Raw genomic sequence first — 57671 nt, forward strand, 5'->3', positions numbered from 1 at the left:
AAATCCTTCCTGTTCCATGAACACGATACGCCCATTTCCCGGATTTTGTAAACGAACCGGCTACCAACCCGGAGATTCCGCCTCCCCGGCCATTGCTGTTTCCATTCAGCTTTACCCAGCCCGCAGTATTTTTGTGATAGCGCAGCTCATCCGGTGAAACAAGGATTACTCCTCCTATTGCATCTGTCCCGTACTGCAAACCGGATGCTCCCTGGATTACGGTTAAGTTTCCCGCAAGATTCGGATCGATTTCAGGAGCATGTTCACTTCCCCACTGCTGCCCTTCCTGGCGAATTCCGTTATTGACAACCACCAGGCGGTTACTGTGCATTCCGTTGATAACCGGCTTCACAATCGAAGATCCGGTACTCAGGCTCGTTACTCCCGGAAAACGGATCAGTTGCTCCCCCAGGGTATTTCCTTTAATTTGGGAAATATCATTGGTTTTCAAGGTCATTTTTTCCTGGGATTCTCTCGGAAAACGGTAAGCTTCGATCAATAATTCATCCAGTTCCATCTGGTGGGTTTCCACCTTAAATGTGATGAAATCATTGTAAGGAATGAATATAACCGAATCTGCCGGTTCACAGCCAAAATGAGGAACACAGCGCAGGGTCAGTTTTCCAGGACATAAGTTGTCAAAGCGGAAAAAACCCAGTGAATCCGTCTGAACGGTTTGCGTAGCGATAGAAACCCGCGCATCCGGAATAACCTGGTCGGTATGCATATCACGCACCTGACCGGCTATCGAATAGGTATACGCACAATTTTGTGAATATGCCAAAAAGGAGCAGTAAATAAATACTCCCAATAAATATATTTTCATGCAAATTGAATGATGTTAAGGAACCACAAGCTTCAGCATCACAGCTGATTCTTTCTTAGCTTAACTCATTCACAGGCGGGCCGCGAAGTGATAAATGGGTGTCTTTTACCGGTAATTCACAACGTGTATAATCACTGAATAAGAAATCAAAGGAAAGCGTCAAACGGATTTCAACACTACCTGTTTCGTGGAAAAGAAGCGGAAGCTGCAAATCACACAATCCACATTTTTCAATGCCTTGCTTAAAGGTCAGCTTGTGTGAATGATCGCTTGTTTGTTTAATCGTGTGGTCATGAGCAAAAGCATGCCAGTTGTTTATCGGCACCAGGAATCCCAGGAAACCGATCAGCAAAATGGAAGAAAGAATCCGTACCGCTGATTTACTCATGGAGCAAAAATAAACTAAATGCAATTTAATTGCAATAAGAGATCTAAAAAAAATTCTCCAAAAACAGAAGGCACGCGATTAATCGCGTGCCTTCAAAATTCTCATTATAATCTGCTACCGCAGATCCAGAATCAAAAGCGATACCTTTTCTTATTTCTTCAACCCATTTTGCTTCAGGCATTTCATCACCTTCCTGTCGTGTTTTGCACGTTCTTCCGGTGTGGTATTCGGAGTTGTGAGTAATTCTTTGCACTTATTATCCACGTATTCCCATCTGGCCATCAATTTTTCTTCCTGTTGCGGGGTCATTTTTCCCTTCTCAAACGCATCATTGATTGAATCATTGGCAACAACACAGGTACAGAAATCCCACTGTTCACCGTATTTCTTTACGATTTTTTCGTGATTCTCCTTGTTTTCTACCGCAACTGATTTTTTCTCTGTAATCGTATCCTTCAGGGCCGTTTCCAAATTGTCGGTTTTAACAATAGTATCTTGTTTATTTTCAGGTTCGCAATCTTTACAAGGTTCATTGGAACCACAGGAAACCAGGAATAAACCAAGGAATAAAAATTGAAAATATACTCTTTTTTTCATAAGGTTGAGTTACAGGCAAATATAGAAAGAATGTCTTGATGCGCAAGCTGTAACTATTCACTCAAATTGACATCTCAAACGCCCAAATCTAATATTCAGGAAATGGAATCAACACGATGGTGTATTTGTAGGAATTATTTTTAGGTTTAAGAACAATCCTTCTGCGAGACATGCTTACGATTTCAAATACCAGGTTTTTCCTGGTTCCGACAAACCCGAATTCCTTCTTCGCTTCATCAAGCCAGTAAGATCTTTTAATTCCGGGTTTTGTTCCCAGGGTTTTCAACGTATGGAAATATGCATTCCTGGATTCATGAAAAACAATGATTTCCTTGTATTCGATCTGAAGCGGTGTATAATCCTTATCGCCATCCAATTGCTTATCCACCAGCCAGACTTTCGAGGAATTATCATGTACCAGAATGTAATGATCAATGGGTTCGATGTGTGTATCGCCACAAGCGCTCAGGATCAGAAGCAGAAATACAAGCTTTAGTTTCATCAGTTGAATTTAAAATGACAATCGAGAAGTTGTTCTTACCCTTAAAGTTGTTTTTATCGATCTGTCTCAACAGACGCCCTCTTTCAATTGTACATTTTCAATTTTAAATTAAAAGATCATATCGTTCCGGTCCAGGATTTTCTTGATCTCCACTCCCATCGAGTCGATAAATTCAGCCTTTACTCTTCTTGGAACGTCTTCATCGATCACTTCACAGTTCACATAATTGTATTTACCGTCTTTCCACCTGAACAAGCAATTGTAGTAGGTAATATTCCCGTTGATATTATCCGGGAAACGGATCACCAGATCGTTGTATCCTGAAGCCGATTTGCGTTCTTCAATCAGGTTTCCGTTAAATCCGTTCAGTTTCACCAACACATCATCTTCACGCTCGAAAATCAATAATCTTCTCAACGGGAAACCGTTTACTCCGGCCTTGATGAGCAATTTGAAACCGTCTTTCAGCGGAGTTTCGTTATTCAATTTAAAGAACCGGAAGTATTTCGGGCTGCAGGTCGGGTGTTCCGGATCATCATCAGAGGTGGCTTTCGGGTCACACAAATGCAACTCTTTCAGCAAATCTGCTTCTACTTTCGAAGAAAACGCATTGGCGTTAAAATCCGTGCTGATTGTATTATCGGTATTTTCCTTAGGGGTTGTGTGTCTTTTTTCGATTGTAATTTCGTCGTCTGCTGCATCATCACATGAAAATGCAAGAAAGAGAACAGGAAGGAGGTATACCAATTTGAATCTCATGGGGAGTTTTAACTTATTAATGAAAGATTTTAGCAGAAGTTACAAATGCTTCCGAAAACTTGACGGGATCTATTCCGGTATCAATTCCCTGCTCTTTGAACCAGTCAAGCATGCTTTCCGTAGGCATGTTTCCGGTCAGTTCATCTTTTGCCATCGGGCAACCACCGTAACCTCTCACTGCTCCTTCAAAATACCGGCAACCGGCTTCATAAGCTGCTTGTGTTAACTGAACCGCATTTTCCTTCAACGTATGCAAATGCGCTGAGATTTGAATGTTTGAATACTCTGTTGAAACCGTTGAAAATACCTGTTTTACCAGTTCAGGAGTCGCCACCCCGATGGTGTCTGCCAAAGAAAGACGGGAAACTTCAAACAATTGCGTCAATCGTTCCGCCCATGTGACGATCAAATCCGGAGACCATGCATCTCCATATGGATTTCCAAAACCCATTGAAAGGTAGAGCATCAGTTCTTTGTCTTCTTTGTGACAGATATTAGCGATTGCTTCTACCCTTCTCAAAGATTCTTCGATCGTAGCATTCGTATTTCTCAGCTGGAATGTTTCCGAAATACTGAAAGGATAGGCTAAAAAATGGATCCGCTCAAATCTGGCGGCATCTTCGGCTCCTCTTTCATTCGGAATAACGGCCAGTAATTTGGTTTCGCTCTCGTCCAGTCCTTCCAATACCTTTGGCGTGTCCTGCATTTGAGGGATTGCCCTGGGAGAAACGAAACTTCCGAAATCCAGGGTGTCAAAACCACATTTCAACAAATGGTTCAAATAATTAATCTTATCTGCAGTATCAATCCAATCTTTGATTCCCTGCATAGCATCTCTCGGACACTCAGTAATGAAGACGCGATTATCCATGTGCAATTTTCTTTCTTTCTTTTAGAACCGCTTTATTTATTCGCTTTACCAAAGCAGGTCCTTTGTAAATAAATCCGGAATAAATCTGAACCAAACTGGCACCGGCAGTTAGTTTCTCAATAGCGTCTTCTGCAGAATAAATTCCCCCGACACCAATGATCGGGAATGCTCCATTGGACTTTTGAAACAAGTAACTGATTACTTCAGTTGCACGTTTTGTTAAAGGCCTTCCGGAAACTCCTCCTGCACCAGTAGATTCGATTATGCTGCTTGAAGTTACTAAATTTCCTCGTTCAATGGTTGTGTTTGTAGCAATAACTCCCGCAATTTTTGTTTCGCTAACAATGTTAACAATGTCATCTAATTGGGAATCAGTCAGGTCCGGAGCGATCTTTAAAAAGATTGGTTTTGAAGATTTAATATTGGCGCGCTCGTCCATTAAAGTCTGAAGTAACCGGGTCAAAGGCTCTTTATCCTGCAACTCCCGCAGGTTTGGTGTATTGGGCGAAGAAACGTTGACTACAAAATAATCCACGTACTGTTCCAGGGCGTGATAACACTTCAAATAGTCGGAAGTGGCCTCTTCATTCGGCGTTACTTTGTTCTTCCCGATGTTTCCACCGATAATGCATTCCGGGTTTAATTTCTTCAAGCGTTCAACGATCACTTCGGCACCGTCATTGTTGAATCCCATGCGGTTAATAATCGCCTCATCTTCCAATAAGCGGAACAAGCGGGGCTTCGGATTTCCTTCCTGACCAACAGGAGTTACCGTTCCGATTTCCACAAATCCAAAACCACAGGCTGCCAATTCATTTATTCTCAGCGCATTCTTGTCAAATCCTGCCGCCAATCCAACCGGATTCGGGAAGGTAATTCCGGCAACCGTTGTTTCGAGCAATGGATTTTTAATGCAATAAATAGATTTCCAGATGGGTTTTACGAAAGGTACTTTGAGCCAGAAGCCAAGTAGTCTGAAGGTAAAATAATGAACTTTTTCGGGGTCAAACTTAAAGAGAAACCATCTAAGTATAGGGTACATTTTTTCAATTTGTACCAAAGGTAAAAACACAAAACGAGCTTATCAATAGACAAACCCGTTTTGTTAAAAGAATTTTAAAAATCGATTTAGAACTTCGCTCTGTAATGACGTTTTCCAAATTTCATCGGTCCGCTTCTGGATGAAGACTTGTACGTAATATTTCGTGTGACCATGATATTTACATAAAGGAATGCATCTTTTTGCTTGTCACCTCTCTGACTGCCCGGTTCAAATGCCGAAGGGTTGTTGGAAGGATTTGACAAGTAAGCTGCCTGTGGTCCGTAACTTGCTCCGATAATAGCCGGATCGTAGTATACACCATGAACATCATCAATATAATCCGAGAATGTTTTTACATAACATGCTTCCAAACCAATTCTCCACATACGGTTGATTCCCATTCTGAATCCGATTCCCAATGGAACCGTTGCTGTAATTCGTTTGTATTCTTCCGGTCCGCCAGGAAGTCCCTGACCTTCTGTATGTTTATCGTGTAAAGTTACCCAGCTTCCCTGGTACAAAGATTTCGGGTTGTAGTACATCGCTCCGATACCGGCGATAAAATACAATTGCTCATTGTGATCCGTAAAACCTTTTAATCCCGGAATGTTGTAACGGCGACCGATTTTTTCATTTGCCAGGACAATGATCTCAAATCGCTGGCTCAGCATCACGAAGAACGAACGGAAAGACAGATTTCTCATGTTTCGAACCGGTTCAGCGGTCAATGCATCATTACCGCGCAGCATCCCCAGGTTAACCATGGTTGACGTTGCGTAATAAGGATGAAAGCGATATCTGAATGATAAGGAACCTCCGACGTGCGTTGAATTAAAATCGATATCTTTCAAACTGTAATCCGTACCAATTTGATTCGCGCCTCCCAGGTCTCCTAAGAAACTGGTTGCGCCAAGACCGATAGAAATTTCTTTCTTGTTCATGGCCCAATTTCGTTGTGTATTGAAATTGGAATTCTGCGCAAGAGAAATTGTTGAAACTATAGATAAAATAGTTAGAGTTATGTATCTCATTCTAAAAATTTATGTTGTAGTAGAATCCACGATGCTAAATTAAGGTTTTTAAATAACAGCCACCTAAAAATTCTGTTGCTTTTTTTTAAAATGAGAGTGTTGATGAATAAGCAATGGGTTTTGTTGAATGAATTTTCACAAATCCAAAAAAAAATACAAGTCAAAAAATACGAAAACGAGTAAAAATCGATCACTTCACAGCCATATATCTGTCTAATTAATAATTCGTTAACATGCCCGCTTTCGAACTAGACTTTTAGGATGTAAACCGTTTGATCAGTTGTTTAAAACTTGGTTATTCTGGATTTATAAGTAATATTCCGTGTCAGCACCACGTTCACATAAAAGAATGCGTCTTTTTGCTTTCCTCCGCGTTGACTTCCAGGATTATAAGCCTCCGGGGTTTGGGACGGATTGGACAAATAAGCGGCGTTCGGCCCGTACACTGCCCCGATCATTGCCGGATCGTAGTATGAACCACTTACATCATCAATGTAATCGGAAAAAGTCTTTACGTATGTAGCTTCCATACCTATTCTCCACAAGCGGCTGATTCCCACTCTGAACCCGATTCCCATTGGAATGGAAGCCGTAATGCGTTTGTATTCCGCCGGGCCGCCTGAAAGTCCCTGCCCTTCCGTATGTTTATCGTGTAAAGAGGTCCAGCCTCCCTGGTAAGGCGCTTTCGGATTGAAATACATGGCCCCTATTCCTCCTATCAGATACAATTGGCCGTTGCGATCCGCAAATCTTCCGGATCTTTTTCTGTATCCAAGTCTTTCACTCGATAATATAATGAACTCAATCCGCTGGCTGAGCATCACGAAAAACGAACGAAAACTCAGGTTCCGCATATTTCTTGCCGCTTCTTCCGTATATGCATCACTTCCTCTCAGCATTCCTGCATTCACCATGGTAGACGTTGCAAAGAAAGGATGGAAACGGTACCTGTAAGAGAAAGAACCTCCGAAGTGCGTGGAGTTCAAATCGATGTGTTTCAAACTGTAATCGCTGACAATCTGATCCGCACCTCCCAGGTCTCCGAGGAAACCCGTTGCTCCCAACCCCAGGGAAAGTTCGTGTTTATTCATTGCCCAGTTACGCTGGGAATTTAATAATTGCGCATTGGAAATGGCAGAAACCATTCCAAAAACGGAAAGAATCACATACCGGATTCTGACATTCAGTGAATTCATGGCTTTCATGACAATAAGTTAATACTTTTAAAAAAAGTATCCAAAAAAAGCACTGCTTTTTTTGGAGTATCATCTGAAAGTCAAAAAGAAACAATAAAAAACCCCGGCGATGAATGCCGGGGCCGTTTCTTTTAAGCTGCGTATCTGCCTAAGAAGTGTTCTCTTAACTTCTCCAATGCACGGAAAGTTTTCACTTTCGCATTGTTTTCCGTGATACCGATTGATTCGCCGATTTCTTTGAAACTTAATTGTTCAAAAAAGCGCATTTCAATCAACTTCAATTGTTCTTCTTTTAATTTTTGCATTGCCGATAAAAGCAATGATTGATTGTGCTCAAATTCTTGATTATCAAAAAATAATGTGTCGAAAATTGGAATCTGAACATGTTCCATAGAAACGGTTCTGTTAGATTGCATTTCTCGATAGGATTGGTACAATTCGCTTTTGGCTATTCTGTAAAGCCAGGAACCGAAAGGTACTCCTCGGTCTTCATACTTCGATAAATTTTTAATCGCCTTGATAAAGACCTGCGAAGCGACATCGTGGGCTTGCTCCGGGTCTTCCATGCGTTGTTTCAAATAGCGAAGTATCGCATCATAATACTTGCGGTACAAAGGTTCGAATCTTGCCGGATCCTCCTTTGCCTGCATCACCCATACTTGCTCCTCCTGGAGAAGTTCCGGTGACTGGTGGAAATAGACATTAATTGCCATGGTATATTTGGATTTTGGGTTTGCATAATTTCTACATTGGGTATAACTAATATAACGGGATATTTTTCATTTTATTATGGAATCCGAAAAATACGACCGTATTTTTAACAGTTTTTCGACGAATAATACAATTAGTTCTATCAATTAAGTAGAATTATACTTTATTTCACTGCTGATGTGTCAATTAATGTCTTTAAAAAAGATTCCAACTGATTGATTTCCAAATCAGTCAAATGAAAAGGTTTGACAAGGGCGGATTTGTTCGGATGAGCAACTCCTCCTCTGGAATAATGCACAATGACTTCTCTAAGCGTAGGAATACTGCCATCATGCATGTAAGGAGCTGTCAAAGACACATTCCGAAGGCCCGGAACTTTAAACGCTCCCTTTTCTTCTTCCAAACCGTTGATGCGGTATCTTCCCTGGTCCGTTCCGTAATCGGTATAAAGTCCGTTACAAAGCACTTTATAATTGGTGAAATCCGGGCCGGAATGGCATTGGATGCAATACAGTTTTTCAGAGAACAATTTCCATCCTGCGGTTTCATTCGCATTCAAGGCGTGCTTCTCCCCTTTTCTGTACCGGTCAAATCGGCTGTTCCGGCTGATCAGTGTTCGTTCGTAAGTACTCAGTGCCCGCGTTATGACATACGCATCCAGTTTCCGCTTGAAAATCTGCTTTGCCAATTGGTTGTATTGCGGGTCTTTTGAAAGTTTTCGGATCACTTCTTTCATCGAACTGCCCATTTCCAGGTGATCCTGGATCGGAACAAGTGCTTGCTGCTCCAGTGTTTTTACTTCGCCGTCGTACATGTAACTTTTGGAATAAGCCACATTGAACAAACTCGATGCATTCCGCATGGCAAGCGACCCGTTTGTGCCACGACTTTTAGACAAACCATCCGTAAACGCTTTTTCAGGCCGGTGGCATGTTGAGCACGACATTTCGTTATTCTTAGACAACCGTTTATCGAAGAACAGTCTTTTTCCGAAGGCAATTTTCTCAGCCGTAACGGGATTTTCTTCCGGAAAAGGTATTCGGGATACAATCGGTTTTTCCGCCGGACCGGAACATTTCCAACCGAGAGATACTACCAGAAGCCCTGAAAAAAAGAAGTTCTTATTGAATTTCATAACACCTTAGCTTCTAAGTTACTATGAAAAAGAGAAAACCCGGCTATTTTTTTCTGACGATGTAAAGTATTTCGTCTTTCATCAATCGAAAACGCTCAATCTCTTCAGCCGAAATGGGATTATTTGCAAAAGCGATCTCCACTTCAAAACCTGCTTTCTCCAACCATTGCGGATAATCCATTCCAAATAAACGCACATGGTCTTTCTGCCAGAAATGCTTTTCACGTTCTTCCGGAGAAGTAATTGTCCAGTCTTCGTAAGTTTCAGCACGTGTGATGTCCTGCGGAACCTGCATAATTCCCCATGCTCCGGGTGCCATTACGCGGTATAATTCTTTCATACACTTTAATGCATCGTCTACGTGTTCCATCACGTGATTGCAAAAAACTACGTCAAAACGATTGTCTTCCAAAGGAATTTGGTGCAAATCAAAATGCATATCCGCAATCGGTGAAACCAGGTCGCCGGTTAAATAATCCAGGTTTTTCTGTGTTTTGAATTTCTTATGAAAACATTGTTCCGGTGCAATGTGAAGTACTTTTAAGTTATCGGCTGTAAAAAAGTTGCTCTCTCTCTTTAAATAAAGCCACATCAGGCGGTGTCTTTCCAATGTCAGGTCATACGGACAAAGGACATTTTCGCGATGTGACACATTCGACCCGTAGGACAGAAACTTTCTGAATTTTCGATCACATACTGGACATTCCACCTTATTTCCCTTATAAATTAAAGGTGCGAAGAGTTTAAAAACGTAGCTTAAACGGATTAAAAGCGGCCTTGGTAATTTATTCAGAAGAAATTTATATGCTTTTTTCATAAAACAAAGTTAATAAACTCGCGCAACCGACCCACCATTCTAAAAAGAGTTCTCTTAAATTTGTAGTATGAAGAATTTTTTCCGATTACTCTCATTGTTCTCATTTACTCCATTTATCGTGAATTCACAAACTCAGTTACTTCCCCCGGTTGCAAAAGAAATTCCCAAAGAATTGGTTAAGCACAATCATGTTCGTATTGATCCGTATTTTTGGATGAATGAGCGCGATTCGAAACCGGTACTGGATTATATTACTGAGGAAAACGCTTATTCGAAAGCTTTCTTTGATCAAAAGCAAAACCTGGTAAATACCTTTCTGCACGAATTTGATAACCGCATCAACCCCGAAGAAACAAGCGCTCCGTTTGAGATCCAGGGAAAAACCTTTCAATGGCGTCAAATCAAGGATGAAGATTACAGGCAGCTTATTTTGATCGAAGGGAAAAAGGAAAGCATTTATTTCGATGAAAACGCACTGGCGAAAGGAAATGACTATTATTCCCTGGGAGATTTCTCCATTTCTCCGAACAATGAATTGGTGGCTTTTTCACAGGATAAAATCGGGCGCCGCAATTACGCCATTTCGTTCCGGGAGAATAAAAGCGGGAAAATCCTGAAGGAACAAATTCCGGGAACAGACGGAAGTGTTTTGTGGGCAAACGACAACAAGACCATCTTCTACGTGAAGAAAGATCCGACTACGCTGCGTGAATTCCAGGTTTACAAACACGTTTTGGGAACCAGCAGTTCGAAAGACGAATTGGTTTTCGAAGAGAAAGACGAACGTTTTTACGTTTACATTACCAAAACCCTGGATAAAAAATTCATCCTGATCCATGTGGTAAGCAGCACCAGTTCCGAAACCTGGATGATTGATTCGGATAATCCTGCTCAAAAAGCAAGTTGTTTCCTGAAACGGGAAAAAGATCATTTATACGAGATCAATCACCATGAAAATGGTTTTTACATCGTGACCAATCAGAACAGTCCGAACAGGAAGCTCGTTTTTTCCAAAACCATTCCCGCTTCCATAGAAAGCTGTGAAGTATTGATTGCACACAAAAACGACGTTTACATCGAGGAAGTAGAAGTTTACAAAAATTTCCTCACGGTTCAGTCGCGCAAAATGGGAAGAACAGAAATTTCCGTGGGAAGTTTGAGAGCAACCGGTTTCTCTGTGATCTCTATGCCGGAAGAAGTCTACGAATTGAATTTCAGCTTCAACGAAAACTACGAATCCAAAGTGGTGAACTACCACTATACTTCCTTAACAACTCCGGGTTCGATCTACAAATACGACGTGGAAAGCAAGAAATCCGAACTTTTCTTCCAGAAAACCCTGATCGACAAAACTTTCAGTCCTGAAAACTATGTTTCCGCAAGAATTTGGGCTACAGCCAACGACGGCCAGAAAATCCCGATCTCTGTTGTCTATAAAAAAGGGATTGATCTGAAGAAAGCTCCGCTCCTGCTTTACGGTTACGGAAGTTACGGGGTAACGATTCCCGCAGCATTTTCGGCCACCCGGTTGAGTTTGCTCGACAGAGGTTTTGTGTATGCAATTGCTCACATCCGCGGAGGAAAGTTCCTGGGTGAAAACTGGTACCAAACCGGGAAGTTGAACCACAAGCGAAATACCTTCACGGATTTCATCAATGCCGCCGAATGGATGGCTCTGAAAGGGTATTGCGATCCGAATTCCATCTATGCACAAGGCGGAAGTGCCGGTGGTTTATTGATGGGTGCTGTAACGAATATGGCTCCTTATCTTTTTAAAGGAGTGATTGCGCAAGTTCCTTTTGTGGACGTGATGTCGACCATGCTTGATGAGAGTATTCCTTTGACTGTAGGTGAATACGAAGAATGGGGTAATCCGAATGAAGAAGATGCTTATTGGTATATGCTGAGTTATTCTCCTTACGACCACGTGCGGAAAATGGATTACCCGGCAATGCTGATAACAACAGGTTATCACGACTCACAGGTTCAGTATTGGGAACCGCTGAAATGGGTGGCAAAACTGAGAAAACACAACACCGGAACTGATCCGATCCTGTTTGATTGTACCATGAGTGCCGGGCATGGCGGAGGTTCGGGAAGATCTACCGAACGACTGGAAGTGGCCAAAGAATTTGCGTTTATATGTGCTATACAAGGAATAAATGAATAAAATCTTATTTCTCATATCGTTTTTAAGTGTCTTTGCCCTGAGCGCTCAAAGCCAGGAAGTTGACAGCTTATTGCCTTATCAGAAATATAAAAACAGGCTTGTTCTGTACTCGGATTTTGGATGGAGCACCGCCCCGATGTCCATTTCCTATCCTTTTCCGCATGGAATCAAACACGTTAAATTCCGGAATAACTTCAACCCCGTTCTGGGATTTGGTTTTTCCTACAAATGGATGTCATTGCGTTTCGGGATCACGCTTCCGAATTCTGTCCGTTCGAAGAATAAATTCGGGAAGACCAAGTATTACGATTTGGGTTTCGACTTCAGTTTCAAGAACATGTATTTTGACGTTGACTGGCATTTGTACCAGGGATATGCTTTAAAGAATGCCGATCGCTGGAATGATACGATCGGAAAAGACGAGCCGAACCTGATACGTGAAGATATCAACGCCTCCAGTGTTTCGATCAATGCCTGGCAGTTCTTTAAGAATGATTTCAAAATGTCGGCTTTCAGGGGAAAAACCGCTTCCTATCACCGCGATGTGCGGACGTTTTATTTGAAGTACACCACGAACTATCACGGAATTTCCTCCGCCCAGCCGATTTTACCGGTTGAATTGCAGGATTCTACCGAAAGCAAAACATCTTCCAGTGTCATTGCCGCTTTTGATGTGGGTGTTGTTCCCGGATATGCTTATGTGCGCAGATGGCGTATGTTCCAATTCGGAATAATGGGCGGTGTGGGATTGGTATTGCAATCCAAGATCTATACGTTTGATGAAACCACCCGGAGTTTTCTCGGACTAGCGCCGCGTGTGGATATTAAAATCATCGGCGGAATCAACAAACCGAAGTATTTCATCATGTTTGTGAGTGATTTCGACAACAAATCGATTTCTTTCAATGATTTCAGGTACAAGCAAACGTATTACTTCCTGAAACTGGTTGGCGGGGTCCGTTTAAATGTGAGTAAGAAAAAAGAAGCCCGGGAAGCTGCTGAGAAAAGAGCGAAAGAAACTACGAAGTAATTGCAGAGATTTAGACGTATCGAATATTCCACGCCTCACCGTTCAATAAACCACGCAAATTTTCAAATTTTCAAATTTGCCAGTTTGCCAAATGGCAACCGGGTTTAAGTTAAGCATGAAGCGTTAAGCTCAAAATCAATGATTATCAATCATTTAATAAAATCCCTAGTGATTCACCAAACTCGAAACAGGAACCTTCCAGGATTTTTTCCACTCGCCTACCGACATCACCATGTTGTTGTAAACCTGTACATCGGCATCCAATTTGTCTAATTCGGCATAGGAAGTAAAAAATTCTTCCCGACCGTTGTCCACCAACATTTTTAGGCGATTGAAGAATGAAATTCCCAATTCCTTTTCCAGGTGTTTGATAAAACGAACCGAACTGTCAATGGAACAACCGGAGGCATTTGCCTGGTCTTCATTCACGACAAGAATTAAATGGTAATCCCCCAAAACCGCTCCGTAAGCATTCAGCTTTGCACCATGCGCAGCCCACTCAGCCAGGAATGGAGGAAGGACTTCTTCAATCCATGCTTTTTCCGTCGCTGTTAATTTGCGATCGGACTGATAGCTCCACAAACGGGCATCATCCGGAAGTTGGTCAAAAGGAATCATAATTCAGCTGCGTTTGCAATCAATTCCGCCACATCCAATACCTGGATCTCGTGTTCTTTGTTGAAGTTTTTCACTCCATCGGTCATCATGGTATTACAGAAAGGACAACCGGTTGCAATGATAGAAGCATGGGTTTCCAGAGCATCTTCCGTACGTTCTACGTTTACTTCCTTGTTTCCTTTTTCAGCTTCCTTGAACATTTGAGCACCACCTGCACCACAACACAATCCGTTTGTTTTGCAGCGTTTCATCTCTACCAGTTCCGCATCCAGTTTCTCAATCAGAACACGCGGTGCTTCGTATACATCGTTTGCTCTTCCCAAATAACAAGGATCGTGGAATGTGATTTTCTTTCCTTTGAAAACACCGCCGTCTTTCAGCGATAATTTTCCGGAATTAATCAATTCCTGGATCAGTTGCGTGTGGTGAATGACTTCGTATTTTCCGCCCAATTCCGGGTATTCGTTCTTCAAGGTATTGAAGCAATGCGGACAAGCTGTCACAATTTTTTTGACTTCATACCCATCCAATACCTGGATATTCATCATGGCCTGCATCTGGAATGTAAACTCATTCCCTGCACGTTTTGCCGGATCTCCGGTACATGATTCTTCTGCACCCAATACGGCAAAATTCACTTTACACTCGTTCAAAATACGAACCAGTGCTTTGGTGATCTTTTTAGCCCTGTCATCAAAACTACCCGAACAACCAACCCAAAACAGGATATCCGGGGTTTGTCCCTGCGCCATCATTTCGGCCATTGTCGGTACGTGTATCGTGCTCATAATCTTTTCTAAAATATGTTCAAAAGGTTGAAATGTTCAAAGCGTTCAAACTATGATTTCTCATAACTGTAACATTTCACTTTTTAACTTTATAACTTTTGCCTTTTTTACTTTTGATTAATCTTCGTGAATCCAATTTCCTCTGTCTGACGGAGAAAACTGCCATGGAGCCCCGTTGTTCTCAATGTTTGTCAACATCCCCGTTAACTCAGTCGGCATTTTCGATTCTTCCATCACCAGATACCTTCTCAAATCAACGATAATAGCAAGCGGGTCAATATTTACCGGACAAGCTTCCACGCAGGCGTTGCAGGAAGTACATGCCCAAATTTCCTCTTCTGTGATGTAATCAAACAACAAGGATTTTCCATCTTCGTAATCTTTGCCGTTCTTGCGTTTTCCGTCGGCATATTCCACCATACGGTCGCGTGTGTCCATCATGATCTTACGCGGAGAAAGTTTTTTCCCGGTAATATTTGCCGGACAGGAAGCCGTACAGCGGCCGCATTCCGTACAAGTATAGGAATCCATCAGGTTCTTCCAGGTCAGATCATTGATATCCTTTGCACCGAAACGTTGAGGAGCTCCGCCATCAGGGGCCGGGGCTGCAAAGGGATCTGCTGTCGGATCAAGCATTAATTTCACCTCGTTGGTAACGGCTTCCATATTGGTAAACTTCCCTTTTTTCTCCAGGTTGGAGTAGTACGTGTTCGGGAATGCCAATAAAATGTGGAAGTGCTTGGAATATGGCAAATAATTCAGGAATGCCAATACCATGAACCAGTGTCCCCACCAGCCGATGCGCTCCAAAACAAGCAATGTTTCCGTGCTCATTCCGCCAAAAATATGCGGACCAACCCAGGAAGAAATCGCAAAGCCAAAAGAACCTGCTTCATGTGATGCGTGCGATGCTCCTCTCAGGTACAAAGCTTCGTCGGCTCCGTTCATGGTGAAAATACAGAACACCAGAATAAGCTCCATACACAGGATCAGGTTCGCATCAAAAGTGGGGAAACCTTTCATTTCCGGCTTTTGGAAACGAGGCAATTTTAAGATATTTCTTCGTGAAAGAAAGGCAATCGTAGCGATCAAAGCAGCTACCGAAAGCACTTCGATAATGGAAATCACCAGGGTGTAGAATCCTCCCAGAGAAGCCATGAAAGCGCGGTGAGAACCGGTTATTCCGTCGTAGATAATCTCGATCAGTTCTACTTGTGTAATCACAAAAGCCACATAGATCCCTAAGTGCAAAATAGCAGGAATGGGTCTTTTGAACATTTTCTTCTGTCCCAAAGCCACCAAAGCCATTGTTGCCCAACGTTCCCCCGGTTTATCTTTCCGGTTCACATCCCTTCCCAGTAAAATATTCGAGCGAATTTTTAAGATGTTCACACCGAACCATCCGAATCCGCCTATCAGCAATACACTAAAAATAATCGCAGCAATCATAAACTGTTTTTAATCAGGGATAGAATCTAACAAGTTACGTAATTTTTTCTCATCACCTGTAGTAATCGGAACTCCTTTTGTTTTCGCACCGAATACGGAGAAGTGAATGTATCTTTCAGGATGTTTCTCTAAGTCCTGAACCAGGTTTTGAAGGCTCTTGTTGGTCTGAACCAATTCGTTGTATAATTTTTCGTCCTTCAATAATTTCCCAAGCGTTCCGTTCCCTGCTTCAATGGAAGCAAAGGTTGAATTCAGTTTTTCGATTGTTGCATTGGCATTTGTAATCACTTTCTTGAAGTCTGCAGAAACCAGGTCTTCTGAAATCTTCTCGAAGTTGCCCAGCAATTTGGTTACTTTATCGTTCGAAGCCTTCAGGTTTGCCGTAATAGATTCCACATTGTTCATAATGCGGCTCAATTTCACTTTTTCAGTAGCTACCAAACCTTCCACATCGTTTGCAATGTTCCCGAATTTCTTGAAGGTGAATTTCAATTCCACCAAAGATTCCCGAATCTCCGAAGTAGCCGTTGTATCCCAGAAACCTTTCAGGGAAGTAATCGTCTTATCCACATTTACGACCAAAGCGGAAACTTTTTGAAGTACCGGGTTCGCATAGGATTTCAACTGTCCGAACATATCCAGCTGCACATGTCCCTGGATCCGGTCTTTCTCCGTATAATATCCTTTGGAAAGATCATCTCCCATAAAAATGAGCAAGCCTTTGTTCAATAAATCCACCGAACCTGTTTCGATAACGGATGATCTCGGAATTTTCAGATCGTCATCCTGGATGGTGAATACCATTTTAACTTTTTTCGTGGAATCTCCCTGAGGGTTGTAATCAACCGAGATCACTTTCCCAACAACAACGCCGTTAACATAAACCGAAGTGGATGCACTCAAACCTCCTGCATTCGGGAAATAAGCAGTATATTTTTGGTCTCCTCCAAAAAATGAATAGCCTTTCAAAAAATTAATACCGGTGACAAGCAAGCCGATTGCAGCGATAGCAATAAGACCTGCCTTAACTTCTTTTTTGATCTTCAAAACTTTTATTTTTCTGCTAATTTAATAGCTTTTTCCAAACTAATACGCTCTCCATTTTGAAAAGCGACCACAAAAGCGTTCGGAAATTCTTTTTGTCTCAGTTCGTTCTTGTAAGTATTCGCAGCATTGAAGTCGTCTATAAATTCTCCGATGGTGTATTTATATAATTTATCCTGCTGATACTCAAACACTTCGTGTTTTTTGAAGCGGCTGGAATTGGAGGCGATTTTTGTTTCCGAAGTTTCGATTTGCACCCGGAAAACAACCTTATCTTTCAGGTCATTTTTTTCAACAGCCGGTTTGTCCGCAACTTCATCCTGCGCACCTCGCGTTTTATAATCGACACCTTCCAATCCGGCTTTGTACTTCTCAAATGCAATGAACATAGACCCCGCCATTTTCTTCTGCCCTTCTTCATCCGCCAGAAACTTCTCTTCGTCTTTGTTGGTCAGGAACCCGGTTTCGATCAGTACGCTCGGCATGGTAGTTTTGTAAAGCACCAGGAATCCTGCCTGCTTCACGCCACGGTTGTAACGCCCGATTGCCTTAAATTCATCCTGTAATTTTCCTGCAAAAATGATCGATTGGTCCAGGAAAACCGACAATTGCAGCTGACGCGCAATGATGGCATCCGGAGACATGTCGAAATCCTTGTATTTTTCTCCTTTATCCGCTTCCAGGTAAATGGTGCTGTTCTCACGGTCCGCAATTTTTGCCTGCGCATCTGTTTTGTGCAATCCCAACACGTATGTTTCCGTTCCGTAAGCAGTCGGTGAAGCCGAATTGGCGTGGATACAAATAAACAGGTCCGCGTTGGCTTTATTGGCAATTTTAGCGCGGTCGTCCAGTTCTACAAACACATCTTTATCGCGTGTGAAAACCACTTTGATTTCCGGGTAAGCCTCTTTGATTTTGCGGCCCAATTCCAGCGCCATAGCCAAACACACGGTTTTCTCGTGTGCCGAAGAACCATGACAACCGGGATCTTTTCCCCCGTGACCTGCATCAATCACAATGGTTTTAATGGTTCCAGGTTGCTTGCTGTGAATACGCTGCTCCTTTTTTTGAAAGCCAAAAAGCATGATAAACGGAACAGCTATCGCGATCTTACCTGTCCCGGCCATGCGGGATCTCATCCATTTCAAACTGTTTTCTAATCGGTTCATATTGCGTTATATCGTTTCCGGGATAAAAATACTGCCCTTTATCAAGCAATCTTCAGACCAAAACGGAAACTTATCTATAATTAAATGTTGAAAAAACCGTTACAAGCCGACGAGTGCCATTTCTGGCGCGGCTTTTGTAGAAAGTGCACTTTTTAACTAAAGTTTTTAAGCACTGCCAAAGCTTTATACGCGAATGCGCCAAAAATTTACGCATTCGTGGTAATTAATAAGAGTATCAAATTTCCGGATGTTGAGGAATATAAACAACCAGTTGCGGACAATCGGTTTTTGAAATTGAATCAAAACCACTGGGATTTTCGTAGCTTTGCAACCGTTAATACAAGCATTGAAAACAAAAAAAGGCGCTTTCCTTATTTTTTCTGCTGCAATCAGAACCATATTCTGCTTGCTGTTTTGTATTTCATCCTCTTTTGCATTCGGTCAGCCGGCTGATACAACCCGTTCTGACAGTACCAAGGTGCGCAAAGTATATATCAACGACACGGATTTCAAATCCATCATTACCTATTCTGCACGGGATTCCATTTATTCCGACTTAAAAAAGAAGCAGGTTCATTTGTATGGTGAAGCCAAGCTGAATTATGAAGGAATTGACATGTCGGCGGAATATTTACTGATCGACCTGAACAAGAACGAAGTCATGGCGACCTATGTGGTAGATTCTCTGGGACGAAAAATCGGGAAACCTTTGTTTATCGACAACGGCGACACCTTAAAGGCCGCTTCTATCCGCTATAATTTTGAAACGGAAAAAGGCTATATCCAGGAAGCCGCCATCAAGCAGGACGAATATTACCTGACCATGGAGAAGGCAAAACGCCAGCCGAATGAAGATGTGCATTTTGTTCACGGGAAGTTTACTACCTGTAACCTGGAAGAACCGCATTATCATTTCGCGCTTTCCAAAGCAGTGATGATCCCGGATAAACGCATTGTTTCCGGACCGATCAATTTATGGGTCATGGGGGTTCCTACTCCGCTCGGGCTTCCGTTTGCGATGATCCCGCTGAAAAAGAAAAAAGAACGGCAAAGTGGTTTCATCATGCCGCAATACTCGCTCATTTCCGCTTACGGAATGGGATTCCTGGATTTGGGTTACTACATCCCGATTTCCGAGCGTTTCCAGACTATCGCCTATGCTACCGGGTATACACGCGGAAGTTTTGGTTTCAGAAATTACTCCGAATACGCTACCCGCTACAAATACAACGGGAATTTCGATGTCGGTTATACCCGATTCAGATACGGCTACCCGGATTCAACGGTATTCAGCACCACCACCATTCGCTGGACACACAACCAGGACCCGAAACTGAACCCGAACTGGTCGTTTACGGCAAACGTGAACTACAACTCCAACTCGACCAACAAGCAAACCCTGAATACGCAAAACAATCCGCAGTATTTCAACAATACCCTGAACTCGGATATCCGTTTGGGGAAACGCTTCGGGTCATTACCGATTTCTGCCGATCTGAAACTGAGCCTGAGACAAAACTCCGCAACCAAGATCATTGACCTCACCTCTCCTATTTTCAATTTCCAGACCACCAACCGGATATTCCCGTTCAAGAAAGTCAATAAACTCGTCGGGATCAGCTACTCCAACGAGTTCCAGAACAGGTCTTCCTTCAAGGATACTTATCTGAAAAACGGGCGCTTCGACAGCATCGGTCAGAATTTCCGAAATGGGCTCACCCAGAACTTCAATGCACAAGCCACTTTCAGCATCCTGAAAAACACCATCCGGATTACGCCTTCCGCAACCTACAGGCAGATTTACAACTTCCAGTCTGTGGTAAAAACCGTTGTGGACACCAGTAATTATGCAGACGCCGTGTTGGTTGACACCATCGGAACAGGCGGGTTCAGTCATTCCTTCAATTCAAGCGTTTCATTGACTTCCAACCTGTATTCCTATTACCGGTTTGTGGGGAAACGGAAAACTTTGCTCCGTCACGTCATGACACCGACCGTATCGTTTAATTACGCACCGGTAATCCAACAGGGAATTCAAAGCTATATAGATACCATCAACGGTGTTGCGACGGAAGTCAAATACAGCAAATACGAACGAAGCTTATACGGTGAAAGCGTGACCCAATCTTCCGGGAGAATTATTTTCGGGTTGAATAACACCTTTGAACTCAAGCAAAAGAGCGAAAAAGACACGGTGACCGGTTTCAAAAAAACACGCCTGATCGACAACTTCTTTTTAAGTACCGATTACGACATTTTCAAAGATTCCATGCGTTGGGGTGATCTGAATATGCGTATGGTCATCAATCCGAACGAGTTCATCAACCTCACCATTACAGCCAATCACAGCTGGTACGGATGGAACGACACCACCGGGATGATCGTAAAAGATTATGCGTTTAAAACCAAGCAGGGAATCGGGCGTATCCGTTCCGCTCAATTTGCAACAACTCTGATCTTAACTACCAAAAGAAGCCGCGATAAGCTGCAAAACATTTCCAACCAGATGTCGAATGTGTGGAACCCGGAATACCAGCAATGGATCCTCAATCCGAACCAAATGGTTTATTTCGAGATTCCGTGGAAATTAACGGTTGACCACATTTTCTCGCTCAATTTGAATTCGGATACTTCGACCTGGCGTGGAAAACGTTATTTGCCAACCAATACCGTAACCATGAGCGGTGATGTCAACCTGACTCCAAACTGGAAAGTCGGGGCACGTATCATGTACGATATCGAGCAGCGCGCAATCAGTAACTTCAATATAAACTTATACCGGAATATTCACTGTTGGAACGTGGTTTTCAACTGGACACCTATCGGAACGAACAAAAGTTTTACAGTCGGAATTCGAGGAAATGCATCCATTTTGCAAAATGCAAACATCAATATCCGTAAACCACCTATTGTTCTCAACTAATTATTCAAAGTAACCGCCTGTTTTCTTTTCAACTAAAAAAAAGTTGTATTTTACGGGAAAAACAAACTACTTTGATTCCGTTACAAATTAACAAACAGCCAAACCCGGCAAAAGGCGATTTGCTTCTTTCAGAACCTTTCCTGATGGACAGTAATTTCTCCCGGGTAGTTATCTTATTGTGCGAACACAACGACGAAGGAAGTTTTGGCTTAATCCTGAACAACACCCTGGAAATTGAAATCAACTCGGTAGTGACTGATTTTCCCGAGGCAAAAATACCCGTAGGTTTTGGCGGGCCGGTAGAACGCAATCAGCTGTTTTACATGCATCAGCACAAAGATATTGAAGGATGCACACAGATCGGTAAAAACCTCTATTTAGGAGGCGATTATCCCGAAATCAAAAAGCGGATTTCCAATGATGAAATGACACCGGAAAACCTGCGTTTCTTTATCGGCTACACCGGCTGGGGCGCAGGACAACTGCAAAATGAGATCGACGATCTGAGCTGGATTGTAATGAAAGCTCCCGACAACCTGGACATTTTCAATGCCTTCGACGATGACCTCTGGCGTGATTTACTAGCACAATTGGGTGGGAAATATAAATTAATGGCTGATTATCCTGTAAATCCGGCTGATAACTAAGTCAGAAAAAGCTTATCTTTGAACTAAGTTCAAAAATTCCGATAGTTCAAATGGGTTCAAAAAGTTTAAAGACTTTAACCATTCAACTTTTTTTGAACTTTTGAACAGTTTCAACTCTTTGATCCATATTTAAGATGAGTGCTCCTTTAGCAGAACGTATGCGTCCCCATGATTTGTCCGAATACATCGGGCAGCGGCATTTGCTGGAGGAAAACGGAGCTTTGAAAAAGGCTATTCAGTCCAAAATCCTCCCCTCCATTATTTTCTGGGGGCCTCCGGGTGTCGGGAAAACAACCCTGGCGCATTTGCTGGCAAAAGAACTGAACCGGCCCTTCTATACGCTTTCGGCTATTTCTTCGGGTGTAAAAGATGTCCGGGAGATTATCCAAAAAGCAGAAAGCCAGGGAATGTTCCAGACCGGCGGGGCCGTTTTGTTCATTGATGAGATCCACCGTTTTTCCAAATCACAGCAGGATTCTCTGCTTGGAGCGGTTGAAAAAGGAACGATTACACTGATAGGTGCAACAACCGAAAATCCGTCGTTTGAAGTCATTTCCGCTTTGCTATCGCGCTGTCAGGTTTATACGCTGGAAAGCCACACGCTGGAAGATTTGCTGGAACTGATCAATCGTGCTATCAAACAGGACGTCATTCTTTCGAAACGCAAGATCGAGTTGCGCGAATACAAATCACTGATTGCCGTTGCCGGAGGCGATGCACGCAAAATGCTGAACCTGCTGGAGATGGTTGTAAATACCTTTTCGCCGAATGAAACGGCAGTTATTACAGATGAATTGGTGAACCAACTGGCGCAACAACGCGTGCGCTACGATAAAGACGGAGAACAGCATTACGATATCATTTCTGCTTTCATCAAATCCATTCGGGGAAGCGATCCGGACGGAGCCGTTTATTGGCTTGCACGCATGATCGAAGGCGGCGAAGATCCGAAATTCATTGCACGCAGACTGCTTATTTCCGCTGCTGAAGATATTGGACTGGCCAATCCAACTGCGCTGATCATGGCAAACAATACGTTCCAGGCAATCCAGGTAATCGGCTGGCCGGAAGCGCGCATCATCCTTTCCCAATGTGCCATTTACCTGGCAACTTCCCCCAAAGGAAACGCTGCTTATCTGGCCATCGATGAAGCCATTGCAACCGTCAAACAAGATCCGAATGCTCCTGTTCCGCTGCATTTGAGAAACGCACCTACCAAGTTGATGAAAGACCTAGGATACGGTGCCGAATATCAATATGCTCACAATTTCCCGGGGAATTTTGTTTTCCAGCAATATTTGCCGGATACTTTGAAAGACCGCACCTTTTTCCATGCCGGAAGCAGTGCACGCGAGCAGGAAATCCACAAACAGTTACAAACGCTTTGGCCCAATAAATTCAAGAAATGAGGTTTCAACCGAATATCATTCATCAGCATCTCCTGCGCAAATTTGCTAATTTGCTAATTTGCCAGTTTGCCAAATGGCAAACCGGGAATTTACTGGGTTTGGAGGGTTTCAAGCTTGGTTTCCCACTACATAACACCAAACTCCGGGCGTCACAAACGCCTTCGCAAATACATTCATGAAATGAGTAAAGTCGCTTACTATTTGTTCGTACTTCCTCTTTCCAAACTTCCCCTTTGGATCACGTATCGTTTTTCCGATCTGTTTTTCCTGTTGCTGATCACTGTTTTTCCTTACCGTAAGAAAGTCATTGAGGGAAACATTGCCCGTTCCTTCCCGCACCTGACGAAGAAGGAACACCGCAGAATCAAACGTTCGTTCTACCGCCATTTTGCCGATATGCTCCTGGAAGGAGTCAAAAACCTGGGAATTTCCGAAAAAGAACTGCGCAAACGGTTTGAGATCAAGAACCCGGAACTCATGGAACAACTTTACGACCAGAACAAAAGTGTATTGCTGGTTTCAGCACATTATATGAACTGGGAATGGATGATTACCGGGCAGGACCTGTTCTTCCCGCACCAGGCAGTAGGAATCGGGATGCCGCTTACAAGCGGTTACTGGGATAAAAAAATCAATACACTGCGTTCGCGTTTCGGAATGAAAGTTATTCACGCTAAAATTGTCAAAGAGACATTTAATTCCTATCTTCAAAAAGGGATTCCAACGGCGACCCTGGTATTGAGCGATCAAAGTCCGGCAGATTCTACCAAATGCTACTGGATGACTTTTTTGCATCAAACGACCGGGATTCTTTTCGGGGCCGAGCAATTGGCAAACACGTATGATCAGGCGGTGGTTTTTTATTTACCGAAAAAGATCAAACGCGGCTACTACGAAGTAGAATTGCAACTTCTGACGGATGAACCGAGAACACTTCCATGGGGGAAGATTACAGAAACGCACACACATTTGCTCGAAAAGCGTATTTTGGAAGAACCCGGGCCCTGGTTGTGGTCGCATAAAAGATGGAAACGAACGGTTCCTGACAACATTCCGAAACTAAAAGAAGAACAGCGTGAAAAATTTAATTCTCTTTTCAGGACTCCTGCTCCTAAGCCTTAATGGAATCTCGCAAAAAGTAGCAGCGGTCGATACGCTCCATTTCACTGCAGATACTTCTTATTCACGCATCGTAGTACGCTACGGAAAAGACTTGCTCCTGTTCGGAACATCCAAAACCGGAGTCATTGCTTTCAATGAAAAAGACAAAACGAAAAAAACGATCGTTCCACCGGTAAAAGGCGGTGAATTCCGGGATATTGCCATCCATAAAGACACGATCTACAGCATTCTATCGGGCGACAACGGGATTGTTTACAAAGGAACTCTGGAAACTTCCACCCCGGTATTCAACGAAAGCGGCATCTTCCTGGACGATATTTCCATTTGGAAAGATGAATTGGTCATATTGGGTGATCCCATTGACGGAAATTTCTTTATCCGCAAGAAGGGAGTTGAATCCGCTACTTTTGAAGAAATCGGGCAAAAAATTGCAAACGAGCCTCAGGAAGGATGTTATGCTGCCAGCGGAACCTGCGCGCAATTCGTGAGCCCGGAAGCTTACTTTTTTGTTTCCGGCGGTGATTCTTCTGCCCGTTTCCATTATGCAGACCTGTGGTCGAAAAGAACGTTATCCGTCAAACTACCTATGAAAACCGGTGAAGGCGCCGGGCCTTTTTCGGTATTCTTTTGGAATCCGCTGAATGGTGTTGTAGTTGGCGGAGATTACAGGAAAAGTGCTGAAGCATCTAAAAATGCGTGTTTTACGAAAGATGGCGGCAATACCTGGACAGCATCCGAAACCTTCCCCAACGGTTACCGGTCTTGTGTTACGGGGAACTCAAAAATCCTGTATGCTTGCGGAACAACAGGAATCGATTACTCCAAAGACGGCGGAAATACCTGGCATTTCCTGATGAAAGGGAATTTTTGCGCATTGCTGCTGGAAAAGAAAACGCTTTATGCAACAACGAATAAGGGATATTGTTTGAAAATGAAAATCCGGTAGGGACGCGATGCATCGCGTCCCTACCCTGTTATTTAATCGTTGAAACTGCAGCCAGTAACTTTTCCTTGCTCTGCTTCCCTACCAGTTTCTTCACCATTTTTCCTTCGCCGTTCACGAAAAGTAAAGTCGGGTACGCCGTAACGGTATATGCTTTGGAAATCATCGGTCCGTCGGCATCCTGTTCCGCATCGATTTTTAAATTGATGAAGCGTCCGTTGAACACATTCCCTACTTCCGTATCCGAAAAAGTGGTTTTGGCCATTTCCTTACAAGGCCCGCACCAGCTGGTATGAACATCAATGAAAATCAACTTCCCGGTAGCCTGTGCCTGCTTGATCGCTTTCTGAAAAGTCAGTTTGGAAAATTTAATGCCCGAAACGGTAACTGTTTCTGTTTCAGGAGCCGTTTTCTCAGCCGAATTGAACGAAAAAACAAGGAATGAAAGCCCCAACAGGAGCATGACCGTAAATTTCATAGTTGCGTTTTTAAGAATCATAATCTTTGTCTAAATTTAGCAATTAAAATGGTTCAAATGGTTCAAATGGTTCAAATGGTTCAAATGGTTCAAATACAAAATCCAGTTTGAAATTCATTTAGTCTGAACTTTAGAAATACTTTGAACTTTTAAAGTTTTATTCCAAGATTTGTTCCAAATGCGGTAAGATCGTTTCAACGCAGCTTATCCACATTTACCTTCTGACTTTTAACTTTGTAAGATGGCTTTTGAAGTAACATACACCGATTGTTCCGCAGAAACTTACCAGGAGATCCGGGCGATTATTGCGCTGTGGAACGAAAAATCTCCGGAATATCGAGTGAAAACGAGCGGTTCTACCGGAACCCCGAAGTCTATTTTATTGAAACGCGAACAGCTGGAAGCTTCTGCAAAGCGCAGCAATGCTTTTTTCGGATTGAATGAACACTCCCGCGTTCTGATGCCTTTATCGCCTCATACGATCGGGGGAAAAATGATGCTCATTCGCGCACTGGTCGGGAATTATTCCATTCACGTGGTGGAACCTCGGGCCAATCCGCTGGAAGAAATTGATCACAAATCACGCTTTTCGTTTATTTCCCTGGTTCCTTACCAGGTAAAGAGCATCCTGGAAGAAACCCCGGACAGTTTAAACCGCTTTGACTGCATCCTGCTTGGCGGAATGGGACTATCCCTTGAACTGGAAAAAACACTTTCGGATTTAAGCCCACAGATTTATATCGGTTTTGGTATGACCGAAACGGTTTCCCACATTGCTTTGAGAAAAATGAACAACCCGGTATACGAAGCTTTGGAAGGTGTTGAGCTGGATATTTCAGAGGGTTCTCTGGTCGTAACGGATTCGAAGCTGGGAATCGAACGCATGCAGACAAACGACCAGGTGAAGCTGATCGACTCCAAACATTTCGAATGGCTTGGAAGAGCCGATTTTGTGATCAACAGCGGCGGCCTTAAAATCCACCCGGAAAACATCGAACAGCTGATTGCCGATCAGATCGAAGTTCCGTTCATCATTGGCGGAATTCCGCATGAAACACTGGGAGAAGCCTGTGTGCTTATTATCGAAGAAGCATTGCCGGAAGCACAATTCGAACAACTAAAAGCACTTATCCGGGAAAAATTCGGTAAATATGCAGCGCCCAAACAACAAGTGATTGCTTCCATTCTGAAAACTGAAAATGGGAAAATCCGCCGGAAAGAAACTCTAAAAGCACTTTTTAAATGACCCGTGCCGAATGCTTTCGTTTATTAAATCTTCCAGCCGGTTCAACGGATGCGGAGATCAGGAAGCAGTATAAAAAACTGGCCTTGCGCCTGCACCCGGATGTAAATCCCGATCCGATGGCGCATGAAGTGTTCATTAAGCTCGGAAAAGCGGTTGAAATTCTCCTGAACCCCGATTTCAGTGAAGAACCGGAAAAAAGAACTTCCCGGAGAACCACAAACGAATCGGATGAAGAACGTTTGGAACGCATGCGCGTGGCTAAAATGCGCTACGAAAAGCAGAGAATGCAGCAGGCGCATGACAATAACCGTTATTTCACTTCACTCACTACCGGTTTGCGCTGGAGTATTTACAAATATATCATGCGGATTTCGCTGGTACTTTCACTGGCCATGTCTACCGAATATTTCCTGCCGCTCCACTACGAAAACGATGTGTTACTCGGTTCCTCCAAATCGCTGAACAACGGGATTATCAAAGGAAATATTACCGGGATAGAATTGGAAAACCGGGGAAAATACTACGTTCAGAACAATGTATACGCCTGGAAATTTGCCTACCCGGAAGTAATTATCGAAACAACCTGGTTCCTGCACACACCGGTAAAAATGATCACAACGGATGATTTTACGCGATACCGCACACCCTTCGACTTTCACATCGGGAGTATTCGTTTCGGGCTGATTATTTTGTTCCTGGTGCCGCTTTACCCCTATTTGAGACGCCGGAAAACGCTCAATTTCGTGTTCTTTTATCACCTTTCTTTCTGGGGAATCGGAACGATCGTCGCTTATTTGCTGATCACACAGGGACGGATCATTCACTTACTCACTTTGGGATTCCTATGATTCGACATCAGCATTTTCATGCAGATTTGATGGATTTAGCTTCGCTGAACTTACGTTTCGCAGATTCAATGTACTCAATACCCCCAAAAACAAAAGTTCTAAGAGCGGTTTTTCTTCAAACGGTCCATTTCGCGTTTGTCGTCTTTTTCTTTCAGGTCGTGGCGCTTGTCGTGCATTTTTTTACCGACTCCGGTTGCAAGCTCGAGCTTCAGCCAGCCTTTTTCAGACAGGAAGAGTTTCAATGGAACGATGGTGTTTCCTTTTGTTTTCACCCACTTTTCGAGCTTTTTGATCTCCTTTTTGTTCAGCAGTAATTTGCGATCGGAACGCACCGAATGGTTGTAGAATGAAGCATTCTCGTATGGAGAAACGTGCATGTTACGGATGAACACCTGTCCGTTTTCAACGATGCAGTAAGCTTCCAGGATACTTGCTTTTCCATTGCGGATACTTTTGATCTCCGTACCGGACAACACCATTCCCGCGGTAAAGAATTCATCCAGCTGATATTCAAACCGCGCGCGCTTATTCTTAATATTTACTTCGTTCTTAGACATGCTTCAATTCGGGAGACTGACTTTGTCCCCATTCTTTTATTCCAAGGTAAAAATAATAAATCGTTACCAACATCAGGATATGGCTCAAATCATCTTTATTCAGCCATTGATGCACATTGATCTTCAAAATAAAGATAAATGCCGAAGGTGTCAGGATACAAACCCCGATGATCAGTTTTTTCAAAAATTGCGCTTCCGGGTGCCTTCTCTTCAAAATATAAGCGTAAACACCGGTATAACTGATGTACGTAATGATTGCATCTATTGCGGTAAAAATAAACTTTTGGGTTAATATGGAAACGACGCAAAGGGCAATACTTTTGATCCAAACCAAGGCAAACGCATAATCTTTCGGAGTGGAAATCCCTTTGAAACGCAGCACTCCGACAGCAGCAAACCCGTTTGCCAGGCATCCGAAGATCCAACTCGGATATTTCCCGAAGAATCCCCAATAATTGAAGAACAGGTGTCCCAATCCGCCGAAGAATGTAGAAAGTCCGAAAGTCAGGTAAAAAAGCCGCCAGTAAAAGTTCGCTTCATTCCGGAACTTCCCCAGTTTATTGAATGCGAAAATGCAAAACCCAGCAATGATCCAGTTCAATATCAGGGCCATCGGCTCCAGTAAGTGCAATCCTAAAAAATCAAATTCTATCTTATCCACCCCGCGAAAGTACTGCTTCAAGCCAGAAAACACAAGTACTTCGTGCGAATGAGCCCGAATTTGGCCGGATATTCCCCAAAAAGACTTGAAAACAACCGAAAATCCGTACTTTTGAGCGATGAATATTCCGTCGAAATACGTTGAAGAAGCAGTAGAACAATTCAGTTCATTACCGGGAATCGGTAAGCGCACTGCTTTGCGCCTGGTATTGAACCTGCTGAAACGCGATCCGGAAGAACTGGAGCGCTTCGGGGACATCCTGCAGCAATTGAAATCGCATGTACAGAGCTGTTCTTCCTGCGGGAATATTTCCGACACTCCAATTTGTTCCATTTGCTCGAATGAAAAGCGCAATCACCGCCTGATTTGCGTGGTGGAAGACATCCGCGATGTGATGGCCATTGAAAGCACCGGAACGTACCAGGGAATTTATCACGTACTGGGCGGAATTATTTCTCCCATGGATGGAATCGGCCCGAACGATCTGTTTATTCAACCTTTGGTTGACAAATGTACAGCAGGACTGGCAGATGAGATTATCCTGGCCCTCAGCCCCACGATGGAAGGCGATACGACCAATTTTTTCCTTTATAAAAAACTGCATGCCACCAATGTGCAGATTACGGCACTTTCACGCGGAATCGCCGTTGGTTCGGAAATCCAGTACGCAGACGAGATTACCCTTTCGCGCTCCATTCAGCAGCGCATTCCCTTTCAATCCTAGATGCCTCGCCCTGCCTGGGCAAATTCCGCACGTGCGGGATCCGTATTTTTGGGTCCTGATCGTTCATGTTAACACCTTCTTCCGCGATAATCCTTGCATACCATCAGATAAATGTTATATTTGATAACACATCAAATTAAGAACTATGTTAAAGGAATTCAAGGCATTTATCATGCGCGGAAATGTGGTCGACCTGGCAGTTGCTGTCATTCTCGGAGCCGCATTCGGAGCAATTATCAACTCGCTGGTATCAGATATCATTACGCCCGCTATTCTGAATCCGGCATTGAAAGCGGCACATGCCGACAAAATCGAAGAACTGAGAGCCTTCGGAAATGCGGTCGTTCATCAGGGCGATACGCTTATAAAGGATGGAAAAGCTGTTTTGAAGGACGGGAAACCTGTTTTAGCTGAAAAAGATGTTGTGGAAGGCGGGATTCTGTACGGTTCTTTCCTGGCAAAAGTCATTAACTTCCTGGTGATTGCATTTTGCTTGTTCATGGTGGTGAAACTGATGAATAAAGCCATGCATTTGCGCAAAAAAGAAGAGGAAGAAACACCGGCTGCGGCTCCTGAACCTTCCAGTGAAGAAAAGCTCCTTATAGAGATTCGTGATCTGCTGAAGAACAAGCAATAATTTCAGGTGTAAAATCTTTGAAAGGGACCAATCAATAATTGGTAACACAGAATTATCATTCAAAGTTTTGTTGATTTGAAAATTTATATATCTTCGTTCGAAACAAATGCCTCTTTGAGGCAGCAAAAGAGAATATTTACATACCCATGACAAGTATTTTTGTGGCAAAACTTGATTTCAACGCAACAGAAGAACAGTTGAAGTCCCTTTTTGAAGAATACGGAAGAGTAAACCGTGTGACCATTGCAAAAGACCGCGAAACAGGTAAACCGAGAGGTTTTGCCTTTGTTGAAATGGCTGATGAATCAGAAGCAGATCAAGCGATTGAAGCATTGGACAACTATGCCATTAACGGACGTAACATTGCCGTTAAAAAAGCTGATGACCGCGCTTCAGGAGGAAAACCATCCGGAGGCGGTGATAACCGTTCGGGTGACAGACCTTACAAAAGTGATCGCCCGAGAGAAGACCGCAGCAATACCAACGAGTACAAATCGGATTACAAAAAACCGGATGATAATCGTGTCAGTAAACCTGCTTTCACCAACCCGGATGATATTATTCCTGCAAAAGTTGAACGTAAAAAGGAAAAAGATACCCGAAGCATTGGCGGAAATGCCGGTAAGGAAACTCCGAAAAAGCCAAAAATGGAAGCTTACCGCAAAAGTGGAAAAGACAACCAGTTTTTGGACGACGATGACTTAACGGATGAAGAATTGGATTTATTCGGAAGAAACGAAGAAGAGGAAGAAGATGAAGATTACCGCAAATACCTGGTAAACAGCGATGATGAGGACGATTCGGATGAAGACTACGATGATGAGGACGAGTACGACGAAGAAGAAGAAGACGATGACGACGAAAAATAATACAATGAAAATCTCCCTGGTTTAGCCGGGGATTTTTTTTGCGTCACTTTTCCGGCCCCCGAAGTTATTTCCTCATCTCCTGCCCTTCCTGGCAATGAATCACTTTCGAGCTTTCCTGTTTTAATCGCATGGGAATTGTCCATTCCTTTTTGTCGCTAAGCAATAAGATCCTTCCCGGGGAATTCATGCGCTTTTTTGCATAGGGAATGGATTCCAACTTAATCAGAACAGTCCCACCCGGCTCCAGCTTCTCCATCGAAGAACCCGTTTCCCGCAAACTGTTGGTATCGTACCAGGAAATGAAATGCGGATTCAGAAAGAAGGTTTTGGTTGTTTGGTTAACCAACTGAAAGGTCAGGATGAATTTATTATAATAAAAATTGCAGCTGTCAAACTCAAAATCAAGGACTTCAAGCAACACTTCTTTTTCCCGGCAAAAGACCGAATCCCCTTTTTGTTCGATGACGACAACCTTAGGGCTTTCAATATTCCGCTGGGCAAACAGGGAATTGACTACGGAAAGGCAAATCAGTAACCCGAAATTCAACACGATAGCTTTCATAGCACAAGAATGAAATGCTAAGCTACGAACTGAACAGGAAGGATTTTCTTATCGAATTGTTAAGTTTAAGAGAATCTATACTTACAAACAAATTTAATATCTATTTAAAATTTCGAAATTGAATACAAGGATTTTACAAATCCGTTTTGATTTGTTCTGAGGTAATTATTCTAGTCATTAGTCTTTCAACATCATTGTAACTGTACTTATTTCCTTTAGATTTTTTTAAAATATCAACGAATTCAGAAATTTCAGATTCCCTTTCAATTATGATATACTTTATATCATTCGGTTCGAATTCAAGTCTTAGATTACTAAGTTTTTTATTAATTCTTTTTTTTTGTTCCTCAGTCTGATATGCCACAGGGTTAATAGCCATTGGATTACATTCCTCGTAACTTGGGGTATACCTCCATTCTCTTTCATCAGAGAATCGATAATTTTTTACAACCTCACCTCCTCTAGAAAGATCTGCCTCATAATTCTTAACATATCTCAAAATATTCAGCCAATTTCTCTGATCTGAGGATATTTTATCCCACTCTACATTTTTTACCTTTGCAATATTTCTATAACTTTCTTGTATGCTTTTGGCAAGAAATGAACCCGCTTGAACATACATAACGGGGTTTAATCTTTGCCTTTGAGCCCATTCTTTTGTTAGTCCTATTCCATATGCCCCATATTTTCCAATATGATCTTTTATTTGTGACAATGGAATATCACAGAAACTAACCATTGGAGCGGCATATTTAATTTCTTTTTCCAATTCAAAAAATATGGTTTCAGCGCAGTATTTTATCTTAAAATTGTCCTGTAAAATTCCTTTAAGAGCATCCACTGTGCTTGTAAAGTGTATAATAGAGTTTGAACTTAAAGCCATAAATGAAATTTGAATAACTAAAAATGATAAATCAATAATCTATTTATCACTTCAAAATTGGAAAATATTCGACAATTGATATTTGTTTCGTTAACATCTCAATACTAGCAAAAAAACAAAATATTTATATCCCATAGACTAAAAAATTTATTCACTTTTATTTCGTTCAATGACGGCTACCATGTTCCGGTTGAACGTTGATAAATCATTTCCCAGCGGTGAAAAGAAATCAATGTCGGCATCTTCAATAGCCGCCAATGCTTCCTGCAGCACCTCAGCGCCTGCATCCGTTAGCTTGATCACCTTGGCCCGCGTATCGGTTTGGTGTTCCTGACGGCTGATAAACTGCTTCTCTTCCAGCGTGCGCAAAACCTTGGAAACCATCATCCGGTCGGCATTTCCCTGGTTGGCGATATCTACCTGTGTTACCTGATCGTTTTCCCGCGAAAGCCAGGCCAATGCAGCCAAAAGTACAAACTGCGTCTGCGTCAGGTTCAAAGGATCCAGTACCTTTTTCTGTTTTCGCTGCCACAAAAGCGTCATTTGCCCCAGGAGATATCCCGGGCTTTCCTCCGGACTTTTAAACTTAAATTCTATTTGTTCAGCCATGTTATTTCAGAAGCATTTTTGCCGAAATTAAATCAAAATCGTGTTTGTTGATCTCCAAAAATCCAAAACGGAACGGATAGCCCCAACTTTGTTTTTTCGGAATAAAATCCAGGTCGTTGATCAAAGGCAGAATAGAAATATCCCGGTGGCCCAAAAAAGCAATATCTCTCCGGGCAGGACAGAAATCGGCGCTTACCTGCACCGGGTAGGTGTTGTCATCCTTCACCTCCCCGATTGCCGTAAACTCCTGGCATTTATCCGGTTGTCCCATTGTCTGTTTCCCCGAATAATAAATCACGAAATCGCCCTTTCGCATTCTTTTCAACGGTGCCATCTTTCCATGGCAAGCCTGGGCAAAACCTTCCGAGATTCCGGTTTGAACGTGATCTTTTGAAGCCACGATGACCCAGTATTTTGGTTCCCGTTCCACAGTCCTTGTTAGTTTGTTTCTAAAAATGTCAATTTATATCCGTCCAAATCTTTCACATGGAAAGCCCTCCCGAAAGGTGTTTCAATGATCGGTCCTGCCGTGTCAACTCCGTTGGCAATGAATTGCTCTTTCAGTTCATCCACGTTTTCGTTTACTGCAAACCACAATGCCACACCAATTCCCAGCTCCCTTCCTTCCAGCGGTTCAAGCGGAGTGCGGATAGCAAAACTGGCTTCTCCCCGGTTGTATTTAAAAACACAGGCCTGCGGGTTCGTATCCCCGATCTCAAAACCTAATTTCTGCGTGTAAAAATCTTTCGAAGCTTCCAAATCGTTTACTTGTAAAGACGCAAATGTCAATTGTTTCATGGTACTCTTTTTAATTGTTGTTACAAACATAATATACACGACAACAATATAAAAACAATTGTGCTTTTTAATTTAAAAAAAAGGAAATCGGGGAAAATTATAAAGGTGCAAAAAAGCGAATATGTTCCCGGACTCTGCAAATATCAACCGGAAATTCCCTGATATATATTCCGAGTCTTTTTTATCAAATCTGCCTTTATTTTTGTACAAACAGAGAAACAAATCGATCAACAACTAATAAGAGGGAACTATGAAAAAAGTAATCGCAGTGATGATGGTGTTGGGAAGCGTAGCATGCGCCAAAGCACAAACCATCGAGTCCGGAAGCCACAGCACAGTTGGCTACATCAAGAGTGACGGAACCATTGAGAACTCCAGCCATTCTACTGTTGGATACATTAAAAGTGACGGAACCATCGAAGATAGAAGCCACAGCACAATCGGTTACATCAGAAGCAACGGAACCATCGAAAACAGAAGCCATTCTACAGTCGGCTATGTAAAAAGCGACGGAACAGTTGAAAACAGCAGCCACTCCACTTTGGGCTACATCAAAGACAATGGTACCGTTGAAAATTCAAGCCACAGCACATTGGGTTATGCCAGGGGCATTAAAAAAGAATGGGCCGCAGTAGCTTATTTTTTCTTCAAGTTTTAAGGAAATACTGAAACCTAAAACAAAATCCGCAGAACTTTGATTCTGCGGATTTTCTATTCATTCCTGTTTCTGCCTCAGGGCGTTATCTCCCTACCGCGCAACCCGCGTGGAGTACTAATCGCCCAATCAGTCCAGGTCAATTTTTTCAGAAACCCAATCCACAGCCTGGCCCATTGCCGCATGATTAAACGCTTTAAAAGTTCCCGGCATCAACGCACTGAATACTTTCGTAAAATTATGCACACCCTCACTATCCGAAATAATCGCAGCGCGGTTCCATTTCATCAGATTCTGAGCTCCCAAAACAGCATCTTTAAACCAGGCCCCGAAAGTGAATTCCGAAACCGGCGTGTCCAATACCAGCATATAATTCAAAACGTCTGTTTGCTCCACTAATTTTTTGACTTCCGGGATAACTACCTCATCAAAATCTGCCTGAGTAACCTCTCCCGTAGCTCTGAAACCAACTATATTCGTTGGCAAATCCGTTATTTTCGTTATCATAGCCTTTCTATTTTAATAGTAAGATAGCGAACCTTATGCTGAGGCAAACCGGTATTTAGGATTTATTAGGGAATTTGTGGAAAGCGCTTTGTATTCCGATGTTTTTGGTTAACAAAACATAAGAACTCCAACGGAAATCGGGATTTATTCTTACATTTGTTCGTTACAACTGGGGTCGACATTGGATTTGACAGCGATTGAGATTTCGGTGGGAAGCATGCAGAGCGTTGTAGTGAAGCTCTTAAATATCTTGCTGCGAACAATAATTGACAATACGTCATACGCACTTGCTGCTTAATTTACTAGGTAAATTCGGCTTAATCCAGTGGAAGATATAGTACACGGACAAGTTTCTCCTCTACCGGCTCTGATTTTCGGCTAGTAGGCTCAGGAGAATCATTTTAGAAAATCTGGCACCAATCGGGCTTCGCGTGCGGTGTGAGATCTTAGAAGCTAAGGTTGGATCTTGGGTGTTTTTGTCCGAATCCAGCTCGAAAACCAATCAAAAAATAAGCATGTAGAAGACATTCGGAACCATTGTTTGGACGAGGGTTCGAACCCCTCCGACTCCACCACGAAAGTAGAAAAAGGCCATTCCTAGCGGATGGCTTTTTCACTTTGTGGTGGTCCGTAGCGACTGACGAAGGAAAGTCTGCTACGGAAAAGTCGCAGGGATACAGGTTCTAAGTACGATTTAAGTCTCCTCCCTTGAGGGAGGATTAAGGTGGGTGGTGAAGCCCAAATCTTCCACAAAGCCCAATTTCATTCAGTTTCCCAAAATTCTCAGCGGTTCGATTCCCTTTTGCCCGGAAGGTGTTGTATTTCAGATTTTTTTGGTAGTATTGACCGAAAATTAAACCAAGCATTATTCAGACCATATGATTCACAAAATCACTTCGATTAAAAATTTGGGGAAATTAAAGTCTCCATCTTTCAGTAAAGAAAACTGGAATGGTATTTTCCAAAAACGAAATATTATATATGCTAATAATGGTAGTGGAAAAACTACACTGTCTTTAATGTTTAGATCTCTAAAAAACAATAATGAAATTCTAATAAAGAAGAAGACTTTCAACGCTACTGAACCAATAGAAATTAAGCTCTTCGATTCTGATAAAAAGGAATACTCATATAACACTGATAAATGGAACAAGCATTATGAAAAGATTGAGGTATTCGATAGCTATTTCGTAGAAGATAACATATATGTCATAACTGTAAAAGACAATCCTAAAGGATCGTCAATATTTGAGATTTTATTAGGAGAGGACGCAGTAATATATAGAAAACAGATAGATGCATTAAAAATAGAGACTAGTAAATTACAGAACAAAAGATTAAACATCCGAAGAAGAAAAAACAGAGAAGAGGATCAAAGAAAAAAAGAAGACTTAGAAAGACAGATGTCTGAAAATTCAGAGCAAAAGAAAATTAATCGTGAAAAAATCAAGACAATTGAAAGAGAGATTATAAAGCTTTCTGAAAAACACAAAGATGATTATTTGGAAAAGATCAATGAATATTTAAGTCATTTCAATCCAAACTTAAAGCTATTAAAACTAAGCGAATACAACACCAAGGCTGTTTATACCCTAGAAATAATGGGGTACGCAATTAATGATACAAAGGAATATTCCCTTAGATATACATTGAGTGAAGCAGATAAGAATGCACTTTCATTGTCTTTCTTTTTGGCAAAACTTGACTTAAAACATGATATAATTAATTATACTGTTGTGATTGATGATCCAATTACAAGTTTTGATTATGCTAGAAAGTCAAGCACGATAAATATGATATATAAGTTATCTAAAAAGGCTAATCAAGTAATTGTCCTAACACATGATCTCAAATTTGCATTTGATTTAAATAGAAAGTTTTCAAGCAGTTCTGATCCTTTGGAAAGTATTAAGATTAGTAGTAATGGAGAAACAAGTTATTTTCAAAACTATGATATAGAAAGAGAAAATTTGTCAGGGATATTTAAAGATTTAACTGTATTAAATGAATATATTTTACATGGTGCAAGAAATGATGTAGAAAAAAGAGAGGTTATCAGGTGTATTCGTCCTGCAATTGAAGGATTATTCCGTATTAAATTTTTTGGGGTAATTAAATCTAATGAATGGCTAGGTGATATTATTGAAAAAATAAGGAAATCTGAAAATACTAGTGATTTTCATAAATACTTCTCGATTCTTGAAGACATAATTGAAATCAACGATTATTCTAAAGAATATCATCATAGTAATCCTCAATATTTTGATACTCCAATTAATGATGTCGAATTAAGAACTTATGTCCTGAAAACATTAAAACTTTTGAAAGAAATTTAATTTTTAGTTTTTTTGATATTTCCGGTTCCATTTTCGTTCACCCTTCTCCACAAAAAGAAAAAGCATTACGAGAGTGATGCTTTTTCTTTTTGTCCCTTTTCTCTCACACTTCACACTCACACGGAGTTGTAGCTTTTTCTTTTTGAGTAGTGAGTGCGAGGACTGAGTGTGGGATCCCGGTTCGAAGCTGAAATTCCCTCTCCTCCCTCTGAGGGAGGACTAAGGTGGGTGGCGAACTCCAAATCTTCCGCAAGCACCGATTCATCAGTTTCCTAAAATTTAGCGCGGTTCGATTCCCTTTTGCTCGGAAACTTAGTTTAATGGAAGACTTATGCGGTAGTCGAATTCAATCCAATCCGATTGTTGATTCCTTTTTTGATGGATACAAACCATCTTCGGAGGTAATATTCTCCACAAAATACTCATCTTTGCAACAACATACTTTATTCATACAATCAATTGGATTCACATATACTTCTGCAGGATTTACAAGCATACTCCGACTTTTCAGAGCGTGATTTTCCTGATTTTTTAAAGTTGTTTACCGAGTTTAAGGTCAGGAAGAACGAATTTTTCTATCAAGCCGGAGAAATCCCAAGATACAGTCCGTTTATTGTAAAGGGATGCATGCGCAAATTTTTTATCAATGATGATGGGGACGAACAGATTGTATTCTTTGCCGAAGAAAAATGGTTTGCAGGTGAAGTACAATGTATGCGATCAAAAACCAAAACAGAAATGTATCTTCAAGCTTTGGAAGACTGTGATATATTAGCGATAACACTTGAAAATGCAGAATATGGGATGAAAAACTTTCCTGCGTACAGGCAGTATTTTGATCTAAAGTACGCATCAGACCACAATCGGATAATACAGGAAGCAACCCGCTTGAAAAACGATACTCCTGAAACTTTATACAAAAGACTTTTGGAAACCAGACCTTCTTTGATATTGCGGGTTCCGCAGCATCACATTGCCAATTATTTAGGCCTAAGAACGGAAACAATAAGCCGCATAAGGAGAAAAATAGCTCTCGGATGATTTGTTGATTTGGATCAACTACTTTCATTTTCAGTGCATATACTTTTGCCTGGTAATTATAAAAACCAACAGATGGCAACAGATTTATACGCTGGATTTACAAATCCAAATGCAGGAGAAACATTTCGCTGCATTTCAAACGATGCCGAAGCATTTGTCTTCGAATGGATTGTGCAACCAGGCGGACACGTACCTAATCCACATATCCACTTTACGCAGGATGAATTATTTCATATTAAGAGCGGGGAAATACGCATGGTTTTGGACGGAAAGGAATACATAGGTAAAGCCGGAGACTCCATAAATGCTACTAAGGGTGCATCGCATATCGCTTACAATAATACGCCGGAAATTTTGACCTGTGTTGTAGAATTCAGGCCTGCACTTGATTCGTTTAAATTTTTTCAATGTATGGGAGGCCTTGTTCTCGATAAGGATTATGATAAAAACGGACAGGTGAATATTCCTAAGATGTGCTATTTCATGAAGAGAATGAAAGCAAAGAGCATTACACGGCCTACCAATATCCCCGCTCCGATATTTAAAATTGTGCTGAACCTGTTTTATATGAAAGGAATAATTTTAGGCTGGAACAAGTATTATAAAAAATATACAGAGTAACCGTCTTCCACAAAAAGAAAGAGCCCTGACATTTATCGTCAGGGCTCTTTCTTTTTGTTCCTCTTCTCTCACACTTCACACTCACACTGAGTTATAGCTTTTTCTTTTTGAGTATTGAGTGTGAGTTTTGAGTGTGAAATCCCGGTTCGAAGATCAAATTCCGTCTCCTCCCGGAAGAAGCCCGTCCCGACTTATATTATATGATCCAAAACCGGGAAGGGACTCAAAATAAGTCCCTTCCGTGCTTTTAATTCTGGTATTCGATGTTTGCGAATTTAATGCATGACAATAAATTTTTGCTGATCAACGACTTTTCCATTCATTAAAACAACAAAAGAATAAGTTCCGTTTTGGAGATAAGAAACCTCTAACGTATGACGCCCTTTCTCAAATGGAATTTCGTGGACTTTTCTTCCGGTCATATCAAGAATGTAAGCTTCTGAAGTCGTATTTTCTGAATCCCGGATGTCAGATTCAAACACAACTTCAAGAGTCGTGTTCACGGGGTTTGGGTACAAGCTTAGTTTAAAGCCGGAAAGTGTTTTTTCCACGTGCTTAAACATTTTTTCTGCATAATCATCACCGTCAGGGCGCTGTGGACATGGAGTAACAGTTAGTAAAGCAGCATTGGTTTCCTGTGTAGGGCAACCGCTTAATTTGCAACGGAACAGATAATTATTCTGAGTTGCGGTGGGGCTTAACACTGTTAATGTTGCTGTATTCACACCTGAGTAACCGGTACCGCTGCATGGGATCCAGGTTGTTCCACCATCTGCACTATACTGCCACGAATAAGCATCCACATTCTGTGCGTTTACAGAAAATACAGCATTTGGTGCTGTAACCTGATTCTTATAACAAACGTCAACCCCTGATACCTGCGTATAAACGATACCTCCTTTCAGAACGAACGTCTGAGTGTATGAGCTTGTTAACCCACTGCAATCTGTTACAGTAACCTGGAAATTAACAAACCGGAAAGTCCCTAAAGTGATGATATAAGATCCGTAAATCGATGGAGCGACACTATATGAAGATGATCCGGTAGTTGCAAAATTATCGTAATTACCGGTTGCAGCATTGTAAATACTCCAGGTATAGGTGAAAGAAGGAGTGCCGGTAACAGTAGCGTTTAACGGAATGGAAGAGCCTTCACAAATTTCCGTCTGCTCAGGAAGTGTGATTGTTGGAGCCGGCCCACTATAAGTAATCGTTCCTAAAATGACATCGCTTGAACCGGAGGCAGGATTCAACGTAATTGTCCCGCTCGAGGTCTGTAGTGATAACGGTGAAGAAGCCGTTGAAACACATTGCAGGGTATTGTATACGGAAGATGAAATGTGTGCCCTCCCGGTAACGCCATTGGCAATCCACGGGGTAGTTGTCAGTAATTGCCCATTGGTATTTATAGGAACAATAGCCAAGCCTTGTGAGGATGAAATAGCCGGAGAAACCACGGTATTGGACGCGTCTGTATAAGTTGGGCTTGCAGTTGTATTCATGCATGCATAAATAAAATTGCATTTTCCGTTAGCCAATGAAATAGCTTCGACGCCGGGCGTAGTATTCCTGGCATAACTTGTCCATAATGCATACCCGTTGCTGGAATTCAACTTTACGATATACCCGTTATTGGCTACCGATGCGGGGATGGGAACAGTCGTATAAGTTGTTGATGAAGTAGGAAATTGGAGGTTATAGCTGGTCCCTGTCGAAGCGGCCCATCCTGCAATGTAGATATTATTGTTTTCGTCAGCAATCATTGAGGAAGGTGTACTGGTAGGCGTAGTGATACTTGCTCCCGTGGCCCGTGCCCATAAGAGATTCCCGGAAGATGAATATTTTGCATAGATTGAAGCCCTTATTCCGTTACTTGTAACAGGAATATTGCCGCTTGCTCCCTGCACTGTATAAGATGTTCCTTCCATGCGACCTGATACGATCACATTATTCGAGTGATCAATACACAAACCGGTTTTATAGATGTTTGTATAAATCCAGTGATCGGTATAGTTATACGAGCGAATCGAGTTTCCGGTCGTAGGGTCCAACCATAAAACATAGGTTCCGGCAAGGATTCCATTTCCTGGATCAGGATCATGAATTCGTCCGGTAACGACCAATTGGGTGTGGTCATCACTAACCGCTATGTCAGTTATGACTTCAGATGACCCGAGCCCTCTTCTTGCCCATATCAAAATTCCAGCAGGCGAATATTTAGCTACAAATCCCCTTCTCGGGTTTATAACGGATCCAATTGGAGGGGCTGCCGGTAATGTAGTGACAGGAGTAGCAGCATTTGGACTGGAAGCATTGTAAAAAGAACAGATAGACTGATAAGTACCGCAAACATAAATATAACCATTGCTGGCTGTTGTTACGGAACTGATTGTAACACCGGCAGACGCAGCAATTCTGGTGGCTACCAAAACACTGTTGGTGGAAGAATATTTAACAATGAATCCGTTTGGGGTTACATCAAACGGATCGGAGGGATAACCTGTCAGCCAATTCAATGTAATCGTTCCGAAAAGCGCATTTCCTCTGGTATATGTACCAACTACAACTTTACTTCCGCCGGGTGATTCGGCCACATCGGTGGAAGTTTGAGAATTGGAACCTCCTGAATTGAGGCCCGATGTCCAGTTTTGCGCATGCGAGGCGATAGTAAAGACGACAGCGAATACGCTTAAAATACATTTTGTCTTCATGAAAGATGGGTTTTAAGTGAATATGTGTGATTTTGAATTAAATAGTATCAGAAATTTAATACTTTAAAAAAATCACAGATGTTGGTTTGTATAACTATAGCCGGTTATTGTATATCTATAACCATTTGTCGAATAACTGTATTGGATTTGCAGTTATCCGAAGCTGCAATTACCGGAATTCGATTTCATTCAATTCAAACTCATAACAGTTCTATTTCCTTTTGCCTAAAACAAGACTCACTTTCGCTATTTCGGAAACCAAACCAGGCATTTGGGAAAGATTTTTAGTCCATAAAGTATTATTGTTCGATGTTTGGAGAAAACAATACTTATGAGATTCAGCAAAAGAATAAAAGTGTTCCCGGGCTTTCATCTAAACATCTCTACTTCCGGAATTAGTTCGACTATCGGAGGAAAAGGTGCCAGTATTAACATTAGTAAGAGAGGGACGTATTTAAACTCAAGCATTCCCGGAACCGGGATAAGGTTTAGTACCAAACTTGCCAATGGACAATCATCATCACATTATACGCGGAATGAATCTGTTGAAACCATAATCGTTGACGATCCCGATATATCCATTGAAACAACTACATCAGATCTGGATGAACTCACAAGTGCAAGTATGTTGGAACTAAAAGACACGCTTCATGAAGTGTTTAACGACAGAATGGAACTTTCAAAAGAAATCCAACAAGTCAGAAACGAGTTAATGCGTGCTAAGAACAGGTATGTGGCTGCACGAATATTTTTAATCGGTTTTGTTTTTAAGGTCTTTAAGAATAAGGTTTTACAAAAAAGTGACTACCTCACAGATCTTGAGGAACAATTAAAAAACACCATTGTAAATATTGATATTCACTTTGACGAAAATTTTCGTGATGCATATCAATCTCTTGTTACCAGCTATCAATCATTGCTAACCACAGAAAAAATCTGGGATATCACAGCAACATACGAACAGGATACACGGATAACGAGAAGTGCGGCATCAACGGTTGTCGACAGAGTCCCGGTGAATTTCAAATTCGACGGAATACCTATTATTCAGTCATCTTATCCCGCATTTCACCTGGAAAACAAGAACGGTGGTGACCTTTACATCTACCCTGCCTTTGTTATTTCCACGACAAACAAAAGAGAATTCGGCTTAATAGACATTAAGGACATTCAACTCACTTGTTCCACGCACAGGTTTATGGAACGCGGAACAATTCCGTCCGATTCACTGATCGTAGGACAAACCTGGCACAAAGTAAATAAGGATGGCAGCCCTGATCGCAGGTTTTCAGGCAATTTTCAAATTCCAATTGTACAATACGGGGAAATTACAATAACATCCTCAACAGGGATGAATGAAACATATAGTTTCAGTAGTGTGGAGAAAGCAAAAGCATTTGCAGATTCATTTAACAACTATGAGTCTTGTTTATAAGATATAGACTTTTAAAGTTGCAGAAGAAGAATCCAAGAATAAATTCAAGTCAACGATCAATCAAAATAGCATTAAAAATTATGACTGACGAAAATCAAAAAGAGCAAACCAAAACGAATGAAACCGAAGGCAAAATTACCTATACACTTTATGGGTTTCGTTCGGCGTCAAAATCACGGTCCAATCCTGAAGCCGTTGAAGGATATTTAAATCTGGTATATGATAAGTTCTTAGAAGAGCAAATGTTAGACGAGCAAGGTATTAAATCGCAGATTTCGAAACTAAAAGCAGAGGTTCAGCAGGAAAAGACGAGGAAAAATGATGTAACCGCTGAAATTTCTTCCACTAAAAGACATAAAGAAGATAAGGAAAAAGAGATCGAAGAACTGGAGATTGAAAAAGTAGATATCAGAAACGGAGACGGAGAACTTGGAGACACTTCGTCTTTCATACTCGGAGCGTTTATAGCTTTACTTCTGACACTTTATCTATTTGTTTTTTACTCATCTTCAGGTTATTCTGCTTTTTATGGCATTAAACCGGGAAGCTTAGGATTTATCAATCCGGACGTCTTCACAGATGCCCAAAATAAAGGTGGTGGTGTAATTGCTCTGATCATTTTATTCCCCGTAATATTTCTTGGGTTAGGCTTTCTGATCCATAACTCGATGGAAACAAATAAAAAACTGACCTTACAAGGCAAGCCGAAAAGATACTTGTTAATATCCTTATTATTGGTGATTACTTTGATTGCGGACGTTTTTATCGGTTATAAAATTTCCCAGGGTGTGCACACAAATGCATTTAATGCAGGGTTAACCGACGAGACGTGGAAATTTAAACTGGTTTTTGAAGATATTAATTTTTACCTGGTTTTGGTTTTGGGATTTGTGGTGTATGTAATCTGGGGATTCCTGCTCAATTTTGTTCTGAGCCATTCTTACCTGAAAACGGAAAGTGAAAAAGTAAAGCTGATGCTTGAAAACGTCGGTAATAAAATTACCGATAGAAGGAAGGAATTGACAGATATCATTTCAAAAATCAATAGGCTGGAAAGCGATTTCAATAATTGCGAAAGTAAAATACAGCAAAAGGAAAAAGACATTATTGGTTATGAAAATGGAGTTATACCCGTAAATGTATCCTCATTAAAAGGATCCATCGGGGAATTTATGGGCGGCTGGCAAAACTTTACCCATGGTAACTTCCATCAGGAAGAAGCCCTGAAGCTCGTCAACGAGGCTATAAAAGTTCAAACAAACTGGCTAAATGTTAAACTTATCGGCCTGAATCCAGGTAATTAATATGGAGAATATTCAACGACAACATAAAAAGAAAAATAAAAAGCCTGTATATATACTTGGTGCATTTTTGCTGCTTTTCGGCTTGTTTATCTCAGTACTCGTAAGACCGTCAACTCAAAGCAAAGCTCTGCAGGAACTTGAAACAAGTTTCAGCAAAAAAGACATCGAAATGGTTTGGTATAAGTATAAAGCCGACCTATATCAGGATGAAGATTTTTTATATGCAACAAGAAAAAAATTGTCAGATCTCAAGCTGTCAGAAGAAGAATTAAATGAATGTATCAGCTGGCTGCCTCCTGCTCCTACAAGTTTAAATGTAATCATTGTACCGGACTTGTCGAGAAGAATAACGGATACGGCAAATAATCCGCATCAAATCACTAACGACCTGCTTGTTTTACAGACACTTTGGAAATCGTTTGTTGATTTCTCAAAACTAAAGCAAGATACGAAGGATAAATTAATAGTCGATGTTACAGATATCGATCAGGCGAAGGGACAATTTGGAGCAGTTGCAAATGCCTTGCAATTTGACTTATCCAATCATAAAGGGAAAAGCAATCGTCTGTTTTTCACCGATGATCTGAATAAACGGTTTGAAACAAGTATCAAAAAAATGTATCAGCTGGCAAAAGATAAACCTCTTGGAGCAGATTACCGGTTTTATTTGCGCAGATATCTTATAAATCACTTGAAAAAGCCGACATTATTTGATAACTACATTAACAAGCTTGTAATCATTACGGACGGTTACCTGGAATCTGAAAATAAGCCTGCGGATACTAAGATTTACGGGTATGGGAAAGCGAAAAATGATTACAGATCTGTTTTATATCCCGCCGTCGAAATTGGCAATGTACTGGATGTGATCACCATGAACAGGTTAAATATTCCGATAGTAAATATTGATCTGTCGAACACCGAGGTTTTAGTTTGTGAAGTAAATGAAAGGATGACTGGAAAAGGTTATGATTTTGAAATTCTGAAAACGTACTGGGATGACTGGTTTAAAAGAATGAAAGTAAAGAAAATGGTCTTCATTCAGCGGGAACAGGCAAATAATGTTACTGCAAAAGCTGTAGGCGCATTTATTTCAAATTGAAGCAGAGAGTCACACCAGTAATTCCCTTATATGTAAAATTACGTCAGAGCAACTAAAAAAACGATCTATATCTTAACCTTCACCGGCGTTCATTTTTTTCTCCCTATCTTTCCCCCATGACAGCTTTATCACAGGAAAATCAGATCCGGTATGTTTCCAGTTTCCAGGAACTGATTTCCGAACCTTTCCGGGGTGAAGTCAATGCCATTGGCTGGATGCGGCAACTGGCCGGCGATTTCTCCGAAATTGTGGACAAGATTGAGCTCACGGGGAACATCACGGAGGTTGATCCCGAAGAATTGCTGGAACTGACCTTGTCTGAAGACGGACAACTTGCCCGCAGCATTTTGCTGAACGACCTGGAAGTACTGAAAGCTCATGGCGCTGCGCCGGTACTGAATATCATCAGTCAGTACGACAAAGACGAAGACTTTCCGTTTTTTCCAACGGATGTTTATTCCTTTCATGCAGATCGCTCCCCTATTCCGACCAGCACGTTCCTGTGCACCTACCAGGGCGATGCCAGCGAAATTGTACCGAATGCACAGGCAACACAAAAAATACAAATCCCCGAAATCAGGAATGAACTCCGGAAGCTATACGATGGAAAAGAAGCCGGTTTTGAAGAGTTCTTGACCGAAAATTTCTTCGATTTGCATTACCAGGCCGCCCCGGATGCCCGCATCATCAACCTGGGCGTGGGGAATATCTGGAAATTGGCTGTCGATCATCCCGGAAACCCGGTACTTCCCTGTATTCACCGCGCACCTCACGAGCATTCCGGACAAAAACGCTTATTACTGATTTGTTGATCCGAGCCCATAAAAAATCCCCGGTTGTCTCGAACCAATCGGGGATTTTTCAATCAAAGCAAGGTTCTATTGCTTCACAAACTTCACATTCGCTCCTGATCCGGAACGGATAAAATAAACTCCTCTGGTCAGTAAGCTCACATTCAATGTGTTTTTACCGGGTTGCAATGTTTCCGACAGGATCGTTTTCCCCGCCATGTCGATGATCGTTATCTCTGCGGATTCTATTGCTTCAATAAACAATTGGTCGGTCACGGGGTTCGGGTAAACATTCCAGCCGTTTTGTTCCAACGACTCTACTCCTACTGTAGAAATGACCACACAATTCGAAGTATCCGAACAGTTGTTTTGCGTCACGATTACTGCGTACGAACCGTTTTGGACCGGGTTGAACGATGCATTCGTTGCTCCTGCGATTGCCTGGTTCGTTGTACAATTGATCCATTGGTAAGTCGCACCGGTTGCAGCTGCAGTTATCGTAATTCCGGATGTATTGACTGTTGTATTCACACTGTTGACAACCACCGTCATCGTTGCCGTTTGAACACATTGTCCGGATGCCGGTGTAAATGTGTAAGTGGTCGTAGCTGTATTATTCACCGCCGGACTCCACGTTCCGCTGATGCCGTTAGTGGAAATCGCTGGAAGTGTAATCGTTTCTCCCGAACAAATCGCCGGAATAGCTGTAAAGGTCGGTGTAACCGTATTGTTTACTGTAACAGTCATTGTTGCAGTAGACGCACACTGGCCGGAGTTCGGAGTGAACGTATAAGTGGTCGTTGCCGTGTTATTGATCGCCGGACTCCACGTTCCGCTGATTCCATTCGTGGAAGTGGCAGGAAGCGTAAAGGAATCTCCCTGACAAATGGCCGCTACCTGGTTGAAAGCCGGGGCCGTCAAAGTTCCGTTCACAGTAACCGTCATCGTTGTGGTAACTCCGCATTGCCCGGTATTCGGGGTAAATGTGTAGGTTGTGGTGGCGGTGTTGTTGATCGCAGGACTCCATGTTCCGCTGATTCCGTTCGTGGAAGTAGCAGGAAGCGTAAATGATTCACCGCTACAAATCGCAGGAATTTGGTTGAATGCCGGTGTGATCGAAGGTGTATTCACCGTTACGGTCATCGTTGTAGTTGTGGCACATTGCCCCGCATTCGGCGTAAAAGTATACGTGGTCGTTGCAGTGTTATTGATGGCAGGACTCCACGTTCCGGTTATTCCATTGTCGGAAGTAGTTGGAAGTGTAAATGATCCGCCCGTACAAATCGCTGCAACCTGGTTGAATGCAGGAACAACCGTATTATTTACGTTAACGGTCATCGTTACAGTACTTGTGCAACCTCCGCTGTTTGGCGTAAACGTGTAGGTGGTTGTAGCTGTATTGTTGATCGCAGGGCTCCATGTTCCGGCAATGCCGTTATTGGACGTTGCTGGAAGCGTAAATGATCCGCCTGAACAAATAGCAGGAACCTGGGTAAAAGTAGGAACAACCGCATTGTTTACGGTAACGGTCATCGTTGCGGCATTGGCACACTGTCCGCCATCGGGTGTGAATGTATAGGTCGTGGTGGCGGTATTGGTGATCGCAGGATTCCACGTTCCGGTAATTCCGTTGTTGGATGTAGCCGGAAGTGCAAACGATCCCCCGGAGCAAATCGGGGAAACCTGTGTGAAAGTTGGGTTGACTGTTGCAGTGACTGTCATTACGATCGTATTGCTGGTAGCTGTTAGCGGTGAAGCACAGGCTGCATTACTGGTCATGACACAAACCACGTTATTGGCGTTGGCAAGCGTTGAACTTGTAAATGAAGGACTATTCGTTCCAACGTTGGTTCCGTTGATTTTCCATTGGTAGGAAGGTGCTGTTCCGCCGTAAGTGGGTGTAGCGGTAAATGTCACACTTTCTCCCTGGCAAATGGAGGTAGCAGATGCAGTAATCAACACAGCCGGAGTACAAGCACTCGGCGGCGGGCCGATCAAACAAATACTGAAAGTAGCGGTGCTCAAAGAAGAAGATGTGTTCAAAACACGGATGTAATACGTCTGTCCTACGGTCAATGTATTCAATACCGCCGATTCACTGATCCCCGATCCGTTTTGGTTGCGGCAAAGGATTTCAGTTCCCGTACAACTCCCTTCAAACACCTGGAAACCATGGTTCAACCCGGAAACAGATCCTAACTGCACGGTCATGCTGGTTGCGGTTGCTGTGAAGCGGTACCACGCATCCTGTGAAGTTCCTGATCCGCAGGAAGGTGTATTCCCGTTCAGCATTGCCCCGCTGAATGTGCCTGAAATAGTACTGCAGGTATTATTCGGCATCAACTCGATGGCGTTTACACACAAGTCGTTCACCGGCACCGGGTATTTTTGAATGCAGATCCCGAATGATAAGGTCGATAAGTTCCCCGAAACATTGAAAACGCGCACATAATAGAGTTGTCCGGGTATAAAATCGTAGTAAAAATACCCTTCGCTGATACTCGTACTGTTGTTATTGATACAATGTAAAACCGGACCGTTGCAGCTGCCCTGGATGATCTCAAATCCATGATTCAGGCCGGAAACAGACTCCAGGCTGATTCGCATCGTGGAATCTGTTGCTGTAAATTTATACCAAACGTCCTGGGAAGTGGTTCCCTGCCCGCAGGAAGGAGCTCCGCCGTTCATCATCGCTCCGCTGAATGTTCCGTAGGTATAGTTGCAGCTTGTTGATGGGGTTAAAGTTGTGGCATTGACACAACGGTCATTGACAGGCACCGGGTAATTTTGAATACAAATCCCGAATGATAGCGTCGATAAATTCCCGGAAACATTGAAAACACGGACATAATACAGTTGTCCCGGAATAAAATTATTGTTGAAATAACCTTCGCTGATGCTGGCACCGTTGTTATTGATGCAATTCAAAACGGGTCCATTGCAACTGCCCTGGATAATTTCAAATCCATGATTCAGGTTCGAAACAGATTCCAGGCTGATCCGCATCGTGGAATCTGTTGCTGTGAATTTATACCAAACGTCCTGGGAAGCGGTTCCCTGCCCGCAGGAAGGAATTCCGCCGTTCATCATTGCTCCGCTGAATGTACCGTAGGTATAATTGCAGCTTGTTGACGGTGTTAAAGTCGTGGCATTGACACAACGATCATTGACAGGCACCGGGTAATTTTGAATGCAAATCCCGAATGATAAAGTAGATAAGTTCCCCGAAACATTGAACACACGGACGTAATACAGTTGTCCCGGAATAAAATTATTGTTGAAATAGCCTTCGCTGATGCTGGTACTGTTGTTATTGATACAATTCAAAACCGGACCGTTGCAGCTGCCCTGGATGATCTCAAATCCATGATTCAGATTAGAAACGGACTCCAGGCTGATCCGCATCGTAGAATCTGTTGCGGTGAATTTATACCAAACGTCCTGCGAAGCAGTTCCCTGCCCGCAGGAAGGAGTTCCGCCGTTCATCATCGCCCCGCTGAATGTACCGTAGGTATAGTTGCAGCTTGTTGATGGGGTTAAAGTTATGGCATTGACACAACGGTCGTTTGCAGGGACCGGGTAATTTTGAATGCAAATCCCGAATGATAAGGTCGATAAGTTCCCGGAAACATTGAACACACGCACATAGTACAATTGTCCGGGAATAAAATCGTAGTAAAAATACCCCTCACTGATACTCGTACTGTTGTTATTGATACAATTCAAAACCGGACCGTTGCAGCTGCCCTGGATGATCTCAAATCCATGATTCAGATTAGAAACGGACTCCAGGCTGATCCGCATCGTAGAATCTGTTGCGGTGAATTTATACCAAACGTCCTGCGAAGCAGTTCCCTGCCCGCAGGAAGGAGCTCCGCCGTTCATCATTGCTCCGCTGAATGTACCGTAGGTATAGTTGCAGCTTGTTGATGGGGTTAAAGTTGTGGCATTGACACAACGGTCATTGACAGGCACCGGGTAATTTTGAATGCAAATCCCGAATGATAAGGTCGATAAGTTCCCGGAAACATTGAAAACACGTACGTAGTACAATTGGCCGGGGATAAAATTATTGTTGAAATAGCCTTCGCTGATGCTGGTACTGTTGTTATTGATGCAATTCAAAACGGGTCCGTTGCAGCTGCCCTGGATGATCTCAAATCCATGATTCAGGTTCGAAACAGATTCCAGGCTGATCCGCATCGTAGAATCTGTTGCGGTGAATTTGTACCAAACGTCCTGGGAAGCAGTTCCCTGCCCGCAGGAAGGAGTTCCGCCATTCATCATTGCTCCGCTGAACGTACCGTAGGTATAGTTGCAGCTTGTTGACGGGGTTAAAGTCGTGGCATTGACACAACGGTCATTGACCGGGACAGGGTAATTCTGCACACAGATCCCAAAGGAAGATGTACTTACAGAACCGGAAGCGTTAAATACCCGCACATAGTACAATTGTCCGGGAATGAAGTTATTATTGAAATAGCCTTCGCTGACACTGGTCCCGTTGTTGTTCACACATTGTACCACTGTTCCGCCGCAGCCACCCTGGATAATCTCAAATCCGTGGTTCAAACCCGACTGCGACGACAAGGAAATGCGCATGGTAGAATCCGTTGCCGTGAATTTATACCACACGTCCTGCGAAGACGAAGTAGCACAAGCAGGAAGCGGGGCATTAATCGTCATTCCACTAAAGGAACCGTTGGTGTAGTTACATACCGCATTCGGTGTCAGCGTCACTGCTGTCGCACAATCATCCTGGCCGAAAGCAGACCAGATAGACGCGATAAAAACAAAAAAGAGAGCGTATTTTGTCATGATGTTATTGTTTACTGCGCAAAAGTAAACGGCAGCTTTCAGGGCCGCATGTACGGATGTTGTAGATCCGTTTACTATTGTTGCATCCGCAGTAAAATCAAGGTTTCCCCATCATTTGGCTCGGGCTTTTCCCGAAGTGTTCCGTAAAGGATTTGGTGAAATAAGACTGGCTGCTGAAACCGCATTTGTAGGCAATTTCGGTAATCGTTCCGTCGCCGTTCAATAATAAGTCTTTGGCTTTTTCAAGGCGTACCATGCGGATAAAATTCGTGGTCGAGAAACCGGTCAAAGCGGCCAGTTTGCGGTGAAGCTGACTTCTGCTGACCGCCAGGTCACTCGAAAGCTCATTCACCGAATAATCAGAATCGTCGATGTTGCGGACAATGCAGTCAATGACTTTATTGACGTAAGCATTCCGGCTTTTCAAGCGCTCTTCAAAGGTTTTTTCCGACTGGATCGAAGCCGTGTACGCTTCTTTATTACGCTGCACCGTGCTGAACAGGTTGCGAATGGTCAGTTTCAATTCTTCCGGTGAGAAAGGTTTCGAAATGTAGGCATCTGCCCCGTGCTGCAATCCTTCCAGGCGGCTTTCCAGGGAAGCTTTGGCAGAAAACAAGACAAAAGGCAAATGATTGGCCAGTTCATCCGAACGGATTTCGCGCAGCAATTCAATTCCGTCCATTTCCGGCATCATGACATCCGAAAGCACGATATCCGGTAAATTTTCACGGATCAGTTCCAACCCTTCACGGCCATTCTTCGCGTGAACAATCCGGAATTCGTCTTTCAATACCGAAATAGTGAAAGCTGCCGTATCCGCGTCGTCTTCAACCAAAAGCAGCGTGGCCCGCGATTCTTCTGTTCCATCATCATTTAATCCGAAGCGGTTGAAAACCTGCTTTGGATTCTCACTCTGAACCGGTATTTGCACCTGGAAAACCGTCCCGAAATGGCTGCTTTGCAAGGCAATTGTTCCACCGGCCAATTCCACCAATTCTTTAACCAGCGATAGTCCGATTCCCGTTCCTCCGGTTTCATGGGCGTGTTTTCCACGGAAAAAGCGACGAAATACCTTCTTCTGATCCCTCTTCGGGATTCCGGGACCGTTGTCCACCACTTTCAGGATCAGATTGTTCCCCGCTATCTTTGAAAGAACGGTAATCTCCGATTTCACCGGGCAATATTTCACCGCATTGCCAAGCAGGTTGGACAGGATTTTCTCCAGCGCATCAGCCGGGAACGAATGGTTCTCCTCCTGCTCTTCCAGCTGACAGATGATCCGGATATCTTTCAGATTCGCCTCGCCGGTAAATTGATCAATAACACTTCCGATGAATTCGTTCAGGTTCCCGTTCATATAATTCAGCTGGTAGCTGCCTTTTCCGAGTTTGGAAGCATCCAGCAGTTCATTCACCAGCCGGATCAGTTTTTGGGAATTGCGCTCCATCAGGTCCAGTTCTTCCGGGTATTTTTTCTGTTGCTTCATGACCTGGATCGGTCCGTTGATCAACGTAAGCGGAGTACGGATCTCGTGGAAAATATTCTCGAAAAGACGCAGTTTTTCCTGTTCGAATTGCCGTTCAATGCGTTTGCGCTGGAAAACCAGGTAAGTAATGAATCCCGCAACCAGGAAGAGCGAAACCGCACAGAAGACCAGGATATTCTGCTGGTTTTTCCTGCGTTCCAGTTCCTGCTTGTTTTGCTGGATTTCCTTTTCCTTTTTCTCACTTTCGTACTTTATCTCCAGTTCTTCGATCTCTTTTTGCTTTTCAACCGAAAAAATGCGCTTGTGAGCCTCCGCTTCCAGCTTCTTGTACTTGTAAGCATTCCTGAAATCCCCGATCGAATCGTACAGGGTGCTGATCCGTTCATACAAAGCAGGTTTGTAGGAATCTTCCGGGCGTTTTTCATTGGTTGAAATAGCCAGTTTCATATAGTTAATGGCGGTTGCGTACTCTTTTCGGTCAAAATAATAATCGCCGAGGTTCTGGTAAGCGTTCATTTTCAACAGGTAATCCCGGTACTTCTCAGAATATTGGAGGCTCAGTTCGTAATAATACACGCAGGAATCCGGCTGAATACTCTGGTAAGCCGCTCCCAGCGAATTGTAAACCGTTGCCAGGTATTGTTCCTGTTTCTGCTTCAGCAAGGTCTTTTCGGCTTCTTTCAATGTCTTCACCGACTCATCAAACGACTGCTGCATGATTTGCACAGATGCCAGGTTGATCGTGATAAGCACATAATACCGGAAATCATTCGCCGCCTTCTTGGCTTCCGACGCACGTTTCATGTACTGTTCCGCCTTCTTCACATCATTCATCAGGAAATAGCACACCCCGATCCCGTTGTAAATCGTTCCGGACAATGATTTCTCGTCGTGTTTCTCGGCCAGTTCCAGCCCTTTGAAATAAGATGCGAGTGCTTTCTTTAATTGATTCTTTCGCTGGTAAGCTTCACCCGTTGCGGAATACGAACGGATCACCAATACATGATTGCTGGTACTTTTCCCAATAGCACGGGCTCTTTGCGCATAATAAATACAGGAATCCGGGTATTCTGCCAGGAGCAAATTTGCCAGTTCCATATTCAGTTCCCCTTCCCGCTTCCCGTGTGCCGACTCTAGCAACATACGCAACGAATCGGCCGGCTCTTGCTTAGCCAATAACCACTGAGGAACCAACAACACAAAAACAACCAGCAAACAACCAACAACACTTCTCATCTGGCAATAAGGTTTGAATAAGTACAAAAATAGCGCTTTTAGCCAGAAGAACTTAGCCTATAGTGTTTGAGAGTTCTATGCTCCTTCCCGAACTTTCTGTCTATAAAAAAGATCGTGAGATGCAACGCCCTTCCCATAATTTTGTATCTTTATACTAGAATGAAAAATTCTGTCAAAAACAGCAAAGGATCTGTCAAAACGGATCGCAGGGATTTCTTAATGAGAACTGCCCTTGATACTGTTGTGTCCTTTAAATTGGAAGGAATCATTCTCACTTTTGAAGAAGCTTATAAAATGGCTGAGGCAGCTGCTTCTAAATTTGAAAAAGAAGGCCGATTAAATCTTGCATAGGTTTATATGTTCCTGCTGCCTGCTGTATCGCTTGAATGTATCTGCTAAACATTTCTTCATCATCCAATCGCTCAAACAGAATACGTCCGTAACCTGCTTTTTCAGCCATTAAGTTCGCTAAAACTCTCGCCGTTCGTCCATTTCCTTCCCTGAAAGGATGGATGAAAAGAAGTTCAGCATGAATCTTTGCTATATCTTCAATCAATTCTGAAATATTTTGGTATTCTCTTCGAATATCTGCTAGTAATCCTTTGTCAAATTCTTTCAAAGTATTATCCAAATGAAATGCTGAAGGAAAACGGAATCCAGCCTTCGACATATCCACCTTTCTGACCTTTCCTGCAAAATTATAAACATCCCCAAGGGCAAGTTCATGAATTCTAAAAATATATTTCAGATCAAATTTCGTTTCTGAATTTAATTCTGAACGCAATATAATTTGAGCAGCAATAAATCCTCTGGCCTCAGCAATTTCTAACTCATGAAGATCAACTATATTCAATTTATTTGGAAGGACTTTTCCTTCTTCTTCATCCGAAGGTATTTTATATTTATTTCTACCTTTCATTTTTTAAATTTCCGTTTTGAATAGCCTATCTAATTTAAGAAAATTGAAAAGACCAAATCCTTGTATCCGGATTTTTCATTACTATTGAAACAACTTTCAATTCACTGGTATTCAACACTAAACTATTCCTGATGTCTGAAGATGCTCTTAACGACCTGAAAACCGCCTACAAAAGCGGGAGTTTAAACCTTTACCTCGGCGCCGGGGTTTCTGCTGCAAGCGGGCTGCCCAACTGGAAACAACTGGTAGTCAGCATGTATTTCCGCTTCATGAACATTGAGCACTGGCACTCCATCAAGCCTTTCCCCAACTATTTGTACGCAATGGGCGAATGGTACCTCAATAAAACCGGCGAATCGCTCGACATCATTATCCGGAAGCTGAAAACGCACCTTTCCGACGAAGAATTCCTGAAAATCCTTTACGAATGCCTCTACAATCAATTCGATGAAGTGGCCGTGAGGAATCCTTTTGATAATGCACTGGCTAATGACCTGTTGAACGAGATCACGGCGCTGGCGGCTCAACCCGACAGAAAACTTAATTCCGTGATCACCTACAATTTCGACGATTTGCTGGAACAATCCTTCCAAAGCAAACAGATCGATTACACTTCCGTGTTTGACCTGGGAACTTTGCCGCAAAACGGTTCCGTTCCCATTTATCACCCGCACGGTTTCATGCCTTTTGAGAATCCTTCTCCGACTGTTCAAAGCACCGGCAACATCATTCTTTCGGAAGACGATTACAATTCCATTGCCAGCAACAGCCATTACTGGGCAAACCTCATCCAGACCAGCATGCTCACACAGGGAACCGGCCTCATGATCGGGCTCTCATTTTCCGACCGCAACCTGCGCAGGCTCATCGACCTCATCGCCAACATCCCGCTGAATACCAACAACTACATTTTCCTGAAAAAGAACTCCATGCCGGAATTCACCGAAGAAGATTCCCGCCAGATCAAACAAAAAGCCGAAGCCATCCTGGATAAAATGCGCCGGGCAGCCGTCAAAGTAGACAGCGCGGTCTACGAAAACTGCCAAACAATCCTCACCGAGCTCTTCCGCATGGACGAACAGATCACCCAACGCGTATTCGATGAAATGCGCCTCCAACCGATTTGGTTTACGGAATACCCCGAAATAACAGAGTTTGTGAGGAAGATCCAGGAGTGAAAGAGTTCTAACTGTATGAATTCAACCTCATGTATTGAACTAACTTTTTAGCCAACTCACACAATCGTTTGAGTGGACTTTTGAGATTTATGATTAGAATTGAGGCGTTAACGTAACGATGAACTATTTGCTGAACCTAAATTGCTAGCAAAGTCATCATAATAATATCTAAGGAACACTAAACTGAAACCAATGACTGGCGAACAATTAGATTTGAATCTACACACTTTTTTAAGACATATTGATTCTATTAGGGATACTTTACCAATGACTATATTATTACTTCAGCCATATAATAAAAAGGCTAATGATGACTTCCTTAAATTTTTGAAGAATAATGTTAAAGAAATAGAAGAAGATGACGGAAAAAAACGCATACTTGTAAAACAAGATGAAGCTAAAGTTTTTGAAACGCTTGAAAGAAATGCCTCTACTTCTAGCTTAGCAAGTAAAATTATACCTGAAAGTCTTTTTGTATCATTGATATCTCAATATGATGCATTTCTGACAAGACTTTTAAGAGCTATTTATGAAATAAAACCAGAATTATTAAATGGTTCTGAAAGAAATCTTACTTTTTCACAATTAGTTGAAATGAAATCTATTGATAATGCCCGAGATTTCATTATTGATAAAGAAATCGATACAGTGTTACGTAAAAGCCATTCTGAACAATTTGATTATTTGGAAAAACTTATTGGCATCAAGCTTAGAGAAAAACTTCCAGTATGGCAAACATTTATTGAAATTACAGAACGAAGAAACCTACTAGTTCATTGTGACGGAATTATTTCAAACCAATATTTTAAAAATTGTAAAGAACATCAATGCGTTGTCAATGAAAAATTAAAAGTTGGTGATCGACTTGGTGTTCCACCAGATTATTTTAGAGAAGCGTATGAATGTCTATTTGAGATGGCTGTAAAGCTATCTCATACTATTTGGAGAAAATTGTTACCTAGTGATCTAAAAAATGCGGATAGAGATTTAAATGATGTCTGTTTCAAATTGCTTAATGCCGAAGCCTTTAAACTAGGCGATATACTGCTTGTCTTTGGTTATGAACAAAAAAAACATTTTAATGATTCATTTAAAAATGTTTTTATTATTAATGCGGCGCTCTCAAAATATCTTCAAGATAAAAAAGAAGAATCAAGAAAAATTCTTGATACAAAAGACTGGAGTGCAAGTTGTGATGACTTCAAACTTGCTCATGCTGTACTTACTGAAAAGTATGATGAGGCATATCTAATAATGAAAAAAATTGGAAATAATGGAGATGTCGATAGATCGGATTATAAAGAATGGCCATTATTCACAAAAATTCGTGACGAGAAAAAATTCAAAGAAACTTATAAAAAAATATTCAATGAAGAATATTCTGTTTTAGAAACACCAAAACGACCTGTCCAAGAACTTATTTCTAAAGAGATTAAAAGTAATAAGTTGCTTAAGGAAAAAACAGTAAAAAA

At 42.3% G+C, this 57671-nt stretch carries 52 protein-coding genes and 1 other RNA gene (2 of these 53 cut by a window edge); 23 read left to right on the forward strand and 30 right to left on the reverse strand.

The features are described 5' to 3' along the window. From ABDW02_RS07135 to ABDW02_RS07190, 12 genes are all read right to left on the reverse strand, one after another. Nucleotides 1-826, reverse strand: the start of a protein-coding gene (locus ABDW02_RS07135; RefSeq protein WP_343633557.1) for a TonB-dependent receptor. Its footprint begins 1520 nt before the window's first position; the window shows 826 of its 2346 coding nt (coding positions 1-826); the start codon lies at nt 824-826; the stop codon falls past the left edge of the window. A gap of 55 nt (nt 827-881) precedes the next feature. Beyond that, entirely contained in the window at nt 882-1214 is a 333-nt protein-coding gene (locus ABDW02_RS07140; protein ID WP_343633559.1) for a hypothetical protein, read from the reverse strand. A gap of 150 nt (nt 1215-1364) precedes the next feature. Continuing rightward, nucleotides 1365-1811, reverse strand: a complete 447-nt coding sequence (locus ABDW02_RS07145; RefSeq protein WP_343633561.1) for a hypothetical protein — start codon at nt 1809-1811, stop codon at nt 1365-1367. Between the two features lie 88 nt (nt 1812-1899). Then, nucleotides 1900-2313 (reverse strand): hypothetical protein, encoded by a 414-nt coding sequence (locus ABDW02_RS07150; protein WP_343633563.1) that lies wholly within the window; start codon nt 2311-2313, stop codon nt 1900-1902. 108 nt (nt 2314-2421) lie between these two features. Beyond that, nucleotides 2422-3072 carry a hypothetical protein gene (locus tag ABDW02_RS07155; protein ID WP_343633565.1) on the reverse strand — a complete coding sequence of 217 codons (651 nt, stop codon included), beginning with the start codon at nt 3070-3072 and terminating at the stop codon, nt 2422-2424. A gap of 16 nt (nt 3073-3088) precedes the next feature. Next, nucleotides 3089-3943, reverse strand: coding sequence for a hydroxymethylglutaryl-CoA lyase (locus ABDW02_RS07160; protein WP_343633567.1), 855 nt, complete (start codon nt 3941-3943; stop codon nt 3089-3091). Continuing rightward, on the reverse strand, nt 3936-4985 hold the full coding sequence (locus ABDW02_RS07165) for a quinone-dependent dihydroorotate dehydrogenase (protein ID WP_343633569.1): 1050 nt from the start codon (nt 4983-4985) through the stop codon (nt 3936-3938). The genes ABDW02_RS07160 and ABDW02_RS07165 overlap by 8 nt, the downstream gene beginning before the upstream one ends. Before the next feature lie 86 nt (nt 4986-5071). Next, nucleotides 5072-5926, reverse strand: coding sequence for a hypothetical protein (locus ABDW02_RS07170; protein ID WP_343633571.1), 855 nt, complete (start codon nt 5924-5926; stop codon nt 5072-5074). Nucleotides 5927-6300: 374 nt separating this feature from the next. Beyond that, the gene (locus ABDW02_RS07175) at nt 6301-7221 is read right to left on the reverse strand and encodes a hypothetical protein (protein WP_343633573.1); all 921 of its coding nucleotides are present in this window, start codon (nt 7219-7221) and stop codon (nt 6301-6303) included. Nucleotides 7222-7343: 122 nt separating this feature from the next. Beyond that, complete coding sequence (locus ABDW02_RS07180) at nt 7344-7925, reverse strand: sigma-70 family RNA polymerase sigma factor (protein WP_343633574.1); 582 nt, start codon at nt 7923-7925, stop codon at nt 7344-7346. 161 nt (nt 7926-8086) lie between these two features. Beyond that, nucleotides 8087-9058: a cytochrome c peroxidase gene (locus ABDW02_RS07185; RefSeq protein ID WP_343633576.1), complete on the reverse strand. Its 972-nt coding sequence runs from the start codon at nt 9056-9058 to the stop codon at nt 8087-8089. Nucleotides 9059-9101: 43 nt separating this feature from the next. Continuing rightward, nucleotides 9102-9875: a methyltransferase domain-containing protein gene (locus tag ABDW02_RS07190; RefSeq protein ID WP_343633579.1), complete on the reverse strand. Its 774-nt coding sequence runs from the start codon at nt 9873-9875 to the stop codon at nt 9102-9104. A gap of 67 nt (nt 9876-9942) precedes the next feature. Here ABDW02_RS07190 and ABDW02_RS07195 point away from each other — a divergent pair, with 67 nt between their 5' ends. Together ABDW02_RS07195 and ABDW02_RS07200 are read left to right on the forward strand one after the other, a co-directional pair. Next, on the forward strand, nt 9943-12045 hold the full coding sequence (locus ABDW02_RS07195; protein WP_343633581.1) for a S9 family peptidase: 2103 nt from the start codon (nt 9943-9945) through the stop codon (nt 12043-12045). After that, nucleotides 12038-13075 (forward strand): DUF4421 family protein, encoded by a 1038-nt coding sequence (locus ABDW02_RS07200; protein ID WP_343633583.1) that lies wholly within the window; start codon nt 12038-12040, stop codon nt 13073-13075. Before ABDW02_RS07195 ends, ABDW02_RS07200 begins: the two co-directional genes overlap by 8 nt. Nucleotides 13076-13240: 165 nt before the next feature. On the opposite strand, the gene ABDW02_RS07205 is transcribed toward ABDW02_RS07200, so the two are convergent. The 5 genes from ABDW02_RS07205 to ABDW02_RS07225 form a co-directional block, all read right to left on the reverse strand. After that, nucleotides 13241-13693, reverse strand: a complete 453-nt coding sequence (locus ABDW02_RS07205; protein WP_343633585.1) for a hypothetical protein — start codon at nt 13691-13693, stop codon at nt 13241-13243. Then, complete coding sequence (locus tag ABDW02_RS07210) at nt 13690-14484, reverse strand: (Fe-S)-binding protein (protein WP_343634252.1); 795 nt, start codon at nt 14482-14484, stop codon at nt 13690-13692. The genes ABDW02_RS07205 and ABDW02_RS07210 overlap by 4 nt, the downstream gene beginning before the upstream one ends. A gap of 114 nt (nt 14485-14598) precedes the next feature. After that, nucleotides 14599-15930: a (Fe-S)-binding protein gene (locus tag ABDW02_RS07215; protein ID WP_343633587.1), complete on the reverse strand. Its 1332-nt coding sequence runs from the start codon at nt 15928-15930 to the stop codon at nt 14599-14601. Between the two features lie 9 nt (nt 15931-15939). Continuing rightward, on the reverse strand, nt 15940-16977 hold the full coding sequence (locus ABDW02_RS07220) for an MlaD family protein (protein ID WP_343633589.1): 1038 nt from the start codon (nt 16975-16977) through the stop codon (nt 15940-15942). 5 nt (nt 16978-16982) lie between these two features. Further along, complete coding sequence (locus tag ABDW02_RS07225; RefSeq protein ID WP_343633591.1) at nt 16983-18143, reverse strand: N-acetylmuramoyl-L-alanine amidase; 1161 nt, start codon at nt 18141-18143, stop codon at nt 16983-16985. 346 nt (nt 18144-18489) lie between these two features. Between ABDW02_RS07225 and ABDW02_RS07230 the strand changes: the two genes are divergently transcribed. From ABDW02_RS07230 to ABDW02_RS07250, 5 genes are all read left to right on the forward strand, one after another. Then, nucleotides 18490-21066, forward strand: a complete 2577-nt coding sequence (locus tag ABDW02_RS07230; RefSeq protein WP_343633593.1) for a putative LPS assembly protein LptD — start codon at nt 18490-18492, stop codon at nt 21064-21066. 71 nt (nt 21067-21137) lie between these two features. Next, nucleotides 21138-21713, forward strand: coding sequence for a YqgE/AlgH family protein (locus tag ABDW02_RS07235; RefSeq protein ID WP_343633594.1), 576 nt, complete (start codon nt 21138-21140; stop codon nt 21711-21713). A 134-nt stretch (nt 21714-21847) separates the two neighbouring features. Continuing rightward, nucleotides 21848-23122 carry a replication-associated recombination protein A gene (locus ABDW02_RS07240; protein WP_343633596.1) on the forward strand — a complete coding sequence of 425 codons (1275 nt, stop codon included), beginning with the start codon at nt 21848-21850 and terminating at the stop codon, nt 23120-23122. 180 nt (nt 23123-23302) lie between these two features. Continuing rightward, nucleotides 23303-24244: a lysophospholipid acyltransferase family protein gene (locus ABDW02_RS07245; protein ID WP_343633598.1), complete on the forward strand. Its 942-nt coding sequence runs from the start codon at nt 23303-23305 to the stop codon at nt 24242-24244. Further along, nucleotides 24198-25190, forward strand: coding sequence for a hypothetical protein (locus ABDW02_RS07250; RefSeq protein WP_343633600.1), 993 nt, complete (start codon nt 24198-24200; stop codon nt 25188-25190). The genes ABDW02_RS07245 and ABDW02_RS07250 overlap by 47 nt, the downstream gene beginning before the upstream one ends. Nucleotides 25191-25218: 28 nt before the next feature. Here the strand turns inward: ABDW02_RS07250 and ABDW02_RS07255 are convergent, their stop codons facing one another. Beyond that, nucleotides 25219-25665: a thioredoxin domain-containing protein gene (locus tag ABDW02_RS07255; RefSeq protein ID WP_343633602.1), complete on the reverse strand. Its 447-nt coding sequence runs from the start codon at nt 25663-25665 to the stop codon at nt 25219-25221. A gap of 241 nt (nt 25666-25906) precedes the next feature. On the opposite strand from ABDW02_RS07255, the gene ABDW02_RS07260 reads away from it, so the two are divergent. Then, nucleotides 25907-26911, forward strand: a complete 1005-nt coding sequence (locus ABDW02_RS07260; RefSeq protein ID WP_343633604.1) for an AMP-binding protein — start codon at nt 25907-25909, stop codon at nt 26909-26911. Beyond that, entirely contained in the window at nt 26908-27759 is an 852-nt protein-coding gene (locus ABDW02_RS07265; protein ID WP_343633606.1) for a J domain-containing protein, read from the forward strand. The genes ABDW02_RS07260 and ABDW02_RS07265 overlap by 4 nt, the downstream gene beginning before the upstream one ends. A gap of 98 nt (nt 27760-27857) precedes the next feature. Here ABDW02_RS07265 and smpB read toward each other — a convergent pair whose 3' ends face one another. Next, nucleotides 27858-28316 (reverse strand): SsrA-binding protein SmpB, encoded by a 459-nt coding sequence (gene smpB / locus ABDW02_RS07270; RefSeq protein ID WP_343633608.1) that lies wholly within the window; start codon nt 28314-28316, stop codon nt 27858-27860. Continuing rightward, nucleotides 28309-28977, reverse strand: a complete 669-nt coding sequence (locus ABDW02_RS07275; RefSeq protein WP_343633610.1) for a hypothetical protein — start codon at nt 28975-28977, stop codon at nt 28309-28311. The genes smpB and ABDW02_RS07275 overlap by 8 nt, the downstream gene beginning before the upstream one ends. 118 nt (nt 28978-29095) lie before the next feature. Between ABDW02_RS07275 and recR the strand changes: the two genes are divergently transcribed. The 3 genes from recR to ABDW02_RS07290 all read left to right on the forward strand — a co-directional run bounded on the left by recR (nt 29096) and on the right by ABDW02_RS07290 (nt 31207). Further along, entirely contained in the window at nt 29096-29701 is a 606-nt protein-coding gene (gene recR / locus ABDW02_RS07280; protein WP_343633612.1) for a recombination mediator RecR, read from the forward strand. 145 nt (nt 29702-29846) lie between these two features. Continuing rightward, nucleotides 29847-30338 carry a large conductance mechanosensitive channel protein MscL gene (gene mscL / locus ABDW02_RS07285; protein WP_343633614.1) on the forward strand — a complete coding sequence of 164 codons (492 nt, stop codon included), beginning with the start codon at nt 29847-29849 and terminating at the stop codon, nt 30336-30338. A gap of 146 nt (nt 30339-30484) precedes the next feature. After that, the gene (locus tag ABDW02_RS07290; RefSeq protein WP_343633616.1) at nt 30485-31207 is read left to right on the forward strand and encodes an RNA-binding protein; all 723 of its coding nucleotides are present in this window, start codon (nt 30485-30487) and stop codon (nt 31205-31207) included. 64 nt (nt 31208-31271) lie between these two features. Here the strand turns inward: ABDW02_RS07290 and ABDW02_RS07295 are convergent, their stop codons facing one another. The 5 genes from ABDW02_RS07295 to ABDW02_RS07315 form a co-directional block, all read right to left on the reverse strand. Continuing rightward, complete coding sequence (locus ABDW02_RS07295) at nt 31272-31769, reverse strand: hypothetical protein (RefSeq protein ID WP_343633618.1); 498 nt, start codon at nt 31767-31769, stop codon at nt 31272-31274. Between the two features lie 133 nt (nt 31770-31902). After that, nucleotides 31903-32652: an abortive infection system antitoxin AbiGi family protein gene (locus ABDW02_RS07300; protein WP_343633620.1), complete on the reverse strand. Its 750-nt coding sequence runs from the start codon at nt 32650-32652 to the stop codon at nt 31903-31905. A 147-nt stretch (nt 32653-32799) separates the two neighbouring features. After that, on the reverse strand, nt 32800-33261 hold the full coding sequence (locus tag ABDW02_RS07305) for a MarR family transcriptional regulator (protein ID WP_343633622.1): 462 nt from the start codon (nt 33259-33261) through the stop codon (nt 32800-32802). Between the two features lies 1 nt (nt 33262). Continuing rightward, nucleotides 33263-33691: an EVE domain-containing protein gene (locus ABDW02_RS07310; RefSeq protein WP_343633624.1), complete on the reverse strand. Its 429-nt coding sequence runs from the start codon at nt 33689-33691 to the stop codon at nt 33263-33265. An 8-nt stretch (nt 33692-33699) separates the two neighbouring features. Continuing rightward, entirely contained in the window at nt 33700-34059 is a 360-nt protein-coding gene (locus tag ABDW02_RS07315) for a VOC family protein (RefSeq protein WP_343633626.1), read from the reverse strand. A 250-nt stretch (nt 34060-34309) separates the two neighbouring features. Here ABDW02_RS07315 and ABDW02_RS07320 point away from each other — a divergent pair, with 250 nt between their 5' ends. Next, nucleotides 34310-34717 carry a 5-fold beta-flower protein gene (locus ABDW02_RS07320; protein ID WP_343633628.1) on the forward strand — a complete coding sequence of 136 codons (408 nt, stop codon included), beginning with the start codon at nt 34310-34312 and terminating at the stop codon, nt 34715-34717. Nucleotides 34718-34843: 126 nt separating this feature from the next. Here ABDW02_RS07320 and ABDW02_RS07325 read toward each other — a convergent pair whose 3' ends face one another. Further along, nucleotides 34844-35221, reverse strand: coding sequence for an STAS/SEC14 domain-containing protein (locus ABDW02_RS07325; protein ID WP_343633630.1), 378 nt, complete (start codon nt 35219-35221; stop codon nt 34844-34846). 171 nt (nt 35222-35392) lie between these two features. Between ABDW02_RS07325 and ssrA the strand changes: the two genes are divergently transcribed. From ssrA to ABDW02_RS07345, 4 genes are all read left to right on the forward strand, one after another. Beyond that, nucleotides 35393-35796, forward strand: a transfer-messenger RNA (tmRNA) gene (ssrA, locus tag ABDW02_RS07330). 303 nt (nt 35797-36099) lie between these two features. Next, nucleotides 36100-37557: an AAA family ATPase gene (locus ABDW02_RS07335; RefSeq protein WP_343633632.1), complete on the forward strand. Its 1458-nt coding sequence runs from the start codon at nt 36100-36102 to the stop codon at nt 37555-37557. Nucleotides 37558-38016: 459 nt separating this feature from the next. Continuing rightward, the gene (locus ABDW02_RS07340; protein ID WP_343633634.1) at nt 38017-38598 is read left to right on the forward strand and encodes a Crp/Fnr family transcriptional regulator; all 582 of its coding nucleotides are present in this window, start codon (nt 38017-38019) and stop codon (nt 38596-38598) included. A gap of 72 nt (nt 38599-38670) precedes the next feature. After that, a complete protein-coding gene (locus tag ABDW02_RS07345; RefSeq protein ID WP_343633636.1) occupies nt 38671-39219 on the forward strand; it encodes a cupin domain-containing protein in 549 nt (182 codons plus the stop codon). Nucleotides 39220-39494: 275 nt separating this feature from the next. Here ABDW02_RS07345 and ABDW02_RS07350 read toward each other — a convergent pair whose 3' ends face one another. Then, nucleotides 39495-41930 (reverse strand): T9SS type A sorting domain-containing protein, encoded by a 2436-nt coding sequence (locus ABDW02_RS07350; RefSeq protein ID WP_343633638.1) that lies wholly within the window; start codon nt 41928-41930, stop codon nt 39495-39497. A 313-nt stretch (nt 41931-42243) separates the two neighbouring features. Here ABDW02_RS07350 and ABDW02_RS07355 point away from each other — a divergent pair, with 313 nt between their 5' ends. The 4 genes from ABDW02_RS07355 (at nt 42244) to ABDW02_RS07370 (ending at nt 46583) form a co-directional block, all read left to right on the forward strand. After that, the gene (locus ABDW02_RS07355) at nt 42244-43365 is read left to right on the forward strand and encodes a DUF4236 domain-containing protein (RefSeq protein WP_343633640.1); all 1122 of its coding nucleotides are present in this window, start codon (nt 42244-42246) and stop codon (nt 43363-43365) included. Between the two features lie 80 nt (nt 43366-43445). Beyond that, nucleotides 43446-44669 (forward strand): hypothetical protein, encoded by a 1224-nt coding sequence (locus ABDW02_RS07360; RefSeq protein ID WP_343633642.1) that lies wholly within the window; start codon nt 43446-43448, stop codon nt 44667-44669. Between the two features lies 1 nt (nt 44670). After that, nucleotides 44671-45771 carry a hypothetical protein gene (locus tag ABDW02_RS07365; RefSeq protein WP_343633644.1) on the forward strand — a complete coding sequence of 367 codons (1101 nt, stop codon included), beginning with the start codon at nt 44671-44673 and terminating at the stop codon, nt 45769-45771. 116 nt (nt 45772-45887) lie between these two features. Then, on the forward strand, nt 45888-46583 hold the full coding sequence (locus ABDW02_RS07370) for a hypothetical protein (RefSeq protein WP_343633646.1): 696 nt from the start codon (nt 45888-45890) through the stop codon (nt 46581-46583). Nucleotides 46584-46649: 66 nt separating this feature from the next. Here ABDW02_RS07370 and ABDW02_RS07375 read toward each other — a convergent pair whose 3' ends face one another. From ABDW02_RS07375 to ABDW02_RS07385, 3 genes are all read right to left on the reverse strand, one after another. Next, complete coding sequence (locus ABDW02_RS07375; protein ID WP_343633648.1) at nt 46650-51380, reverse strand: T9SS type A sorting domain-containing protein; 4731 nt, start codon at nt 51378-51380, stop codon at nt 46650-46652. A gap of 97 nt (nt 51381-51477) precedes the next feature. After that, nucleotides 51478-54102, reverse strand: a complete 2625-nt coding sequence (locus tag ABDW02_RS07380) for an ATP-binding protein (protein WP_343633650.1) — start codon at nt 54100-54102, stop codon at nt 51478-51480. A 313-nt stretch (nt 54103-54415) separates the two neighbouring features. Then, nucleotides 54416-55021, reverse strand: coding sequence for a Fic family protein (locus tag ABDW02_RS07385; protein WP_343633652.1), 606 nt, complete (start codon nt 55019-55021; stop codon nt 54416-54418). Nucleotides 55022-55152: 131 nt separating this feature from the next. On the opposite strand from ABDW02_RS07385, the gene ABDW02_RS07390 reads away from it, so the two are divergent. Further along, entirely contained in the window at nt 55153-56199 is a 1047-nt protein-coding gene (locus tag ABDW02_RS07390; protein WP_343633654.1) for an SIR2 family protein, read from the forward strand. A gap of 192 nt (nt 56200-56391) precedes the next feature. After that, nucleotides 56392-57671, forward strand: the 5' portion of a protein-coding gene (locus ABDW02_RS07395; protein WP_343633656.1) for a hypothetical protein. Its footprint extends 79 nt past the window's final position; only the first 1280 of its 1359 coding nucleotides appear in the window; its start codon is at nt 56392-56394; the stop codon falls past the right edge of the window.

The sequence above is a fragment of the Fluviicola sp. genome, assembly GCF_039596395.1.
In the GTDB taxonomy this organism is placed as follows: domain Bacteria; phylum Bacteroidota; class Bacteroidia; order Flavobacteriales_D; family Crocinitomicaceae; genus Fluviicola.

Coding starts and splice junctions, on each gene's coding strand:
- ABDW02_RS07140 (WP_343633559.1), bottom strand. CDS start 1,214: ATGAGTAAATCAGCGGTACGGATTCTTTCTTCCATTTTGCTGATCGGT.
- ABDW02_RS07145 (WP_343633561.1), bottom strand. CDS start 1,811: ATGAAAAAAAGAGTATATTTTCAATTTTTATTCCTTGGTTTATTCCTG.
- ABDW02_RS07150 (WP_343633563.1), bottom strand. CDS start 2,313: ATGAAACTAAAGCTTGTATTTCTGCTTCTGATCCTGAGCGCTTGTGGC.
- ABDW02_RS07155 (WP_343633565.1), bottom strand. CDS start 3,072: ATGAGATTCAAATTGGTATACCTCCTTCCTGTTCTCTTTCTTGCATTT.
- ABDW02_RS07160 (WP_343633567.1), bottom strand. CDS start 3,943: ATGGATAATCGCGTCTTCATTACTGAGTGTCCGAGAGATGCTATGCAG.
- ABDW02_RS07165 (WP_343633569.1), bottom strand. CDS start 4,985: ATGTACCCTATACTTAGATGGTTTCTCTTTAAGTTTGACCCCGAAAAA.
- ABDW02_RS07170 (WP_343633571.1), bottom strand. CDS start 5,926: ATGAACAAGAAAGAAATTTCTATCGGTCTTGGCGCAACCAGTTTCTTA.
- ABDW02_RS07175 (WP_343633573.1), bottom strand. CDS start 7,221: ATGAAAGCCATGAATTCACTGAATGTCAGAATCCGGTATGTGATTCTT.
- ABDW02_RS07180 (WP_343633574.1), bottom strand. CDS start 7,925: ATGGCAATTAATGTCTATTTCCACCAGTCACCGGAACTTCTCCAGGAG.
- ABDW02_RS07185 (WP_343633576.1), bottom strand. CDS start 9,058: ATGAAATTCAATAAGAACTTCTTTTTTTCAGGGCTTCTGGTAGTATCT.
- ABDW02_RS07190 (WP_343633579.1), bottom strand. CDS start 9,875: ATGAAAAAAGCATATAAATTTCTTCTGAATAAATTACCAAGGCCGCTT.
- ABDW02_RS07195 (WP_343633581.1), top strand. CDS start 9,943: ATGAAGAATTTTTTCCGATTACTCTCATTGTTCTCATTTACTCCATTT.
- ABDW02_RS07200 (WP_343633583.1), top strand. CDS start 12,038: ATGAATAAAATCTTATTTCTCATATCGTTTTTAAGTGTCTTTGCCCTG.
- ABDW02_RS07205 (WP_343633585.1), bottom strand. CDS start 13,693: ATGATTCCTTTTGACCAACTTCCGGATGATGCCCGTTTGTGGAGCTAT.
- ABDW02_RS07215 (WP_343633587.1), bottom strand. CDS start 15,930: ATGATTGCTGCGATTATTTTTAGTGTATTGCTGATAGGCGGATTCGGA.
- ABDW02_RS07225 (WP_343633591.1), bottom strand. CDS start 18,143: ATGAACCGATTAGAAAACAGTTTGAAATGGATGAGATCCCGCATGGCC.
- ABDW02_RS07240 (WP_343633596.1), top strand. CDS start 21,848: ATGAGTGCTCCTTTAGCAGAACGTATGCGTCCCCATGATTTGTCCGAA.
- ABDW02_RS07245 (WP_343633598.1), top strand. CDS start 23,303: ATGAGTAAAGTCGCTTACTATTTGTTCGTACTTCCTCTTTCCAAACTT.
- ABDW02_RS07255 (WP_343633602.1), bottom strand. CDS start 25,665: ATGAAATTTACGGTCATGCTCCTGTTGGGGCTTTCATTCCTTGTTTTT.
- ABDW02_RS07260 (WP_343633604.1), top strand. CDS start 25,907: ATGGCTTTTGAAGTAACATACACCGATTGTTCCGCAGAAACTTACCAG.
- ABDW02_RS07265 (WP_343633606.1), top strand. CDS start 26,908: ATGACCCGTGCCGAATGCTTTCGTTTATTAAATCTTCCAGCCGGTTCA.
- smpB (WP_343633608.1), bottom strand. CDS start 28,316: ATGTCTAAGAACGAAGTAAATATTAAGAATAAGCGCGCGCGGTTTGAA.
- recR (WP_343633612.1), top strand. CDS start 29,096: ATGAATATTCCGTCGAAATACGTTGAAGAAGCAGTAGAACAATTCAGT.
- mscL (WP_343633614.1), top strand. CDS start 29,847: ATGTTAAAGGAATTCAAGGCATTTATCATGCGCGGAAATGTGGTCGAC.
- ABDW02_RS07290 (WP_343633616.1), top strand. CDS start 30,485: ATGACAAGTATTTTTGTGGCAAAACTTGATTTCAACGCAACAGAAGAA.
- ABDW02_RS07295 (WP_343633618.1), bottom strand. CDS start 31,769: ATGAAAGCTATCGTGTTGAATTTCGGGTTACTGATTTGCCTTTCCGTA.
- ABDW02_RS07300 (WP_343633620.1), bottom strand. CDS start 32,652: ATGGCTTTAAGTTCAAACTCTATTATACACTTTACAAGCACAGTGGAT.
- ABDW02_RS07305 (WP_343633622.1), bottom strand. CDS start 33,261: ATGGCTGAACAAATAGAATTTAAGTTTAAAAGTCCGGAGGAAAGCCCG.
- ABDW02_RS07315 (WP_343633626.1), bottom strand. CDS start 34,059: ATGAAACAATTGACATTTGCGTCTTTACAAGTAAACGATTTGGAAGCT.
- ABDW02_RS07320 (WP_343633628.1), top strand. CDS start 34,310: ATGAAAAAAGTAATCGCAGTGATGATGGTGTTGGGAAGCGTAGCATGC.
- ABDW02_RS07325 (WP_343633630.1), bottom strand. CDS start 35,221: ATGATAACGAAAATAACGGATTTGCCAACGAATATAGTTGGTTTCAGA.
- ABDW02_RS07335 (WP_343633632.1), top strand. CDS start 36,100: ATGATTCACAAAATCACTTCGATTAAAAATTTGGGGAAATTAAAGTCT.
- ABDW02_RS07345 (WP_343633636.1), top strand. CDS start 38,671: ATGGCAACAGATTTATACGCTGGATTTACAAATCCAAATGCAGGAGAA.
- ABDW02_RS07350 (WP_343633638.1), bottom strand. CDS start 41,930: ATGAAGACAAAATGTATTTTAAGCGTATTCGCTGTCGTCTTTACTATC.
- ABDW02_RS07360 (WP_343633642.1), top strand. CDS start 43,446: ATGACTGACGAAAATCAAAAAGAGCAAACCAAAACGAATGAAACCGAA.
- ABDW02_RS07365 (WP_343633644.1), top strand. CDS start 44,671: ATGGAGAATATTCAACGACAACATAAAAAGAAAAATAAAAAGCCTGTA.
- ABDW02_RS07370 (WP_343633646.1), top strand. CDS start 45,888: ATGACAGCTTTATCACAGGAAAATCAGATCCGGTATGTTTCCAGTTTC.
- ABDW02_RS07375 (WP_343633648.1), bottom strand. CDS start 51,380: ATGACAAAATACGCTCTCTTTTTTGTTTTTATCGCGTCTATCTGGTCT.
- ABDW02_RS07380 (WP_343633650.1), bottom strand. CDS start 54,102: ATGAGAAGTGTTGTTGGTTGTTTGCTGGTTGTTTTTGTGTTGTTGGTT.
- ABDW02_RS07385 (WP_343633652.1), bottom strand. CDS start 55,021: ATGAAAGGTAGAAATAAATATAAAATACCTTCGGATGAAGAAGAAGGA.
- ABDW02_RS07390 (WP_343633654.1), top strand. CDS start 55,153: ATGTCTGAAGATGCTCTTAACGACCTGAAAACCGCCTACAAAAGCGGG.